At 72.2% G+C, this 56,551-nt stretch carries 50 protein-coding genes (2 of these 50 cut by a window edge); 27 read left to right on the plus strand and 23 right to left on the minus strand.

What is annotated here, in order from left to right:
• Both ACIQRL_RS14620 and ACIQRL_RS14625 read right to left on the minus strand, forming a co-directional pair.
• Window positions 1-277, minus strand: the 5' portion of a protein-coding gene (locus ACIQRL_RS14620; RefSeq protein ID WP_401331439.1) for a carboxylesterase family protein. 1,505 nt of this gene lie to the left of the window's left edge; 277 of the gene's 1,782 nt are visible here — the first part of the coding sequence; it begins with the start codon at window positions 275-277; the stop codon falls past the left edge of the window.
• A 174-nt stretch (window positions 278-451) separates the two neighbouring features.
• Complete coding sequence (locus tag ACIQRL_RS14625) at window positions 452-1,135, minus strand: ThuA domain-containing protein (RefSeq protein ID WP_401331441.1); 684 nt, start codon at window positions 1,133-1,135, stop codon at window positions 452-454.
• A gap of 275 nt (window positions 1,136-1,410) precedes the next feature.
• Between ACIQRL_RS14625 and ACIQRL_RS14630 the strand changes: the two genes are divergently transcribed.
• The gene (locus ACIQRL_RS14630) at window positions 1,411-1,824 is read left to right on the plus strand and encodes a VOC family protein (RefSeq protein ID WP_401331443.1); all 414 of its coding nucleotides are present in this window, start codon (window positions 1,411-1,413) and stop codon (window positions 1,822-1,824) included.
• A 49-nt stretch (window positions 1,825-1,873) separates the two neighbouring features.
• Here the strand turns inward: ACIQRL_RS14630 and ACIQRL_RS14635 are convergent, their stop codons facing one another.
• Together ACIQRL_RS14635 and ACIQRL_RS14640 are read right to left on the minus strand one after the other, a co-directional pair.
• Window positions 1,874-2,587 (minus strand): helix-turn-helix domain-containing protein, encoded by a 714-nt coding sequence (locus tag ACIQRL_RS14635; protein WP_401331445.1) that lies wholly within the window; start codon window positions 2,585-2,587, stop codon window positions 1,874-1,876.
• Between the two features lie 232 nt (window positions 2,588-2,819).
• On the minus strand, window positions 2,820-3,860 hold the full coding sequence (locus tag ACIQRL_RS14640) for a YihY/virulence factor BrkB family protein (RefSeq protein WP_401331447.1): 1,041 nt from the start codon (window positions 3,858-3,860) through the stop codon (window positions 2,820-2,822).
• 146 nt (window positions 3,861-4,006) lie between these two features.
• On the opposite strand from ACIQRL_RS14640, the gene ACIQRL_RS14645 reads away from it, so the two are divergent.
• The 16 genes from ACIQRL_RS14645 (at window position 4,007) to ACIQRL_RS14720 (ending at window position 19,687) form a co-directional block, all read left to right on the plus strand.
• Window positions 4,007-5,641 carry an acyl-CoA dehydrogenase family protein gene (locus ACIQRL_RS14645; RefSeq protein ID WP_401331449.1) on the plus strand — a complete coding sequence of 545 codons (1,635 nt, stop codon included), beginning with the start codon at window positions 4,007-4,009 and terminating at the stop codon, window positions 5,639-5,641.
• Between the two features lie 258 nt (window positions 5,642-5,899).
• Window positions 5,900-7,195: a GAF domain-containing protein gene (locus ACIQRL_RS14650; RefSeq protein ID WP_401331451.1), complete on the plus strand. Its 1,296-nt coding sequence runs from the start codon at window positions 5,900-5,902 to the stop codon at window positions 7,193-7,195.
• A gap of 161 nt (window positions 7,196-7,356) precedes the next feature.
• Complete coding sequence (locus tag ACIQRL_RS14655; protein ID WP_401331453.1) at window positions 7,357-8,706, plus strand: hypothetical protein; 1,350 nt, start codon at window positions 7,357-7,359, stop codon at window positions 8,704-8,706.
• Window positions 8,707-8,902: 196 nt separating this feature from the next.
• Entirely contained in the window at window positions 8,903-9,475 is a 573-nt protein-coding gene (locus ACIQRL_RS14660) for a GNAT family N-acetyltransferase (RefSeq protein ID WP_401331455.1), read from the plus strand.
• A gap of 164 nt (window positions 9,476-9,639) precedes the next feature.
• On the plus strand, window positions 9,640-9,723 hold the full coding sequence (locus ACIQRL_RS14665; protein WP_309486338.1) for a putative leader peptide: 84 nt from the start codon (window positions 9,640-9,642) through the stop codon (window positions 9,721-9,723).
• A 135-nt stretch (window positions 9,724-9,858) separates the two neighbouring features.
• A complete protein-coding gene (locus ACIQRL_RS14670; RefSeq protein ID WP_401331457.1) occupies window positions 9,859-11,553 on the plus strand; it encodes a nitrite/sulfite reductase in 1,695 nt (564 codons plus the stop codon).
• Window positions 11,550-11,729, plus strand: a complete 180-nt coding sequence (locus ACIQRL_RS14675) for a hypothetical protein (RefSeq protein WP_328552809.1) — start codon at window positions 11,550-11,552, stop codon at window positions 11,727-11,729. Before ACIQRL_RS14670 ends, ACIQRL_RS14675 begins: the two co-directional genes overlap by 4 nt.
• Window positions 11,726-12,436 carry a phosphoadenylyl-sulfate reductase gene (locus tag ACIQRL_RS14680; protein ID WP_401331459.1) on the plus strand — a complete coding sequence of 237 codons (711 nt, stop codon included), beginning with the start codon at window positions 11,726-11,728 and terminating at the stop codon, window positions 12,434-12,436. The genes ACIQRL_RS14675 and ACIQRL_RS14680 overlap by 4 nt, the downstream gene beginning before the upstream one ends.
• On the plus strand, window positions 12,433-13,023 hold the full coding sequence (gene cysC, locus ACIQRL_RS14685) for an adenylyl-sulfate kinase (RefSeq protein WP_401331461.1): 591 nt from the start codon (window positions 12,433-12,435) through the stop codon (window positions 13,021-13,023). Before ACIQRL_RS14680 ends, cysC begins: the two co-directional genes overlap by 4 nt.
• Complete coding sequence (gene cysD, locus ACIQRL_RS14690; protein ID WP_401331463.1) at window positions 13,020-13,958, plus strand: sulfate adenylyltransferase subunit CysD; 939 nt, start codon at window positions 13,020-13,022, stop codon at window positions 13,956-13,958. The genes cysC and cysD overlap by 4 nt, the downstream gene beginning before the upstream one ends.
• 2 nt (window positions 13,959-13,960) lie before the next feature.
• Window positions 13,961-15,316, plus strand: coding sequence for a sulfate adenylyltransferase subunit 1 (locus ACIQRL_RS14695; RefSeq protein WP_401331465.1), 1,356 nt, complete (start codon window positions 13,961-13,963; stop codon window positions 15,314-15,316).
• A gap of 226 nt (window positions 15,317-15,542) precedes the next feature.
• Window positions 15,543-16,661, plus strand: coding sequence for an aliphatic sulfonate ABC transporter substrate-binding protein (locus ACIQRL_RS14700; protein ID WP_401331467.1), 1,119 nt, complete (start codon window positions 15,543-15,545; stop codon window positions 16,659-16,661).
• Between the two features lie 36 nt (window positions 16,662-16,697).
• Complete coding sequence (locus ACIQRL_RS14705) at window positions 16,698-17,486, plus strand: ABC transporter ATP-binding protein (RefSeq protein WP_401331469.1); 789 nt, start codon at window positions 16,698-16,700, stop codon at window positions 17,484-17,486.
• Window positions 17,473-18,375, plus strand: coding sequence for an ABC transporter permease (locus ACIQRL_RS14710; protein WP_401331471.1), 903 nt, complete (start codon window positions 17,473-17,475; stop codon window positions 18,373-18,375). The genes ACIQRL_RS14705 and ACIQRL_RS14710 overlap by 14 nt, the downstream gene beginning before the upstream one ends.
• Before the next feature lie 7 nt (window positions 18,376-18,382).
• Window positions 18,383-19,129: a sirohydrochlorin chelatase gene (locus ACIQRL_RS14715; protein WP_401331473.1), complete on the plus strand. Its 747-nt coding sequence runs from the start codon at window positions 18,383-18,385 to the stop codon at window positions 19,127-19,129.
• A 165-nt stretch (window positions 19,130-19,294) separates the two neighbouring features.
• A complete protein-coding gene (locus ACIQRL_RS14720) occupies window positions 19,295-19,687 on the plus strand; it encodes a hypothetical protein (RefSeq protein WP_401331475.1) in 393 nt (130 codons plus the stop codon).
• 455 nt (window positions 19,688-20,142) lie between these two features.
• On the opposite strand, the gene ACIQRL_RS14725 is transcribed toward ACIQRL_RS14720, so the two are convergent.
• From ACIQRL_RS14725 to ACIQRL_RS14735, 3 genes are all read right to left on the minus strand, one after another.
• Window positions 20,143-21,180: a ketopantoate reductase family protein gene (locus ACIQRL_RS14725; protein WP_401331477.1), complete on the minus strand. Its 1,038-nt coding sequence runs from the start codon at window positions 21,178-21,180 to the stop codon at window positions 20,143-20,145.
• A 343-nt stretch (window positions 21,181-21,523) separates the two neighbouring features.
• Window positions 21,524-21,895 carry a DUF4440 domain-containing protein gene (locus tag ACIQRL_RS14730; RefSeq protein WP_401331479.1) on the minus strand — a complete coding sequence of 124 codons (372 nt, stop codon included), beginning with the start codon at window positions 21,893-21,895 and terminating at the stop codon, window positions 21,524-21,526.
• On the minus strand, window positions 21,888-22,436 hold the full coding sequence (locus ACIQRL_RS14735; protein ID WP_401331481.1) for a DUF1697 domain-containing protein: 549 nt from the start codon (window positions 22,434-22,436) through the stop codon (window positions 21,888-21,890). The genes ACIQRL_RS14730 and ACIQRL_RS14735 overlap by 8 nt, the downstream gene beginning before the upstream one ends.
• Window positions 22,437-22,743: 307 nt before the next feature.
• On the opposite strand from ACIQRL_RS14735, the gene ACIQRL_RS14740 reads away from it, so the two are divergent.
• The 3 genes from ACIQRL_RS14740 to ACIQRL_RS14750 all read left to right on the plus strand — a co-directional run bounded on the left by ACIQRL_RS14740 (window position 22,744) and on the right by ACIQRL_RS14750 (window position 27,316).
• Window positions 22,744-25,017, plus strand: a complete 2,274-nt coding sequence (locus ACIQRL_RS14740; protein WP_401331483.1) for an MMPL family transporter — start codon at window positions 22,744-22,746, stop codon at window positions 25,015-25,017.
• Between the two features lie 404 nt (window positions 25,018-25,421).
• Window positions 25,422-26,231, plus strand: a complete 810-nt coding sequence (locus ACIQRL_RS14745; protein ID WP_401331485.1) for an MBL fold metallo-hydrolase — start codon at window positions 25,422-25,424, stop codon at window positions 26,229-26,231.
• A gap of 221 nt (window positions 26,232-26,452) precedes the next feature.
• Window positions 26,453-27,316: a phosphotransferase enzyme family protein gene (locus ACIQRL_RS14750; protein ID WP_401331487.1), complete on the plus strand. Its 864-nt coding sequence runs from the start codon at window positions 26,453-26,455 to the stop codon at window positions 27,314-27,316.
• A 344-nt stretch (window positions 27,317-27,660) separates the two neighbouring features.
• Here ACIQRL_RS14750 and ACIQRL_RS14755 read toward each other — a convergent pair whose 3' ends face one another.
• From ACIQRL_RS14755 to ACIQRL_RS14770, 4 genes are all read right to left on the minus strand, one after another.
• Window positions 27,661-28,383, minus strand: coding sequence for a 3'-5' exonuclease (locus ACIQRL_RS14755; RefSeq protein ID WP_401331489.1), 723 nt, complete (start codon window positions 28,381-28,383; stop codon window positions 27,661-27,663).
• A gap of 106 nt (window positions 28,384-28,489) precedes the next feature.
• A complete protein-coding gene (locus ACIQRL_RS14760) occupies window positions 28,490-29,728 on the minus strand; it encodes an SAV2148 family HEPN domain-containing protein (protein ID WP_401331491.1) in 1,239 nt (412 codons plus the stop codon).
• Between the two features lie 119 nt (window positions 29,729-29,847).
• Window positions 29,848-31,164, minus strand: a complete 1,317-nt coding sequence (locus ACIQRL_RS14765) for a copper amine oxidase (protein WP_401331493.1) — start codon at window positions 31,162-31,164, stop codon at window positions 29,848-29,850.
• 58 nt (window positions 31,165-31,222) lie between these two features.
• A complete protein-coding gene (locus ACIQRL_RS14770; protein WP_401331495.1) occupies window positions 31,223-32,035 on the minus strand; it encodes a Tat pathway signal sequence domain protein in 813 nt (270 codons plus the stop codon).
• Between the two features lie 178 nt (window positions 32,036-32,213).
• Between ACIQRL_RS14770 and glgX the strand changes: the two genes are divergently transcribed.
• On the plus strand, window positions 32,214-34,322 hold the full coding sequence (glgX, locus tag ACIQRL_RS14775) for a glycogen debranching protein GlgX (protein WP_401331497.1): 2,109 nt from the start codon (window positions 32,214-32,216) through the stop codon (window positions 34,320-34,322).
• 151 nt (window positions 34,323-34,473) lie between these two features.
• Window positions 34,474-36,942 carry a malto-oligosyltrehalose synthase gene (gene treY / locus ACIQRL_RS14780; protein ID WP_401331499.1) on the plus strand — a complete coding sequence of 823 codons (2,469 nt, stop codon included), beginning with the start codon at window positions 34,474-34,476 and terminating at the stop codon, window positions 36,940-36,942.
• On the opposite strand, the gene ACIQRL_RS14785 is transcribed toward treY, so the two are convergent.
• Window positions 36,902-38,071 carry a cytochrome P450 gene (locus ACIQRL_RS14785; protein ID WP_401331501.1) on the minus strand — a complete coding sequence of 390 codons (1,170 nt, stop codon included), beginning with the start codon at window positions 38,069-38,071 and terminating at the stop codon, window positions 36,902-36,904. The genes treY and ACIQRL_RS14785 overlap by 41 nt on opposite strands.
• Window positions 38,072-38,921: 850 nt before the next feature.
• Between ACIQRL_RS14785 and ACIQRL_RS14790 the strand changes: the two genes are divergently transcribed.
• Window positions 38,922-40,172 (plus strand): M14 family zinc carboxypeptidase, encoded by a 1,251-nt coding sequence (locus ACIQRL_RS14790; RefSeq protein ID WP_401331503.1) that lies wholly within the window; start codon window positions 38,922-38,924, stop codon window positions 40,170-40,172.
• 1 nt (window position 40,173) lies between these two features.
• Here the strand turns inward: ACIQRL_RS14790 and ACIQRL_RS14795 are convergent, their stop codons facing one another.
• The 3 genes from ACIQRL_RS14795 to ACIQRL_RS14805 all read right to left on the minus strand — a co-directional run bounded on the left by ACIQRL_RS14795 (window position 40,174) and on the right by ACIQRL_RS14805 (window position 42,806).
• Entirely contained in the window at window positions 40,174-40,593 is a 420-nt protein-coding gene (locus ACIQRL_RS14795) for an SSI family serine proteinase inhibitor (RefSeq protein WP_401331505.1), read from the minus strand.
• Window positions 40,590-41,915, minus strand: a complete 1,326-nt coding sequence (locus ACIQRL_RS14800; protein WP_401331507.1) for a M14 family zinc carboxypeptidase — start codon at window positions 41,913-41,915, stop codon at window positions 40,590-40,592. The genes ACIQRL_RS14795 and ACIQRL_RS14800 overlap by 4 nt, the downstream gene beginning before the upstream one ends.
• 324 nt (window positions 41,916-42,239) lie before the next feature.
• Window positions 42,240-42,806, minus strand: coding sequence for an FHA domain-containing protein (locus ACIQRL_RS14805; RefSeq protein WP_401331509.1), 567 nt, complete (start codon window positions 42,804-42,806; stop codon window positions 42,240-42,242).
• 193 nt (window positions 42,807-42,999) lie between these two features.
• Between ACIQRL_RS14805 and treZ the strand changes: the two genes are divergently transcribed.
• Window positions 43,000-44,745, plus strand: coding sequence for a malto-oligosyltrehalose trehalohydrolase (gene treZ / locus ACIQRL_RS14810; protein ID WP_401331511.1), 1,746 nt, complete (start codon window positions 43,000-43,002; stop codon window positions 44,743-44,745).
• A gap of 153 nt (window positions 44,746-44,898) precedes the next feature.
• Here the strand turns inward: treZ and ACIQRL_RS14815 are convergent, their stop codons facing one another.
• From ACIQRL_RS14815 to ACIQRL_RS14835, 5 genes are all read right to left on the minus strand, one after another.
• A complete protein-coding gene (locus ACIQRL_RS14815; protein ID WP_401331513.1) occupies window positions 44,899-45,837 on the minus strand; it encodes an aminoglycoside phosphotransferase family protein in 939 nt (312 codons plus the stop codon).
• A 63-nt stretch (window positions 45,838-45,900) separates the two neighbouring features.
• Window positions 45,901-47,025, minus strand: coding sequence for an aminopeptidase P family protein (locus ACIQRL_RS14820; protein ID WP_401331515.1), 1,125 nt, complete (start codon window positions 47,023-47,025; stop codon window positions 45,901-45,903).
• Window positions 47,026-47,119: 94 nt separating this feature from the next.
• Window positions 47,120-47,740, minus strand: coding sequence for a LysE family translocator (locus tag ACIQRL_RS14825; protein WP_401331517.1), 621 nt, complete (start codon window positions 47,738-47,740; stop codon window positions 47,120-47,122).
• A gap of 117 nt (window positions 47,741-47,857) precedes the next feature.
• Entirely contained in the window at window positions 47,858-48,565 is a 708-nt protein-coding gene (locus ACIQRL_RS14830; RefSeq protein ID WP_401331519.1) for a PDZ domain-containing protein, read from the minus strand.
• Window positions 48,566-48,657: 92 nt separating this feature from the next.
• Window positions 48,658-49,524, minus strand: a complete 867-nt coding sequence (locus ACIQRL_RS14835; RefSeq protein ID WP_401331521.1) for a LysR family transcriptional regulator — start codon at window positions 49,522-49,524, stop codon at window positions 48,658-48,660.
• Between the two features lie 96 nt (window positions 49,525-49,620).
• On the opposite strand from ACIQRL_RS14835, the gene ACIQRL_RS14840 reads away from it, so the two are divergent.
• A complete protein-coding gene (locus ACIQRL_RS14840) occupies window positions 49,621-50,373 on the plus strand; it encodes a hypothetical protein (protein ID WP_401331523.1) in 753 nt (250 codons plus the stop codon).
• A gap of 224 nt (window positions 50,374-50,597) precedes the next feature.
• Here the strand turns inward: ACIQRL_RS14840 and cyc2 are convergent, their stop codons facing one another.
• Window positions 50,598-52,775: a germacradienol/geosmin synthase Cyc2 gene (gene cyc2 / locus ACIQRL_RS14845; RefSeq protein WP_401331525.1), complete on the minus strand. Its 2,178-nt coding sequence runs from the start codon at window positions 52,773-52,775 to the stop codon at window positions 50,598-50,600.
• A gap of 182 nt (window positions 52,776-52,957) precedes the next feature.
• Between cyc2 and ACIQRL_RS14850 the strand changes: the two genes are divergently transcribed.
• Window positions 52,958-53,506 carry a GNAT family N-acetyltransferase gene (locus ACIQRL_RS14850; RefSeq protein WP_401331527.1) on the plus strand — a complete coding sequence of 183 codons (549 nt, stop codon included), beginning with the start codon at window positions 52,958-52,960 and terminating at the stop codon, window positions 53,504-53,506.
• A 1-nt stretch (window position 53,507) separates the two neighbouring features.
• Here the strand turns inward: ACIQRL_RS14850 and ACIQRL_RS14855 are convergent, their stop codons facing one another.
• Window positions 53,508-54,704, minus strand: a complete 1,197-nt coding sequence (locus tag ACIQRL_RS14855) for a damage-control phosphatase ARMT1 family protein (RefSeq protein WP_401331529.1) — start codon at window positions 54,702-54,704, stop codon at window positions 53,508-53,510.
• Between the two features lie 408 nt (window positions 54,705-55,112).
• Here ACIQRL_RS14855 and ACIQRL_RS14860 point away from each other — a divergent pair, with 408 nt between their 5' ends.
• Window positions 55,113-56,075 (plus strand): lytic polysaccharide monooxygenase, encoded by a 963-nt coding sequence (locus ACIQRL_RS14860; RefSeq protein WP_401331531.1) that lies wholly within the window; start codon window positions 55,113-55,115, stop codon window positions 56,073-56,075.
• Window positions 56,076-56,093: 18 nt separating this feature from the next.
• Here the strand turns inward: ACIQRL_RS14860 and ACIQRL_RS14865 are convergent, their stop codons facing one another.
• Window positions 56,094-56,551: the 3' portion of a Tat pathway signal sequence domain protein gene (locus tag ACIQRL_RS14865; protein WP_401331533.1), read on the minus strand. Its footprint extends 208 nt past the window's final position; only the last 458 of its 666 coding nucleotides appear in the window; its start codon lies off the right edge, out of view — the gene reads right to left on this strand; its stop codon occupies window positions 56,094-56,096.

The raw sequence follows: 56,551 nt of genomic DNA on the forward strand, positions 1-56,551 counted from the left end.
CGCCTGGCACGACGGGGTCGGCGAGGAGCCGGGCGAACGCTTCGGAGTACGGCGGCTTCGGTGGCGTCGGCCCGAACGCGCCGGCGTCCCGGACGCCGTCCCAGGGCTCGGGCGGCACGGGCGGGCGGAAACGGCGGGCGCCGAAGGGCGGGGCCGCGTACGGGATGCCCCGGAAGACCGCGATCCCGCTCTCGTACCGGCCGCGCACCGCCCCGTACGGGGTCTCGACCACCGGGTCCTTCGTCTCCGCCGCCGGATCCACCGTGTCCACCGTCATCCTGGACCAGCTCCTCACCGTCGCGCGTCGTAAAGATCAGAGCACCACATCACTTCCCGGTATTCCTGCGGATGTCCCCCGTTCGGCCGATATCGCCGTGCGGCACGGCGGGGAGGGCAGGCACGGGTCGGCGCACGCCGGGCCCGAACCGGCCGTACCTCTGTGCGGCCCCTGTCAGCGGGCCGAGTCCGAACCGGCGGCCGAGAGCCTCCGCGCCGCCCAGCGGATGCCGCCGAGCAGATGTCCGCGGAAGTCGGGGTCCTCGTACGCCCGTGCCTCATGTCCGAGCGCGGTGTAGAAGACCCGGCCCGCGCCCTGTTCCCGGCACCACACCAGGGGGTGGTCGTCGCCCATTCCTCCGCCCTCGTAGGAGGATTCGTCGGCGGAGGCGAGCACGCGCACCGAACCTCGGGGGCTGGAGCGGAAGTCGTACCACTCGTCCGTGAACTCCCAGACGGGCGGCAGGTGCTGGGTCGCGGGATGTCCGTGGTCCTCGACGAGGACCCTGCCCGGCTGGAGGTCCGGGTGCCGGTCGAAGCGGGCGCCGAGCAGGTCGCCGTAGTGGGGCCAGTCGTACTCGGTGCAGGCGGCGGCGTGCACCCCGACGAAGCCGCCGCCGCCCTCGACGTAGGCCGCGAGCCGGTCGCGGCCCGGCGGCGTCAGCACCTCGCCGCTCGTGGACAGGAAGACGACGGCCGCGTACGGGTCGAGGGGCGCCTCGAAGACCGCTGGGTCCTCCGTGGCGTCGGCCGCGAAGCCGTGCGCGTCACCGAGGGCGCGGACGGCCGCGACGGCGGCCGGAATGGATTCGTGCCGGTAGCCGGTCGTACGGGTGTACACGAGAACGCGAAAGACCATGCCCGGAGCCTAGGGCGGCCCCTGCCCCGGCGGTACGGGGAACGGCCACCGGACGGGTGGGGCGTCCGGCCAGGCAGGGCGGAGCAGGGCAGGGCGGGCAAGGTGGGTACGGGGGACCGGCACAGGGTGACCGGCACAGGGTGACCGGCACAGGGTGACCGGCACAGGGTGACCGGCACAGGGTGACCGGCACGGGGTGACCGGCACGGGGTGACCGGCACGGGGTGTCCGATTCGTTCAAGACCGGCCGGGCGCCGCCCGCCTACGGTGACCGTATGACTCCACGATTCGATGTGATCGGCCTGGCGGTCTCCGACATGGCCGCCTCCCTCGCCTTCTACCGCCGTCTCGGGCTCGTCTTCCCCGACGGCGCCGAGAACGAGCCGCATGTCGAGGCCGAGCTGCCCGGCGGGCTGCGCCTCGCACTGGACACGGAGGACACCATCCGGTCGTTCCACGCCGGGTGGCGGCCCCCTGGCGGCGGCGGCAGGGTGTCGCTCGCCTTCCTCTGCGACAGCCCCGCCGAGGTGGACTCCGTGTACGAAGGGCTCGTCGGCGCCGGACACCACGGCGAGCTCAAGCCCTGGGACGCCTTCTGGGGCATGCGGTACGCCGTCGTGCACGACCCGGACGGCAACGGCGTCGACCTGTTCGCCCGGCTGCCCGGGGGACAGAACCCGGCACAGTAGTCCGGCTTCCCCACCTGAGTCCGGGCTGCCCTACCGGAGTCCGGCTTCCCTACCGGTGACCGACCAGCTCACCGAGGGTCGCTCCCGCCAGCTCCCGTACGTCCCGTGCCAGATGGGCCTGGTCCGCGAACCCGGCCCGGAGGGCGGTCTCCGCGAAGGGCACACCGTCGCGGGCGAGGACGAGGGCCCGTTGCAGTCGCAGGACGCGGGCCAGGGTCTTGGGTCCGTAGCCGAACGCGGCGAGCGAACGGCGGTGCAACTGGCGTGCGCCCAGGCCCAGTTCGTCGGCCGTCTCGGCGACCGGGCGGCCCGCGTCCAGGGCGGCCACCACCTCCCGGAGCAGCGGATCGGGGGGTTCGGCGTCGGCCGCCAAGAGCAGCGCAACCTCTTCGAGCGCGTACACGGGGTCGACGGCCGCGTCGATCCGCGCGGTGAGACGGCGCACCTCGGAGGCGGGCCACAGGTCGGACAACTCCACGCGCTGGTCCCGGAGCACGTTCGCCGGTACGCCCAGATAGGCGGGCGCGGTGCCGGGGAAGAAGCGGACGCCCGCCCAGCCGCCGGGCGCCCCGTCCGGAACGAAGGGGCGCGTGTCGGGACCGGCGACGAGCAACCGTCCCTCGGTCCACAGCAGATCCATGCAGCCGTCGGGAAGGACGGCTCCCCGAGCGCCCCCGGACTCGCCCCCGCCGGGCGCGGGACCGGGCAGGTCGCGGCTCCACACGACCGCACCCCGCAGCCGGGACGCCCGTTCCGCGTACATGCCCGCCAGGCTACGCCGGGCGCGCCCGCGTGAGCGTGGGGGAGCGTCCACGGCGTCGGCGTTGGCGCCTGTGCCTGCGCAGACGGAGGCCGGAAGGCCACAGAGCCCCTCTCCGACCGCCGTCCGGCCCGTCCGGCCCGTCGGCGGTCGGCGGTCGGCCGTCAGCCGTCAGCCGTCAGCCGTCAGCCGTCAGCCGTCAGCCGTCAGCCGTCAGCCGATCCTCGGCCCGGGCTCACTCCTGCGGAGGGTGCTCCTCGCCGTTCTTGTGGGCACGCGGGGTGTGGTGGGGGTTCTTGGCGTGCGTGCGCAGGCGGGACGTCACGTCCTCCGGGGGCAGGAAGCGCGACCAGCGTTCCGGGAACTCCGAGGGCATGTCGGGGTCGTCGGGATCGGCGTCGTAGGAACGGTGCGAGGCGACGCGGGCCACGTACTCGGCGGCCTGGGCCTCGCGCAGCCGCTCGTTGGCGGCACGCGCCGCTGCGGTGGCCGCGGCCGGCCAGACCCGGTCGATGGCGGCGTTGACGGCCGCGCCCACCAGGACGGCGAAGGCGGCGACACCGATCCACAGCAGGACGGCGACCGGCGCGGCGAGCGAGCCGTAGATGGAGGGGCCCTCGATGGCGTTGGTCAGATAGATGCGGAGCAGGAAGCTGCCGAGCACCCACATGGCGAGGGCGACCAGGGCGCCCGGCACGTCCTCGACCCAGGGAGAACGCACCGGGACGGACACGTGGTAGAGCGTCGTCAGGAAGGCCACCGACAGGACGATGACGACCGGCCAGTACAGGACCTGCACGACGGTCGTCGACCACGGCACGACGTGCACCACGGCGTCCGGGCCCGCCACCATCAGCGGGAGCAGGACCGAGCCGATCAGCAGCGCCACGATGAACAGCAGGAACGACATCACCCGGGTCTTCACGATGCCCCGGGTGCCGTCGAGGCCGTACATCACGGTGATGGTGTCGACGAAGACGTTGACCGCGCGCGAGCCCGACCACAGGGCGAACAGGAAGCCGAGCGAGATGATGTCGGGCCGGCCGCCCTTCATCACGTCGTGCAGGATCGGCTCGGCGATCTGGTGCACGCCCTTCTGCGTCAGCACCCTGCGGGACGCGTCCAGGATGTTGGACTCCACGCTGGCGATGGTGTCGGCGCCGGTCCAGGCGTCCACGTATCCGAGCAGCCCGACCATGCTCAGCAGCAGCGGCGGCACGGACAGGAGCGTGAAGAAGGCGGCCTCGGCCGCCAGCCCCAGGATCCGGTACTCCATGCACGAGTTGACCGTGTCCTTGATCAGCAGCCAGGCGGTCCTGCGCTTGGAAACGTTCCTGTAGAGCGCGCGAGCGCGGTGAAAGCGGCCGGAGCGAGGCCGTTCAGAGGTTTCTTTTGCCTGGTGCACATCCTTACGGTATCGGTATGGCAGCCACCACCCACACAGTGACCAACCAGGCTCCGCCCCTGGTGGGATATGACGTATTCGCCGCCGACCGGGCCCTCACCGAGGCGGTCGACCGGCATCTCGATCCAGAGCTTCTGCCGGAGGCGCGCGAGGAACTGTCGTCGCTCGGGCGGACGACCGGTTCCGCCCAGGTTCAGGAGTGGGGAGCGCTGGCCAACGAGAATCCGCCGAAGCTGCGCACCCACGACCGCTACGGCAACCGGATCGACGAGGTCGACTTCCACCCGGCCTGGCACCGCCTCCTCGGCAAGGGCGTGTCGGCGGGACTGACCTCGGCCTGGACCCGGCCCGGCGGACACCTCAGGCGCGCGGCCGGCTTCGTGATCTGGACGCAGGCCGAGGCGGGCAACGGCTGCCCGCTGTCGATGACCCACGCAGCGGTGCCCGCACTGCGTGCCGACCCGGCGCTCGCCGCCGAGTGGGTGCCCCGGCTGACGTCCACGGCCTACGACCAGGAACTGCGGCCCGCGTCGCAGAAGGCCGGCGTGCTCTTCGGTATGGGCATGACGGAGAAGCAGGGCGGCAGCGACGTACGCGCCAACACGACCGAGGCCCGGCCGCTCGCCGAGGACGGGACGTACGCGCTGACCGGGCACAAGTGGTTCTGCTCGGCGCCGATGTCGGACGGTTTCCTCGTACTGGCGCAGGCCCCGGGCGGTCTGACCTGCTTCCTGGTGCCGCGCGTCCTGGAGGACGGCACCCGTAACGTCTTCCGTATCCAGCGGCTCAAGGACAAGCTAGGCAACCGGTCCAACGCGTCGAGCGAGGTCGAGTTCGACGAGACCTGGGCGCGCCGGGTGGGCGACGAGGGGCGCGGGGTGCGCACCATCATCGAGATGGTCGCGGCGACCCGGCTGGACTGTGTGCTCGGTTCGGCCTCGCTGATGCGGCAGGCCGTCGCGCAGGCGATCCACCACAGCACCTACCGCGAGGCGTTCGGCGGCCGGCTCGTCGACAAGCCGCTGATGCGCAACGTCCTCGCCGATCTGGCGCTGGAGTCGGAGGCGGCGACCACCCTGGCGATGCGGCTGGCCGCGGCCTACGACGACGGGAGCGAGCAGGAGCGGGCGTTCCTGCGGCTCGCGGTTCCGGCCGCCAAGTACTGGGTGACCAAGCGGTGTACGCCGGTCGCGGTGGAGGCGCTGGAGTGCCTGGGCGGCAACGGCTACGTCGAGGAGTCGGGCATGCCGCGACTGCTGCGGGAGTCGCCGCTCAACTCCATCTGGGAGGGCGCCGGCAATGTGCAGGCGCTGGACGTCCTGCGCGCGCTCCAGCGGGAGCCGGGGGCCCTGGACGCGTATCTGCGGGAGGTGGGACGGGCCCGTGGCGCGGACCACCGGCTGGACGGGGCCATCAAGAACCTGCTGACCGAACTGGCCGACCTGGACGGCATCGAGGCCCGTGCGCGCCGTCTGGTCGAGCGGATCGCGCTGGTGCTCCAGGGGTCGCTGCTCGTCCGGTACGCGCCGCCGGAGGTCGCCGACGCGTTCTGCGCCTCACGTCTGGGCGGTGACTGGGGCACGGCGTTCGGGACGCTGCCGCACAGTCTGGATCTGGCCACGGTGGTGGAGCGGGCCCGGCCGGTGTCCTGATGAGCCGCTGACGCGGGGGTGGTGCTGCGCCGACACGGCACCACCCCCGCCGCTGGCCCCCTTCAGGAGCTCGGACACCGCACAGGCGGTATCGCTGTCAGTTTCAAGGAACCTTGTGACCGTTGGCGAGAGTTGCAGACCGTTGCATTCCTTTGTGCACCTTGTGCGAAGGCCGGGCAGACCCGGCCGAGAGCAGGCACGATGTGGGATGACGGCGGTGTCGCGGCCCGTACGAGGTCCTGGTTCCGGGAGTGCCCTGTGAAGATCACATCGTTCAACCCCGCCCGTTTCGCCCCGTCGGACGCGTCCGAGACGGCCGGGCACCTGAAGGAGACCTGGGCCGCGTCGGTCAGGGGTGAACGTGGCCCGGTCGCCCCGCGTCCGGTGATCGGTCGGTCCTGGCAGCGAGCGAAACGTTTCGGCATCGATCCCGAACAGGGAACGGACAGCATCCTGTTACAGACGGAGGAACTCGAACACCGGCGGACATCGACCGCGCTCGCCGAGGTGATGCCGACCCTGCGCGGCGGACTCGCGGCGGTCGCCGACGCCTCCTTGCAGATCATGGTGGTCACCGACGCCGAGGGCCGGGTGCTGTGGCGCGAGGGCAACCCGGGCGTGCTGCGCCGGGCCGACGCCATCTGCCTGGAGGAAGGCGCCGCCTGGAGCGAGGACACCACCGGCACCAACGCCATCGGAACCGCCCTGTCGGCGGGCGCCCCCGTCCAGGTGCACTCCGCCGAGCACTTCGTGCGCACCCTGCACGACTGGACGTGCGCCGCCGCGCCCGTGCACGACCCGCGCGACGGGCGGCTGCTCGGGATCATCGACGTGAGCGGCCCGGACAGCACGTTCCATCCCGCGACGCTCGCCCTGGTCGACTCGGTGTCCAGACTGGCCGAAAGCGAACTGCGCGCCACGCACCTGACGGCCATCGAACGGCTGCGCTCGGTCGCCGCCCCCCTGCTGTGCCGGCTGGACGGCCCGGCGCTCGTGGTGGACACCCACGGCTGGCTCGCAGCCGTCACCGGGATGCCGCCCGTGGACCGGGTCCCGCTGCCCGACTCCTTCGGCGCGGGCCGGAGCTGGCTGCCCTCCCTCGGGATGTGCGTCGCCGAGCCGATGCCCGGCGGCTGGCTGCTGCGGGTCACCGGGGCCGCCGACACGGGGAGCGCGGGCCGGGTGGTCCTCGACCTCGTCGAACCCCGGCGGCCGCGCGTCACCGTCTCGGGCACGGCGGGCAGTTGGGCCCAGGCCCTCAGCCCGCGCCACGCCGAACTGCTCTACGTCCTCGCCGTGCACCGGCAGGGACGCAGCGCGGCCCAGCTCGCGGTCGACCTCTTCGGCGATCCGACCCGCACGGTCACGGTCCGCGCCGAACTCTCCCGCGTACGCCGCCGGCTCATCGGGCTCCTCGACCACCGGCCGTACCGCTTCCGCGAGGAGGTGGAGGTCGAGGTGCTGCTGCCGGTGGACCCCCGGGACCTGCTGCCGCACTCGACGGCGCCCGCGGTGCTCGGAGCACGGCCACCGGCCGAACCGGCGCCGTCCTGAACGCGAGGATGGGGTGAAGCGAGCGTATTTCGTGAGCGTCTTCCGCGGTCTTTGTCCTGGCCCGGGGGTCTCTGCCGTAGCATCCACTTCACAGGCCACCCCACCCGTCTCTCCGTCAACGCCCTCGGCGGGGGAGGCAGTTGGCCTATCCGGGAGGACGCATGAAGCAGCGCGGCAGGCACCGTCGTCGGAGAAGGGGACAGGCGCTGCGCGCCACCCTGGCCGGAACCGCGCTCGCGCTCACCGCGGCCGCCACCCTGATCAGCACCTCGCAGGCCACCGGAGCCAACAGTCCCGGCGGGCTCACCGCGCTCCGCGCCGGCGCCGCCTCGCAGGAACTGCGCCTCCACGAGAACCTCACCTCCCGGGACACGCTCGACACGCTCAGCGGGAACATGGGCGGCAATGTCGGCGTCGACGGAGTCCTGCGCGACGCCGACCGCTCGATGCGGAACACCGCCGACTGCACGGCGGACGAGCGGGCCGCGCTGCCCGTCGAGCCCACGGCCACCCGCGCGTACTGCTGGGAAGACGCCGACGCGCGGACCGCGCAGTGGCGGCCGCGTTCCGTGACCACGTCCGGTGACGCCTCCGAGGACGGCCTGTGGGGCACGCACCGGGTGATCCTGGCCGGCTGGACGCACCGCGACGGGCAGGCGGCCGCGCCGGCCCGGGACGAGGGCCTGGCCAGGATCGCCTTCGTCGACGCCACCGACCCGGACGCCCTCAGCTACCGCTGGGTCCTGCTGGTCACCCCGCGCGCCGGCGGCAAGGACTACGCGGCCGTCCACACGGGCCTCGGCGGCATGGTCTGGTACCAGGACAAGCTGATCGTCACCGGGGAGCACGGCCAGGGCCTGCTCGTCTTCGACCTGCACCGGCTGCTGCGGGCCGGTGTGGACAGCGGCGCCGTGGGCCGGGTGGGCCACGGCTACTCGGCCGCCGGCTACCAGTACGTGCTGCCCGCCATCGGCTCGTACGACCCGGAGGGCGGCGCGTGCGCACCCGGACGCGACCACGCGGCCCCCTGCTTCGGCTCGCTCTCCCTGGACCGTACGACCACCCCGGACAGCCTGGTCGCGACCGAGGCCGCGGGCGGCCACCCCGAGCGGACCCGCGTCTGGCGGTACGCGTTCAGCACCGCCGCGTACCGCACGGGACTGCTGGCCGACGCCCAGGGACACGTGAGCGCGGTCGAGGCCTACACGACCAGGGGCTCCGGGATCTCCGGCGCCCTCTCCCACCGGTCCGGCGGCGCCCGCGAGGCCCAGTGGTACATCGGGCGGCCGTCCGACAGCCGCACCCTGCACGGCTCGCTGTGGCGGCAGAGCGGACACGGCGCCGAGGCGGCCACGTGCACCGCCGACCAGTCGCACGCCTGCTGGGGCCTCGGCTCCGGGTCGTTCTCCTACTGGCAGCGGACCGGTGAGCTGTGGACACTCAGCGACGCGACGAACCGGCGGACGCTCTACGCGGTGCCGCTGTCGTCGGTCGACGGCTCGCTCGGATAGGGAACCGCCCCCGGTCGACGGCTCGCTCGGATAGGGAACCGCCCCCGGTCGACGGCTCGCCACGAACAGCGGGTCGGCGTCGGCCGACGGCTCGCCACGGACAGGGAGCTGTCCCTGGTCAGCGGCCCGCCCGGACGGTGGCCCGGCCTGCGGACACTTTTGGAAGGGCGCCCGCCCCCGTGATTCCCTGGCGGTCATGAGCAACGTCAGTGTGACCACCTGGTCCCTGGAGCAGACGGCCCCGACCGACCTGCTCCCCGCGAGCGCGCCCGACGGCGATCTGCGGATCGTCCGCGCCGAGGTCCCCTCGCCCGAGTTCAGCCGCTTCCTGTACGCCTCGGTCGGCGGGGACATCCGCTGGACGGACCGGCTCGGCTGGACGTACGCGCAGTGGGAGGAAGCCCTCGCCCAGCCGGGCACGGAGACCTGGGTCGCCTACGACCGGGGGACGCCCGCCGGCTATGTCGAGCTCGGCGCGCAGGACGACGGGGCCGTGGAGATCGTCTACTTCGGGCTCATCCCTGCGTTCCGCGGACGCCGGATCGGCGGACACCTCCTCTCGTACGGTGCCGAGCGCGCCTGGGACCTGGCCGGACGCTGGCCCGGGCGGGCCGAGACGAAGCGCGTCTGGCTGCACACCTGCAGCAAGGACGGGGAGCACGCGATGGACAACTATCTGCGCCGCGGCTTCCAGCTTTTCGACACCAGGGTCGAGGAGGAGGCGGAGGTCGCCACCCCGGGTCCGTGGCCGGGGGCGCACGCCCTCTGACCTGCTCGGGGCCGCGCCGGCAACGGCCTCCCGGCCCTCCTCGCGGCACCGCGGGAGGGCCGATCGTGTGATCGACAACACCCTTGTCTCGCCATTCGGGACAAGGGTGTCCACATAATGGATGACGGTGGACTGCCCGGAGATCCCCGTGACACGCTTCCGTCATGTCTGGAACTGGAATTGCCTTGGTGAGTCGGCGGCACGTCGACCTCGGCCGCATGTCCAGCGCCATCTGTCCGGCGAGCTGACCCAGCCCAGCAGCGCCGACTCTCCCCCTTTTTTGCGACCCTTGCGCAGTGCTGCGCCCATTCTTCCGTATGCACCCGTGCGCAGGTCAGAGCCGCAGTCAGACCTGTCCCGCAGTCTCGAAGGACGTATCAACCATGGCCGCCACCCCGCAGAATCCCGCCGCCGCGCCCCGCCGCAAGGTGAGCCGTCACCGCGGTGAGGGTCAGTGGGCCGTGGGTCACTTCACCCCGCTCAACGGCAACGAGCAGTTCAAGAAGGACGACGACGGTCTCAATGTGCGGACACGCATTGAGACGATCTATTCGAAGCGGGGCTTCGACTCGATCGACCCCAACGACCTGCGCGGCCGGATGCGCTGGTGGGGGCTCTACACCCAGCGCAAGCCCGGGATCGACGGCGGCAAGACCGCGATCCTGGAGCCTGAGGAGCTGGACGACAAGTTCTTCATGCTGCGTGTCCGGATCGACGGCGGCCGGCTGACCACCGAGCAGTTGCGCGTGATCGGCGAGATCTCGCAGGAGTTCGCGCGCGGCACCGCCGACCTCACGGACCGTCAGAACGTCCAGTACCACTGGATCCGCATCGAGGACGTCCCGGAGATCTGGGACCGCCTGGAGGCCGTCGGCCTGTCCACGACCGAGGCCTGCGGTGACACGCCCCGTGTCATCCTCGGCTCGCCCGTCGCCGGCATCGCCGAGGACGAGATCATCGACGGCACCCCGGCCATCGAGGAGATCCACCGCCGGGTCGTCGGCAACAAGGACTTCTCGAACCTGCCCCGCAAGTTCAAGACCGCGATCTCCGGCTCGCCGCTGCTCGACGTGGCGCACGAGATCAACGACGTCGCCTTCGTCGGCGTGAACCACCCGGAGCACGGCCCCGGCTTCGACCTCTGGGTCGGCGGCGGCCTCTCCACCAACCCGAAGATCGGCCAGCGCCTCGGCGCCTGGGTCCCGCTCGACGAGGTCGCGGACGTCCACATCGGCGTCCTCTCGATCTTCCGCGACTACGGCTACCGGCGGCTGCGCACCCGCGCCCGTCTGAAGTTCCTGGTCGCCGACTGGGGCGTGGAGAAGTTCCGCCAGGTCCTGGAGGACGAGTACCTCCAGCGCAAGCTGGTCGACGGCCCCGCCCCCGACCAGCCGGTCGCCCGCTGGCGCGACCACGTCGGAGTGCACCGGCAGCAGGACGGCCGGTACTACGTCGGCTTCGCCCCGCGCGTCGGCCGCGTCGACGGCGCCACCCTGACGAAGATCGCCGAGCTGGCCGAGGCACACGGCTCGGGCCGGCTGCGCACCACCGTCGAGCAGAAGATGATCGTGCTCGACGTGGAGGAGGCGCAGATCGACTCGCTCGTCGAGGGCCTTGAGGCGCTCGACCTGACGGCCCGCCCCTCCACCTTCCGGCGCGGCACGATGGCCTGCACCGGCATCGAGTACTGCAAGCTCGCGATCGTCGAGACCAAGGCGCGCGGAGCTTCCCTGATCGACGAACTCGAGCGCCGCATCCCCGAGTTCGAAGAACCTCTCACCATCAACATCAACGGCTGCCCGAACGCCTGCGCCCGCATCCAGGTCGCGGACATCGGTCTCAAGGGGCAGTTGGTCCTCGACGAGAACGGCGAGCAGGTCGAGGGATACCAGGTGCACCTGGGCGGCGCGCTCGGCCTGGAAGCCGGATTCGGCCGCAAGGTCCGCGGCCTGAAGGTCACTTCGGACGAGCTTCCCGACTACATCGAGCGTGTCCTCAAGCGTTTCCAGGCGGAGCGCGAGGACGGCGAGCGCTTCGCCACGTGGGCCGCGCGTGCCTCCGAGGAGGCGCTGTCGTGAGCGAGCGTGCCGCGCCGTTCTACTGCCCGTACTGCGGAGACGAAGACCTGCGACCCAGCGAAGAGGGTCACGGCGCGTGGGAATGCGCGGCGTGCAACCGAGCCTTCCAGCTGAAGTTCCTCGGGCTGCTGTCCCGGGGCGTCCGGCAGGAAGACCGTGGAGGGGCAGAGATATGACGGCCATTCAGGAAGAGCGTACGGGCGAGGACTTGAAGAGCCTGGCCGAGCGGGCGGGGCGCGATCTGGAGGACGCCTCCGCGCTGGAGGTCCTGCGCTGGGCGGTGGACACGTTCGGCGAGAAGTTCTGCGTGACCTCCTCCATGGAGGACGCGGTCGTCGCCCACCTCGCCTCGCGCGCCAAGCCCGGCGTGGACGTGGTGTTCCTCGACACCGGCTACCACTTCCCGGAGACCATCGGCACCCGTGACGCGGTGGAGGCGGTGATGGACGTCAACGTCATCACCCTCACCCCGCTTCGGACCGTGGCCGAGCAGGACGCCGAGCACGGGCCGAAGCTGCACGACCGCGACCCGGACCTGTGCTGCGCCCTGCGCAAGGTCAAGCCGCTCGAAGAGGGCCTGACCGCGTACGACGCCTGGGCGACCGGGCTGCGCCGCGACGAGTCCCCGACCCGGGCGAACACCCCGGTCGTCGGCTGGGACGAGAAGCGGCGGAAGGTCAAGATCTCGCCGATCGCCCGCTGGACGCAGGACGACGTGGACGCGTACGTCGCCGAGCACGGGATCCTCACCAACCCGCTGCTGACGGACGGTTACGCCTCCGTCGGCTGCGCGCCCTGCACCCGCCGGGTGCTCGAGGGCGAGGACGCGCGCGCCGGCCGCTGGGCGGGCCGCTCGAAGACCGAGTGCGGGCTGCACGGATGACGACCACGACCACGACCGCCGCGGACCCCACGAATTCCCAGGAGCAGCAAGTGACGACCGGAGCCACCGTCTGGCTCACGGGTCTGCCGAGTGCCGGCAAGACCACCATCGCGTACGAACTGGCCGGCCGGCTGCGCGAGGAGGGCCACCGTGTCGAGGTCCTCGACGGCGACGAGATCCGCGAGTTCCTCTCGGCGGGGCTCGGCTTCAGCCGCGCGGACCGGCACACCAACGTGCAGCGCGTCGGCTTCCTCGCCGAACTGCTCGCCCGCAACGGCGTCAAGGCGCTCGTCCCGGTGATCGCGCCCTACGCGGACAGCCGCGAGGCCGTACGGGGGCGCCACCAGGCCGGGGGCACCCCGTACCTGGAGGTCCACGTGGCGACCCCGGTCGAGGTGTGCTCCGTACGCGATGTGAAGGGGCTGTACGCCAAGCAGGCCGCGGGCGAGATCTCGGGTCTGACCGGCGTCGACGACCCGTACGAGGCTCCCGAGTCGCCCGATCTGCGCATCGAGTCGCACACCCAGACCGTGCAGGAGTCCGCTGCCGCGCTGCATGCGCTGCTCACCGAGAGGGGTCTCGCATGACGACCGTCGCCAATGTCTCCGAGGAGACGGAGAGCAGCCCGTACGCGCTGTCGCACCTGGACGCCCTGGAGTCCGAGGCCGTCCACATCTTCCGTGAGGTGGCGGGTGAGTTCGAGCGGCCGGTGATCCTGTTCTCCGGCGGCAAGGACTCCATCGTCATGCTGCACCTCGCGCTGAAGGCTTTCGCGCCCGCCGCGGTCCCCTTCACGCTGCTGCATGTCGACACCGGGCACAACTTCCCCGAGGTCCTCGAGTACCGCGACCGGACGGTGGAGCGGCACGGCCTGCGGCTGCACGTGGCCTCCGTGCAGGACTACATCGACCGCGGTGTGCTGCGCGAGCGTCCCGACGGGACGCGCAACCCGCTGCAGACCCTGCCGCTGACCGAGAAGATCCAGTCCGAGCGCTTCGACGCCGTCTTCGGCGGCGGACGCCGTGACGAGGAGAAGGCCCGCGCCAAGGAGCGGGTGTTCTCGCTGCGCGACGAGTTCTCGCAGTGGGACCCGCGCCGCCAGCGGCCCGAGCTGTGGCAGCTCTACAACGGCCGCCACGCGCCGGGCGAGCACGTCCGCGTGTTCCCGCTGTCGAACTGGACCGAGCTGGATGTCTGGCAGTACATCGCCCGCGAGGGCATCGAGCTCCCCGAGATCTACTTCGCGCACGAGCGTGAGGTGTTCCAGCGGTCGAACATGTGGCTGACCGCCGGCGAGTGGGGCGGACCGAAGGACGGCGAGACGGTCGAGAAGCGGCTCGTCCGCTACCGGACCGTGGGTGACATGTCCTGCACCGGCGCCGTCGACTCGGACGCGACCACGCTGGACGCCGTCATCACCGAGATCGCAGCCTCCCGGCTCACCGAGCGCGGCGCGACCCGCGCCGACGACAAGATGTCCGAGGCCGCGATGGAAGACCGCAAGCGCGAGGGGTACTTCTAGACATGACCAGCATCACCGAACCCACCGAGCCCCTGTCGGTCGAACAGCTCTCGGCGACCACCCTGCTGCGTTTCGCGACCGCGGGTTCCGTCGACGACGGCAAGTCCACGCTCGTCGGACGACTGCTGCACGACTCCAAGTCGATCCTCACGGACCAGCTGGAGGCCGTCGAGCGCGCCTCGGCCAGCCGCGGGCAGGACACCCCGGACCTCGCGCTGCTCACCGACGGCCTGCGCGCCGAGCGCGAGCAGGGCATCACCATCGACGTCGCGTACCGCTACTTCGCCACCGCGCGCCGCCGGTTCATCCTCGCCGACACCCCGGGCCACGTTCAGTACACGCGCAACATGGTGACCGGCGCCTCCACCGCCGACCTCGCCGTCGTGCTCGTCGACGCCCGCAACGGTGTCATCGAGCAGACCCGCCGGCACGCCGCCGTCGCCGCGCTGCTGCGCGTCCCGCACGTCGTCCTCGCCGTCAACAAGATGGACCTCGTCGAGTACAAGGAGTCCGTCTTCGCGGCCATCGCCGAGGAGTTCACGGCGTACGCGTCCGAGCTGGGCGTCCCCGAGATCACCGCGATCCCGATCTCGGCGCTCGCCGGTGACAACGTGGTGGACCCCTCCGCGAACATGGACTGGTACGGCGGCCCGACGGTTCTGGAGCACCTGGAGACCGTGCCGGTCAGCCACGACCTGGCGCACTGCCACGCGCGGCTGCCCGTGCAGTACGTGATCCGCCCGCAGACCGCCGAGCACCCGGACTACCGGGGGTACGCCGGTCAGATCGCGGCCGGTACCTTCCGCGTCGGCGACAGCGTCACCGTGCTGCCCTCCGGCCGCACCACGAAGGTCGCCGGGATCGATCTGCTGGGCAAGCCGGTCGACATCGCGTGGACCCCGCAGTCGGTGACCCTCCTGCTGGAGGACGACATCGACGTCTCGCGCGGTGATCTGCTCGTGCCGAGCAAGGACGCGCCGCCGACCACGCAGGACGTCGAGGCGACCGTCTGCCACGTGGCCGACGAGCCGCTCACCGTCGGCCACCGGGTGCTGCTCAAGCACGGCACCCGCACGGTCAAGGCGATCGTCAAGGACATCCCGTCCCGGCTGACCCTGGACGACCTCTCGCTGCACCCGCACCCGGGCCGGCTGGTCGCCAACGACATCGGCCGGGTCAAGATCCGCACCGCCGAGCCGCTCCCGCTCGACGCGTACGCCGACTCCCGGCGCACCGGCGCGTTCATCCTGATCGACCCGGCCGACGGGACCACGCTGACCGCGGGCATGGTCGGCGAGTCCTTCGCCGCGCCGCAGCCGGTCAAGGACGAGTCCGACGACGACGGCTGGGACTTCTGACATGAATCCTGTCGACTTCTACTCCACGTTCGCGAAGGAGGGCGGCCGCGTCGGCAGCGGCGCCCTCGGCAGCGGGCAGGGCGGAGTGGCGCGATGTGCGCGATGACGTACGCGCACTGCCTGCGCGCCCCGTCCCCCCACAGCCTGAGCGTCCGAAGACCTGCCGACTTCCCGGCCACGACCTGAGAAAGGCGTGACCGCCGGGCCACCGAGAGGAAACCCTCCCGTGCCTGCCATCCGCTCCACGCGCACCAAGCTGCTCGGCCGCGGTATAGCCCTCGTCACCGCTCTCCCCCTGCTCGCGCTCGCCGCCTGCAGCTACGGCTCCGAGGCCAAGGACGACACCAAGGCGAAGGTCGCCGCCGGATCGAAGAAGATCGACGGACTCGACTCCGTGAAGATCGGCTACTTCGGCAACCTCACGCACGCCACCGCGCTGGTCGGCAACCAGAAGGGCTTCTTCCAGAAGGAGCTCGGCGCCACCGCCGCCAAGTACCAGATCTTCAACGCCGGGCCCTCCGAGATCGAGGCGCTCAACTCGGGCTCCATCGACATCGGCTGGATCGGCCCCTCGCCGTCGATCAACGGCTTCACGAAGTCCGGGGGCAAGAACCTGCGGATCATCGGCGGTTCGGCCTCGGGCGGCGTCAAGCTCGTGGTGAACCCCGAGAAGATCAAGTCCCTGAAGGACGTCAAGGGCAAGAAGATCGCGACGCCGCAGCTCGGCAACACGCAGGACGTCGCGTTCCTCAACTGGGCCGCGGAGCAGGGTTACAAGGTCGACCCGCAGAGCGGCAAGGGCGATGTCTCGGTCGTCCGCACCGACAACAAGATCACTCCGGACGCCTACAAGTCCGGCTCCATCGACGGCGCCTGGGTGCCGGAGCCGACCGCGTCCAAGCTGGTCGCCGAGGGCGCCAAGGTGCTGCTCGACGAGTCGGACCTGTGGCCCGACAAGAAGTTCGTGATCACGAACATCATCGTGTCGCAGAAGTTCCTCAAGGAGCACCCGAAGGTCGTCGAGGCGGTCCTGAAGGGCTCCGTCGAGACCAACAAGTGGATCAACGCCAACCCGGACGACGCCAAGGCCGCGGCGAACAAGCAGTTGGAGGCCGACTCGGGCAAGGCGCTGCCGGCCGCTGTCCTCGACCCGGCCTGGAAGTCCATCCAGATCACCAATGACCCGCTGGCCTCCACGCTGCACACCGAGGCGGACCACGCGGTGAAGGCCGGTCTCCTGGACCAGCCGAACCTGACCGGCATCTACGACCTCACGCTCCTGAACAAGGTCCTCAAGGCCGCGGGCGAGAGCCCGGTCGACGACGCCGGTCTCGGCGTCAAGTAAGCCCGGATCCCGATGAGTTCCCAGGAGGTGACGACCATGGCCACGACGCTCACCAAGGCCGCCGACGGCGCCGACACGACGGAGTACGCCGCCCGCATCGAGCACGTCTCGAAGTCCTTCGCCGGACCCGCGGGACCCCAGCTCGTCCTCGACGACATCACCCTCGATGTCGCGCCGGGCGAGTTCGTCACCCTCCTGGGGGCCTCGGGGTGCGGCAAGTCCACACTGCTGAACCTGGTGGCGGGGCTCGACAAGCCCTCCGCCGGCACCATCACGACCAACGGGCGCCCGGCTCTGATGTTCCAGGAGCACGCCCTGTTCCCGTGGCTGACCGCGGGCAAGAACATCGAACTCGCTCTGAAACTCAGGGGAGTTCAGAAGGCGGAGCGGCGCGAGCGCGCCGAGGAGCTGCTCGAACTCGTCCGGCTCCAGGGCGCGTACGGCAAGCGGGTGCACGAACTGTCCGGCGGTATGCGCCAGCGCGTGGCGATGGCCCGGGCACTCGCGCAGGACAGCCAGATCCTGCTGATGGACGAGCCGTTCGCGGCGCTGGACGCCATCACCCGGGACGTGCTGCACGACGAGCTGACCCGGATCTGGCGCGAGACGGGCCTGTCCGTCCTCTTCGTCACGCACAACGTCCGTGAGGCCGTGCGGCTCGCCCAGCGTGTGGTCCTGCTGTCCTCCCGCCCGGGGCGCATCGCCCGCGAGTGGACCGTGGACATTCCGCAGCCGCGCCGCATCGAGGACGCCCCCGTGGCGGAACTGTCCATCGAGATCACCGAAGAACTGCGTGGGGAGATCCGCCGCCATGGCCAGCACTGAGACGAAGTCCGACGCGGCCGTCAAGGAGCACGACGGACTGGGCGGACTGGAGGCGGGCCTCGACGCGCTGGAGTCCTCCGTCGCCGGCCGCAGCTCCTTCGGCACGACGTTCCGGCAGAAGATACTGCCGCCGCTCGTCGCGGCCGTGGTGGTACTGGCGGCCTGGCAGGCACTGATCACGTTCAAGATCGTCGACGACCCGACCAAGCTGCCCTCGCCGTCCGCCGTCTGGAGCGAGGTCGAGAACGCCTGGCTCCAGGGCACGCTCCTCGACTACATCTGGACCAGCGTCTCGCGCGGTCTGCTCGGCTTCCTGTTCGCCCTGGTGATCGGGACCCCGCTGGGCCTGGTGGTGGCCCGGGTGAAGTTCGTACGGGCCGCGATCGGCCCTATCCTGTCGGGCCTGCAGTCCCTGCCGTCGGTGGCCTGGGTGCCGCCGGCCGTGATCTGGCTGGGTCTGGACAACTCGATGATGTACGCGGTGATCCTGCTCGGCGCGGTCCCCTCGATCGCCAACGGGCTGGTGTCGGGCGTGGACCAGGTGCCGCCGCTGTTCCTGCGGGCGGGCCGCACCATGGGCGCGACGGGTCTGCGGGGGACCTGGCACATCGTGATGCCGGCCGCGCTGCCCGGCTACCTGGCCGGTCTGAAGCAGGGCTGGGCGTTCTCCTGGCGCTCCCTGATGGCCGCGGAGATCATCGCCTCCTCCCCCGACCTCGGCGTGGGCCTCGGCCAGCTGCTGGAGAACGGCCGCAACGCCAGCTCCATGCCGATGGTCTTCCTCGCCATCTTCCTCATCCTGTTCGTCGGTATCGCCATCGACCTGCTGATCTTCAGCCCGGTGGAGCGGTGGGTGCTGCGCAGCCGCGGACTCCTGGTGAAGGGCTGACCCCGTCATGAACAGGCCGGAGCGCCCCGTCCTCGTCGTCATCGCCCACGGCAGCCGCGATCCGCGGCACGCCGCGACGGTGCACGCCCTGGTACGCAGGGTGCGCGCCCAGCGCCCCGGCCTGCGCGTGGAGACCGGGTTCCTCGACTTCAACATCCCGTCCGTGCAAGGGGTGCTGAAGTCCCTGGCGGCCGACGGCGTACGCGAGGTGGTGGCGCTGCCGCTGCTGCTGACCCGCGCCTTCCACGCCAAGTCGGACATCCCGGCCGTGCTGCGTCAGGCGCCGTCGCGGCTGCGCGTCCGCCAGGCGGAGGTGCTCGGCCCGTCCCCGCTGCTGACGGCCGCGCTCGAACGCCGGCTGTACGAGGCGGGGCTGACGCCCGCCGACAAGTCCTCGACCGGGGTCGTGCTGGCCTCGGCGGGGTCCACCGACCCGGAGGCGATCGCGGTGATCGCAGACATCGCGCGGGAGTGGCGGCACACCGGTTGGTGCGCCGTGCGGCCTGCGTTCGCCTCCGCATCCCTTCCGCGCACCGAGGACGCGGTCCGCGAACTGCGCGCCCTCGGCTGCGAACGCGTCGCCGTCGCCCCGTACGTGCTGGCCCCCGGGTTCCTGCCGGACCGCATCGCCCGGGGTGCCGCCGGGGCGGACGTCCTCGCCGATGTCCTCGGGCCCGCGCCGGAGGTCGCGCGCCTCCTCCTGGAACGCTACGACGAGGCACGCATGCCGTCCCTGGCCGCGGTCGGCGCCTGACCTCGAAGGCGGGGCCTTCGCGGCGGCCTGCGGATGCCGCGCCGGAAACCCGGCTGCCGCCCGACGCCCGTGTGTGGTGCAATTCCCGGAGCCGGGCCGGACCGACGGGGGTTCCGGCGGGGCCCGTCACGGTCGGCACCGCAAACGGGCGAGGAGCGTGAGTTCGTGAAGATCCTGGTGATCGTCGCCGTCTGCGTCGTCGGGTATCTGGTCGTCGGACAGTGCGCCTTGGCGCTGTACGACTGGATCAAGGGCGGGAAGGCGGTAACCCCCTGGGGTATATGGCAGGTCGTGGAGGACCGGATGCCGACGGACGACACCGGGCCCCCTCTGGACGACTCCGGGCCCCCTCTGGCACTGATCCTGGCACTGATCCTATGGGTCCTCATGTCCGTCGCCTGGCCGTTCGTGCTCGGTATGACCGTGTCCGAGGACCTGCGGGAACGGCGGGAGCGCCTGGAGCAGCGGAAGCGGGAGGCGCGGGAGTTGTGGTGGAGCCAGGTTCGTCTGCCGTCCGCGGCTCCCTTCGAGGCGCGGCCGGACGCCCCTGACGACTGAGGCTTTCTCGGCGGGACGATCCGCGTGCGGCGGTTGTGAACCACCCCGCGCGCGGCGGCCGGACAGGCCGTACCCGACTGGGGGCGGACGTAGAGCGGACCAGGGGTCTCCTCCACCCCGGCCCAGGCTCCTTCCACCGTCGGCCCAGGCTTCCCGCACCGTGGACCGGCGCGGATCGCGGCCGCTGTGGGCGAGGGCCCGCCCGAACGCGCCATGACGATCACCGAGGCGATGTCCGCCTCCGGCGTCTTCGCCGTCCCGAGGTCGACCTCGCCCTCCCCCACGGCGGGGTCGTCCCGGGCGGCGGCCGCGCGGTCGAGCCGCTCGGCGCAGGCCCCGGCCCAGCCGGGTTCGGCCGTGAAGTCGCGGGCGGTCAGCTCCTCGGGGGATACACGTTCTTGTACGTCCCGTTCATGTCCCTGTCGTTCCTGTTCGCGTCGTTCATGGGTGCCACGCTAAAGACCCGGCGCCCGCACCTCTTGAACGAACGCGACAGCCTCGTCGGCGAGACGCACGAGCTCCGCCACCGGCATCGACCCGGCCGCCCGGCGCTCGCTCGCGAAGCTGTTGGCCAGCCGCTGGAGCAGGTCGTTGAGGGGGGTCGGTACGCCGTGCAGCCGGCCCAGGAGGGCGATCTCGCCGTTCAGATAGTCGGCCTCGATGGTGCCCGTGCCGCGGTGCAGGGACTGCCAGGAGGAGCCGCCGCCGCGCTCCGAGCCGTCGAAGGGTTTGAAGCTGATCTTGTCGGCGCGGGCCGTGCGCTGCTCCTCCTCACCGGCGTACGCGATACCGGCCGCGTCGAGCACCGCCGCGCCCTCCGCCCGTACCCGCGCGAAGAGCGCCAGTCCCTCCTCGCTGGTCAGGACCCCGCTGACCGCCTCGATCGCGTTGGCGAGATTGCCCAGGAGCTTGGCGTACTGCCAGCGCGCCACGTCCGGTACGACGGGCGCCTCGAAGCGCGCCGTCTCCAGGTCGGCGGCGATCCGGCGGACCGTGTCGTCGGTGCCGTGCGGAACCCGGCCGAGGTGCAGGATGCCGGTGAGCGGGGTGCCGCCCGCCGCGACGACACCGGGTTCGACGAAGGTGGCGGGCAGCCAGACACAGACGCCGTACACCCTGCGGAAGCGGCGCAGCGCGAGACGGCGGCTCTCCACACCGTTCTGCGCGCAGACCACCGGCAGGCGTTCGGCTGCCGTACCGCCGCCCGCGACCGGGCTGGGCCCCCAGTCCCGCAGGGCCGCTTCGCTGTCCTGGGTCTTCACGGTGAGAACGAGGACGTCGTCCCCGCGCAGCTCTCCGAGTGCCCCCGGTCCGTCGACCGCGAGGAGCCGGTGGGTGCGCGGGCCCTCGGGAGTCAGGAACCGCAGCCCGTCCGCGCGCAGCGCCGCGAGGTGCGCGCCGCGCGCGACGAGGACGACCTCGTGCCCGGCCTCGGCCAGCCGGCCCCCGATGGCACCGCCGACCGCACCCGCCCCGATGATGATGTAGCGCATGCGACGAGCCTCGCACAGAGAGGTGCGGCCACCCCGGCGAATTCCGCGACGCGGGGTCTTCCCGGCCACCGGTCGACCTTGCCCTGGGGGGGCAGACCCGAGGGTCCGGGGCATGGACGTGCATCTGACACGGGGCGTCTTCAGCGACCCCGGCCATCCCGGCTTCGGCGAACTGCCCGGTGATCCTACGAGGTGGACTTCGATCCGCCGGATGTCCCGGCGCCGACCGACGCCGTCGCGGCGCCCCGCACGGACGACGCGGTCCGACGCCCGTACCGGGACCCGCGCCTGACCGTCCCGGACGGCGTCACCTCGTACACGGCCTGTGAGGACGTACGGAGGGTCACGTTTCCTCGGAACTGAACGGTGTGCCCTGGTGGAAGTACAGCAGCCACTCGGTGCCGGTGCGGCGCCACAGTGAACTCCGGTGCGCCCGGCGGCCGTTGTCGTCGGTGTCGAAGGTCAGATGGACGAGGTCGGCGGCGAGCTGGACACCCTTCATGCGCGAGGTCGTGCTGCGGCCCCCGGCCTCCGTCTCCGAGGCCAGCGCCGCGAGGGTCGAGGCACGGTCCCAGACGCCCCCGGACGCGCCGAACTCGTAGAAGTCGGGGTGCAGCAGCGCGCCGACGAGGTCGGCCGAGAGGCGGACCGTCGGATCGAGCAGGCGCAGTTCGCCCTCGATGGCGGCCTCGACGGCGGCATTGCGCTCAAGCACCGGTCAGCTCCTCCAGTTTGACGACGGTGTTCCAGTTCCGTGTGGTGGCGAGGACCCCCTTGACCAGTCTGGGCTTCGCCAGGGTCTCCGCCAGCTTGGAACGGCCGAGCCCGTCGGGGGCGTACAGGTAGAGGACCCGGTCGCCCAGGCGGAACTCCTCGGGGAGGAAGGCCGCGGACTCGACGGAGGCGAAACGCTCGGCGTCGACGGGCTCCGAGAAGTACGTGACGTGCAACTGCTTGGCCTCCAGCTCGGCGGCCGGGAACGGGCACGCCTCCCGGACGGCCCGCAGATAGGCGTGATCCCGGACGAGCACGCCGACGCCGAAGCCGAAATGCTTCTCGATGGCCCCGGAGAGCTCCTCGGCGAGGGACTCCTCGTCGCCGCGGCCGCTGCTGAACACCGCGTTCCCGCTCTGGAGATACGTGCGGACGTCGCCGTACCCGAGTCCCTCCATCAGGGTGCGCAGCTCGGCCATCGGCACCTTCTTCGCGCCGCCCACATTGATGCCGCGCAACAGCGCCGCGTACGTCGTCGTCATCCGCCCACCATAAAACGGCCGCCCTGCCCCGCGGGCGTGGGCGCGACGGCGGCGTTCCCCGGGGGCCGTTCCTCCGGCGGACGGCCCGGACACGCCCCGCCGATCCCTGAGCGGAACCCCCGAGAAGTGCCGTTAGGTGTAAGGGGCTTCCGTCCTCCCCAGTGCGGAGACCCCGGGGTCCGCGGGGAGGAGCCGCAGGGCCGAGGGGTCACCGGACAGTACGAGGTGATGCTGTCGTCCGGGCCATACCTTCAATACAAAGGTGGCGGCAGGGGGCTGTCACCGTGCACAAAGGGGCTGGCCCGTCATGGGGAACGGAGACACACGGGTGCGGGGCATCGCCGCGCGAGCAGGCGGCTGGAGCGCCCGGCACCGATGGGCGGCCGTCGGAATCTGGGTGCTGTTCGTCGTCCTGGCGATGGGCCTCGGCTCCGCCGCGGGCCGCGTCGACGTCAAGGAGAGCGACCAGCTCCAGGGCGAGACGCACACCGCCGCGAAGATCATCGAGGATGCCGGCATCAAGGAGCCGGCCAGTGAGACGGTCCTGGTCCAGGCGAAGAACCCGGGCGCCAAGGCCACCGACGCCGAGTTCAGGAGCGCGGTCGCCGCGGTCGTCAAGGCGGTCGACGCCACCGGCAGGGTCACGGACGTGACCTCGCCGTACGACACCAGGACGATCTCGAAGGACGGCCGCAGCGCGCTCGTGCAGTTCGACATGCGCGGCGACTCCGAGACGGCGGGCGACCGGGTCGCACCCGTGCTGAACGCCGTCCAGGGGGTGCAGAAGGACCACGCCGGGCTGCGGATCGAGGAGATCGGCGGCGCCAGCATGAAGAAGCAGTACGACGACGCGTTCGGCGACGACTTCCAGAAGGCCGAACTCTCCGCCGTGCCCGTGGCGCTCGGCATCCTGCTGATCGCCTTCGGCGCGCTCGTCGCGGCGCTGCTTCCGGTGGCGCTCGCGGTCACCGCCATCATGGCCACGATGGGTCTGATGGGCGTCGTCAGCCACCTGATGCCGATGAGCGACACGGCCAACTCCGTGATGCTGCTGGTGGGTCTGGCCGTCGGCGTCGACTACTGCCTGTTCTATCTGCGGCGTGAGCGCGAGGAGCGCGAGGCGGGCCGGGACGCCGAAACGGCGCTGCGCATCGCCGCCGCGACCAGTGGCCGCGCCATCATCGTCTCCGGTGTCACCGTGTGCGTGGCCATGGCCGGCATGCTCTTCACCGGGCTCGCCGAGTTCGAGGCGATGGGCCTCGCCTCCCTGATGGTCGTCGCCGTCGCCATGGTCGGCTCGGTCACCGTGCTGCCCGCGCTGCTCTCCCTGCTCGGCGAGCGCGTCGAGAAGGGCCGCGTCCCGTTCCTGCACCGGGCCAGGCGGCGCGGCGCGAAGGGCGGCCACGGCAACCGCCGTCCGGCCGACGAGGGCAGCCGGTTCTGGGGGGCCGTCCTGCGCGTGGTGCTCGCCAAACCCGCGATCTCCCTGGTCGTCGCGACGGGCGCGCTGCTCGCCATCGCCGCGCCGGCCCTCGGCATGAAGACCCAACAGCTCACCCTGGACAAGGAGTTCGGAAACTCACTGTCCATCGTGGGCACGTACAACCGGGTCAACGACGCCTTCCCCGGCGGCTCCGAGCCGGCCGAGGTGGTCGTCAAGGCGCGGGACATCAACGCCTCCGAGGTGAAGGCCGCGCTCGCCGACTTCCGTGCGGCGGCGGTCAGTTCAGGCGCCTCGCGCGGTCCGGTCGACATCAAGGTGCACGCGGAGCACAACGTCGCCTTCGTCTTCGTCCCGCTGGTCGGCGGCTCCGACCAGGACAAGGCGGAGAAGAGCCTGCAACTGCTGCGCGACACCGTACGCCCGCAGACGCTCGGCAAGGTCGACGGCCTGCAGGCGCCGATCACCGGACAGGTCGCGGGATCGCACGACTTCAACGACCAGCTCATCGGCTCGGTGACCCCGGTCTTCGCCTTCGTGGTCGTCTTCGCCTTCCTCCTGATGCTGCTCTCGTTCCGCTCGCTGACGATCGCGATCACCTCGATCGCGCTCAACCTCCTCTCGGTGGCGGCCGCCTACGGCATCCTGGTCGCGGTCTTCCAGCACGGCTGGGGCGCGTCCCTGGTGGGCGCGGCGGGCGTCGGCGCGATCGTCGCCTGGCTGCCGCTGTTCCTCTTCGTGATCCTCTTCGGGCTCTCGATGGACTACCACGTGTTCGTGGTCTCCCGGATCCGTGAGGCACGGCTGCGGGGCCGCAGCACCAAGGACGCGATCCGGCACGGGGTGGTCACCACGGCCGGTGTCGTCACCAGCGCCGCCGTCATCATGGTCGCCGTCTTCGCGATCTTCGGGACGCTGTCCATGCAGTCCATGAAGCAGATGGGAGTGGGTCTGGCGGCCGCGGTGCTCATCGACGCGACGATCATCCGGGGTGTCCTGCTCCCCGCGGTGATGGCGCTGCTCGGCGAGCGCAACTGGTACCTCCCGAAGTGGCTGAACCGGATGCCCGACCTCACCCACGACGAGGCCCCCGAGGCCGTCGCGCCGCCGGTGCCGCAGGGCGAGCGGGCCGGGGTGTAGCCGGCCACGACGGGCACCACCCGGCCGCACCCGCCCCCTCCGGGCCACCGCGACGGCCGGCCGCGACCACCGGCCGGAACGACCTCGCACCTCGCACCTTCAGGGCCTGTCGGTCCCCTCCTCCGTGAGGGGCCGGCGGGCCCTTCCCGCGGAGCCACGCGTCGCCCGCTCGGGGCGTCACCCAGGGGCCGCGCGGGTCGTCACGCATCGGCCGCGCCGACCGGCACCCGCCATCGGCCGCGCGCGTGGTCGCGCGTGGGTTCTCGACCGGACGAGGCGAGGCGAGACGGGACGGGACGAAAGGAAACGTCTCGTCGAGCCGCCACGCGTCTGCGGTCGCGGCGCACCCGGTGATCGGGTAGTACGGAGAGCGGGGCCCCTCCGCCACGAAGGGACGGCTCACCGTGCAGACGCGTCTCGACGAGATCGCCGACGGCATCTACCGGATCTCGACGCACATCCCCGAGATCGCCCCGCCGACGGGCTTCACCTTCAACCAGTTCCTGGTGGCGGCGGAGGAACCCCTGCTCTTCCACACCGGCATGCGCGCCCTGTTCCCGCCGGTCTCCGAGGCCATCGCGCGCGTGATGCCGGTGGACAGGCTGCGCTGGATCACGTTCGGGCACGTCGAGGCCGACGAGTGCGGCGCGCTGAACGAGTTCCTGGCCGTGGCCCAGCAGGCCGAGGTCGCGCACAACACCCTGGGATGCCTGGTCACGCTCAACGACCTGGTGTCCCGGCCGCCGCGGCCGATGGGAGAGGGAGAGCGTCTCGACATCGGCGGCCACGAGGTACGGCGGGTCGTACGGAACATCGACACCCCCCACGTACCGCACAACTGGGAGGCGCGGCTGCTCTTCGAGGAGCACACCCGCACCCTCTTCTGCGGTGACCTGTTCACCCATCTCGGGAACGGGCCCGCCGTCACCGCCGACGGGATCGTCGAACCCTGCCTGGAAGCCGAGGAGTTGTTCCGCCAGATCTCCTGCCTGACCGCGACGACCACCACCCTGCGCTCGCTCGCCGACCTGCGGCCCGCCACGCTCGCCGTGATGCACGGCTCCTCCTTCAACGGCGACTGCCCCCGCGCGCTGAACGACCTGGCGGACGCCCTCGACTTCCGCTTCGGCCCCGAGACCGAGTTCGTGTCCCGGCCGAGCGTGCTGGCGGAACCGCATCCCTGGCTGGAGTCACCGCATCCCAGGTTGAAGTGACCCGCGGCCGTACGAGCCCGGTCGTGCCGGGGCCCGATCGTGCCTGGCCCGGCGGCCCCCGTCACCGCCTCGAAGGCGGGGTGGGCCGGCGAGCGACAGCGCACCCCGGTCCGACCGGTGGGAATGCGACACTGGCCGGCGGACGGCAGGCAACCGAAGCCGTCGTACGCGAGGGCCGCGCGGGCGGCGACCGGGCAGGCCCTGGGACACGGAGGCGAGCGATGGACGAGGCACGGGCGCGGGACGTACTGGCCGCGGCGAAGGTACTGCCGGGGCCGGTGCGGGACGCAACGCTCCTCGCCCTCGGCGAGAACGCGGTGTTCGCCGCCGACGGCCTGGTCGTCAAGGTGGGGCGCGACGCCGAGCTCCTCGACCGCGCGCGCCGGGAACTGGACATCGCCGCCTGGCTCGCCGAATCGGGCGTCCCCGCGGTGCGGGCCGCCGAGCCCGAACCGCTGCTGGTCGACGGACACCCCGTGACGGTGTGGCACCGGCTGCCCGAGCCCGTCCGCCCCGCCGAGCCGCGCGATCTGGCCGGACTCCTGCGCGTGGTGCACGCCCTGCCCTCCCCCTCCTTCACCCTGCCGCCCCGCGAACTCCTCGGCGGTGTGGAGCGCTGGCTGCGGCTCGCGGGCGACACGATCGACCCCGCGGACGCGGTCTATCTGCGGGAGCGCCGCGACGGCTTCGCGACGGCCGCCGCCGCGCTCACCCCCCATCTGCCGGCGGGCCCGATCCACGGCGACGCGCTGCCCCGCAACGTCCATGTCGGCCCGGACGGCCCGGTCCTGGTCGACCTGGAGACCTTCTCCGCCGATCTGCGCGAGCACGACCTCGTGGTCATGGCCCTCTCCCGGGACCGCTACGGGCTTCCCGCCGAGGCGTACGACTCCTTCACCGCGGCCTACGGCTGGGACGTCCGCGCGTGGGAGGGCTGCTCCGTCCTCCGGGGCGCCCGCGAGACCGCCAGTTGTGCCTGGGTCGCCCAGCACGCGCCGACGAACCCCAAGGCACTGGCCGAGTTCGAACGCCGGGTGGCGTCACTGCGCGACGGCGACGAGACGGTGCGCTGGTACCCCTTCTGACCTGACGCCGGACATGTGCCCCGGCCCCGGCGCCGCCCGACACCCCGGAACGATGACCGGACCCCGCCTGCACGTCCAGGTCCCCTCACGGTCGCCCGACCCCCGGCCGGCTCGTCCGGGGCCAGTCATCGCACCGATCGTCATCGAGTCCGGGCCCCGCCTGTGGCCGGACATCGGCACCGGGTCCGGCACCGTCATCGCAGCCCGGCCCCGCGTCCGGCGCCGTGACCGGGCCTGGTGGCCGTGGCCCGTGGCGGGGTGCACTCGCGTGGGCCCCTGTCACCCCGTCCGGACCTCGTCACCTGGCCCGTGGCCGGGTGTGCGGGGACGGTCCCGGGATCGCGTCAGACCCGCTCGTCCGCCAGGTCCCGCAGCGGCCAGGTCCCGTCCACCACCGCGTCCGCCTCGCCCTTGCGGCGCAGGAAGGACTGGAAGTCCGCCGCCCATTCCGCGTACCACTCGATCTGGCGGCGGTGCAGCTCGACGGGGCCGAGTGCGGCCACCTTGGGGTGGCGGCCGGCTATCGCGCAGGCGAGCCGGGCCGCGGCGAGGGCGTCGGCCGAGGCGTCGTGCGCGGAGTCCAGGACCACCCCGTACTCGGTGCAGACCGCTTCGAGGTTGCGCTTGCCCCGGCGGTAGCGGTCCACGGAGCGGTCGATGGTGTACGGGTCGATGACCGGGGCCGGGCCGATGCCGCCGAGCCGCTCGCGCAGCGACGGCAGTCCGTACCGCCGCAGCTCGGCGGAGAGCAGCGTCAGGTCGAAGGCCGCGTTGTACGCGACGACCGGGACGCCGGTCCGCCAGTAGGTGACGAGGACGCCCGCTATGGCGTCGGCGACCTCGTCGGCGGGGCGGCCCTCGCCGGCCGCCCGCTCATTGGTGATCCCGTGCACCGCCACCGCGTCGACCGGGATCTCCACGCCCGGATCGGCGAGCCATTCGCGGCGCCCCAGCGGCTCTCCGCCCTTGACCTCTATCACGGCCCCCGTGACGATGCGCGACTCGCGCGGATCGGTCCCGGTCGTCTCCAGGTCGAAGCCGATCAGCAGCTCCCGGTGCCAGCCCATGGGCGGCCCCCCTTCTTCGTGGTGCTTTCCCCCAGTGGTCTCCACGATCCCATGAGCCACTGACAATCCGAGGACCGCGTTCCACTCGGCCGCGGGGAACGGCCTTTCAGGACACCGGCCGCGAATCGGCCCAAGCCACCTCGAACTCCTCGCGATACGTGGGGAAAAGTCCCTCTTCGTTGATTTCGTCCGGTTTGAGCACTCGGCTTCCGCCGCGCAGCACCAGGACCGGCGCCTCCATGCCCCGGGTGCGGCGCAGATACGACTGCACGACCGCGACACCGTCCGAGCCGTCGCCGTCCACGAGGTACGCGGTGAAGCGGGGCGTCTCGTCGTAGACCTGGATCTCGAAGGCGTCCGGGTCGCGCAGCCGGGACCTCACCCGCCGCATGTGCAGGATGTTCATCTCGACCGCCCGGCTCAACTCGCCGCGCTTGATGCCGAGTTCGCGCTCACGCCGCTTGACCGCACTGGACGCGGGGTTCAGGAACAGCAGCCGCGTCCGGCAGCCGGACTCGGCGAGGCGCACCAGTCGGCGCCCGGAGAAGTTCTGCACCAGCAGGTTGAGGCCGATGCCGATCGCGTCGAGCCTGCGGGCTCCGCCGAAGAGGTCCTCGGCCGGGAACTGGCGCAGCAGTCGCACCCGGTCGGAGTGCACCCCGACGACGTCCGCGTACCGGTCGCCCACCAGGTCCTCGACGGCGTCGACGGGCAGCCGTCGCGCGGAGGGCACGTCGCTCCCGGCGCCGAGGATCTCCAGGAGTTTCGCCGCGGCCCGCTCGGCCTGGCCCAGGACGGCCTCGGACAGAGCGCGGTTGCGCGACACGACGTTCCGGGTCACTTCCAGCTCGTCCAGGGCGAGTTCGACGTCCCTGCGCTCGTCGAAGTAGGGCTCGAAGCACGGCCAGTGCTGCACCATCAGCTCGCGGAGCTGGGGCAACGTCAGGAAGCTGAGCACGTTGTCGTCGGCCGGGTCGAGCAAGTACCCCTTGCGGCGGCTGACTTCGCGCACAGCGACAGCGCGCTGCACCCACTCCTGGCCGGCCGGGCCCGCGGCGGCGACCACCCAGTCGTCGCCGTGGACGGGCTCGTAGATGGGACGGAGAACAGCGGCCACGACCGCGCGCAGCCGCTGTTCGACCAGGTTCAGCCAGATGTAGGCACGCCCGGCCCGCTGGGCGCGCGTACGCACCTCGCGCCAGGCGTCGGCGCCCCAGTCGAGTTCCGGTCCAATGGATCCCATTTCCATCGGCCGTGCCAGGGACACCACGCCGGGTGGGACATCTGTGGAGTTCCCCTCGTGACCCTCGTCACCAGGAGGCAGCTCCAGCCCTCCCGAGCCCACCCACGCACCGCCTTCCGCTCCCCCGAGCACTCCCCAGGGGCCAGGCCCCAATCAACGATCAAGGAAGGGTACTCCGGGAGCGGCGAGCGGTGCAGCCCGATGCGCAGGTCGTTTCCCAACTACCTTGGTTCGACATGCCCGTTCTGGTTCGCCAGCTCCGGCGGAGTGAGCGGATTCATAGCGGTGACGTCCCGCGGGGCGATGGAGAAACCCTGCCAGTGGACCGGCATCGGCTGCTGGTCCTCGTCGCGCGCGATGTGGTGGAAACCGACGTTCACCCAGACCACGGGGTGGGTGAGGGTCTGCCCGTCGACCCACTTGTCGACGGATGTGCCGTGTCCGGCACCGCAGTTGCGCAGGTTGTCGCTGGCGAACTGCTCGCACTTGTTGTACTCGGTGAAGTAGACGTCGTGCTTGGTGAAGGAACGGCCGAGGTACTTGGTGGTCGCGCCCGGCACGATCTCGTACGAACGTGCGTGGTTGTCCTTGTTCTTGCCGGAGTTGCTGACGACACGCCACCAGCGCATGTTCTTGGCGTCGCCGGCGAGTTCCTTGGCGACCTTGGTGACGGTGGTCTTGTTGCTCGGTGCCTCGTGGCCGTGCGCGGGCGGGCTGACCACGGAGTCGTACTGCTCGACCTTCGCCTTGGACGAGCCGTCCAGGCCGAAGTCGAGCCGCCAGAAGACGTTGTGGCTGTGGCTGGTGGCGTAGTCCTTGGCGCCCTTGCCCAGCGGCCAGCCGCGGCCGTCGCCCGCGTCGTAGTCGCCGGGCGAGAGGCTGCCGGTGGCGCCGATGTTCATGCTGAGGGTGCCGTCGTCCTGGAACCGCCACTCGGTGATGTACTCGTACCAGCCCACCTTGTTGACGGTGTAGACGAGCAGGTCCTTGCCCTGCTTCTGGAAGACCTTGTTCCCGGTGTCGGCCTCCATCCGGTAGGCGTGGCCGCGTGAACGGGTCGTGGTGCACAGGCCCTTGACGTTCGCGTGCTGCGGGTCCCAGGCGTCGGGGACCTTGACCGTCTTGATGGCGCCGCCGGGGCACTCGGCGGGGGCCATGTCGACCAGGCCCTGGCCGAAGCCGGCGCCGGTCAGGTCGCTGTACTCGACCGAGCCGTCGTCGTACGGCACGTCGATCTGGGCGAGCTTGGCACTGTTGAGGACCTTGATCGGGTGGGCCTCGCCGGGAGGCTGGTAGGAGATGTTCTCCAGGACGAGCCCGGCCTCGCTCTCGTAGTGCCAGCACATCCGCCAGGTGGTGCCGGTGGCGAGCTTCTGCTCGATGCGGTACGCCGCGCTGCAGTCGGCGGGCGGGGCGGGTGCGGCCTTCGGCTGGGCGACGGCCGGCCCCGCGGCCGTCGTCGCGCCGACGGCCAGCGCGAGCGCCGAGAGGCCCACCGCCGCCCGGCTGCGGACACGGCTGTTTCTGTTGACGCGCATGAAGAAGTGACTCCTTGCGTAAAGCTGAGAAGGAGGGAAGGAGAGAGAGATGCGGCACTCAGCCGAGCTTGCCGACCTTGCGGGCACTCAGGTCGATCACCAGGTCACGGCTGTCGATCCAGGGCCCGTTCTCGGCCTTCGGGAAGAGCCGTACGCACCGGTGCTCACCGCAGGCGGCGAGGACGGCGGGCTGGGCGCCGGGCGTCGCGCGGTAGACCATGCTGTTGAGCACCAGCTGGCCGGGCGAGGTGAGTTCCTTGCCGGTGGCGTCCTTGAAGTCGGCCTTCAGGCCGGCACCGAGCGGGTCGGCGATCAGCAGCCTGGCGGCCTCGGTCATCTCGTCGCGGCTGATCGGCGGCTGTACGCCGTGCTGGACGCCGGTCTGCTCGACCTTCCCGGTGTCGAGATCGACGGTCTTCGTGACGAGCGTGTCGTCCTTGTAGTCGTAGAACGTGACGTCGGCCCGGCGCCGTGCGTTCGGGTTGTCCAGATCGGCCGTCTCGGGTTCGGCGAGGTCGACGCCGATGCGCTGCGGTCCGCGCGTGCCCTCTACGTTCTCGCTGGAATCGAAGAGCTGCCGGTTCACCGCGATCTGTTCGACGCGTTTCATCTCGTCGTCGGTCAGCGGGTCACGGCCCGTGCCCTTCTCCCCCTCGGCCGGCGCCCGCTCGACGACGCCGGGCCGTACCGCGCCGCCCTGCCCGTCCTGCGCCGCCTGCTGCCCGGTTCCGCCGGCCCCGAGCCCCCCGCTCGATTCGTCGGCCCCCGCCGACCCCGGAAGGGTGATACCGATCATCACGGCCGTCCCGGCCACCGCGATGGCCGCACCTGCCACCACCTTGCCCAGATGGCGGTGCACTAACTTGCGCACATTTCCCCCTACTCCTCCTATGTCCCCAGGAGTCGCTTGAATCCCACTGGTTCGGCATACGAGGTATGCCTGGTCGCGGGGTAAGAGGGGTGTAATTCATAGGAGGTTCCATCACTTTCTCGAAGACTCGGCTCGGACTCGCCCCCAGGGGCACGGCACTACTGGAAGAGTCATATCCATGCAGGTCTGGCCTGGCGAGGCGTATCCACTCGGTGCCACGTACGACGGTGCCGGTACCAATTTCGCGGTCTTCTCGGAGGCCGCCGACCGTATTGAGCTGTGTCTGCTGCACGACGACGGTTCGGAGACGGCCGTGGAACTGCGCGAGACCGACGCGTTCGTCCGGCACGCCTACCTGCCCGGCGTCATGCCCGGACAGCGGTACGGCTTCCGGGTGCACGGGCGGTACGCGCCCGAGCGCGGGCAGCGCGCCAACTCCGCGAAGCTGCTCCTCGACCCGTACGCGCGGGCGATCGCGGGCTCCGTCAGCTGGGGCGAGGAGGTCTACGGCTATCCGTTCGGGTCACCCGACAAGCGCAACGACCTCGACTCGGCGCCGCACACCATGTCGTCGGTCGTGGTCAATCCCTACTTCGACTGGGGCGACGACCGGCGCCCCCGTACGGAGTACCACCACACAGTGATCTACGAGGCCCATGTGAAGGGCCTCACGATGCTGCATCCGGCACTCCCGGACGAGCTGCGCGGCACCTACGCGGCGCTCGCCCACCCGGCGATCATCGAACACCTGACGGAACTGGGCGTCACCGCACTGGAGCTGATGCCCGTACACCAGTTCGTGAACGACCACCGGCTGGTCGACATGGGCCTCAACAACTACTGGGGCTACAACACGATCGGCTTCTTCGCCCCGCACAACGCGTACGCCTCCTGGGGCGACCGTGGCCAGCAGGTCCTGGAGTTCAAGTCGGCCGTCCGGGCGCTGCACGAGGCGGGCATCGAGGTCATCCTCGACGTGGTCTACAACCACACGGCCGAGGGCAACCACCTGGGCCCGACGCTCTCCTTCAGGGGCCTCGACAACGCCTCGTACTACCGCCTGGCGGACGACCCCCGCTACTACATGGACACCACGGGGACCGGAAATTCCCTCCTGATGCGCTCCCCGCACGTGCTCCAGCTGATCATGGACTCACTGCGCTACTGGGTCACCGAGATGCACGTGGACGGGTTCCGCTTCGACCTCGCGGCCACGCTGGCGCGGCAGTTCCACGAGGTGGACCGGCTGTCGTCGTTCTTCGACCTCGTCCAGCAGGACCCGGTGGTGTCCCAGGTGAAGCTGATCGCCGAGCCCTGGGACGTCGGCGAGGGCGGCTACCAGGTGGGCAACTTCCCGCCCCTGTGGACCGAGTGGAACGGCAAGTACCGCGACACGGTCCGGGACATGTGGCGGGGCGAGCCGCGCACGCTGGCCGAGTTCGCGTCCCGGCTGACCGGCTCCTCCGACCTGTACCAGGACGACGGACGCCGTCCGCTCGCCTCCATCAACTTCGTGACCTGCCACGACGGCTTCACGCTGCACGACCTCGTGTCGTACAACAACAAGCACAACCAGGCCAACGGCGAGGACAACCGCGACGGCGAGAGTCACAACCGCTCCTGGAACTGCGGTGCCGAGGGCGAGACGGACGACGAGTCCGTGCTGGCGCTGCGGGGCCGGCAGCAGCGCAACTTCATCGCCACGCTGATGCTCTCCCAGGGCGTGCCCATGCTCAGCCACGGCGACGAGTTCGCGCGTTCCCAGGGCGGCAACAACAACGCGTACTGCCAGGACAGCGAGCTGGCCTGGGTGCCGTGGCCGGAGGACGGCTCCGGACTCCTCGACTTCACGCGCGCGATGGTGTGGCTGCGCAGGGACCACCCCGTCTTCCGGCGGCGGCGCTTCTTCCACGGGCGGCCCGTCCAGGGCACCCACGACGAGCTCTCCGACATCGCCTGGTTCACCCCGGAGGGCCAGGAGATGACCCAGCGCGACTGGGGGTCCGCGCAGGCCCGGGCGCTGTCCGTCTTCCTCAACGGCAACGCGATCTCCGAGCCGGGGGCGCGCGGGGAGCGCATCGCCGACGACTCCTTCCTGTTGCTGTTCAACGCCTCCCCGAAGTCCCTGGACTTCGTCGTGCCGGTCGACCACGGCCGCCAGTGGCAGGTCGTCGTCGACACGTCCCTTCCGGAGGGAATCGCCCCGGGTACGGGCGCGAAGGTCGAGGCCGGTGACCGGCTGACCCTGGTCGACCGGAGCATGACGGTGCTTCAGCGGCCCGCCTAGGAAGGCGCCTTTCCCGGGTCACGCGCGCGTGGGCTTCCGTCAGGGGCCCACGCGCGCGGGGCGGGGTGTCGTGCTCCGGAGCGGGGCTCCGTGCGGGCCCTTCTGCGGGCGCCGGTGACAGAAACCCGGCCGGGCGGGTACGTAGATGCGCATGACACCTGAGCGTCCCGAACCGGCGATCGCGCACTCGGTCGTCCCCGGCCCGGTGGTTCCCGTCGTGCCGACCTCCACCTACCGGCTCCAGCTCCAGCCGCGGTTCCCCTTCCGGAGCGCCGAGGCGGCCGTGCCGTATCTGGCCTCGCTCGGCGTCTCCCACCTGCATCTGTCCCCCGTCCTGGAGGCCGTCCCCGGATCGACGCACGGCTACGACGTGGTGGACCACGCGCGCGTACGGGCCGAACTGGGCGGCGAGGAGGGGCTGCGGTCCCTGGCGCGCACCGCGCGGGAGCACGGCCTCGGCCTCGTGGTGGACATCGTGCCGAACCACATGGCGATGGCCCCGCGCCACAACCACGCCCTGTGGGAGGTGCTGAGGGAGGGCCCCGGGTCGCCGTACGCGCGCTGGTTCGACATCGACTGGGACGCCCTGGACGGCCGGATCCTGCTGCCGGTGCTCGGGGACCGCCTCGGCGCCGAGATCGGCCATCTGAAGGTCGACGGCGACATACTGCGCTACTACGACCACGTGTTCCCGCTGCGCGAGGGCACCGGGAAGCTGCCGATGCCCAGGCTCCTCGACGCCCAGTGGTACCGCCCGGCGTGGTGGCGGCTGGCCCGCACCGAGCTCAACTACCGGCGCTTCTTCAGCATCTCGGAACTCATCGGGGTGCGTGTCGAGGACCCGGAGGTGTTCGCGGCGACCCACGCGAAGATCCTGGAGCTCCTCCACGACGGGGTGATCGAGGGGCTGCGGATCGACCACCCGGACGGGCTGGCGGACCCGGACGCGTATCTGCGCCGGCTGCACGAGGCCACCGGAGGCCGCTGGACGGTGGTCGAGAAGATCCTCGCGGACGGCGAGCCGCTCCCGCGCGCGTGGCCCGTGGCGGGCACCACCGGCTACGACGCGCTGCGGCACGTCGACGGCCTCTTCACGGACGCGGCGGGCGCGAGCCGGCTCCTCGGCCGCTACCGGCGCTTCGCGGGCCCGCAGGCCGACCGGGGCGGCCACTGGGAGAGCACGGTGCGCCGGGCGGCCTACAAGGTGGTCACGTACGAACTGGCCACGGAGGTCGACCGTCTCACGCGCGAGGTGAGCGCGCTGTGCGCCGCCTCCCCCGATCCCGCCCTGCGCGACCACGCCCCCTGGGCCCTGGGCGCCGCGCTGCGGGAGCTCCTGGTCCGGCTGGAGGTGTACCGGCCCTATCCGTCCACGGACGCGTCCCAGGTGGTCACCGAGCGGGCCGCCGCCGAGGCCAGGACGGCGTTCCGGGTGCCCGAGGAGGCGCATGCCGTGGACGTCGTACGGGATCTGGTGCTCGGGCGGAACGGTGACGGGCCCGGGGCGGACGGGTTCCGGGCACGGTTCGCGCAGACCTCGTCGGCGCTGCGGGCCAAGTCCGTGGAGGACACGGCGTTCTACCGCTATGTGCCGCTGCTGTCGGCGAACGAGGTGGGCGGCGACCCCGGCAGTCCCGCCGTCTCCCCGGAGGACTTCCACGCGTACTGCGCGCGCGTGCAGCGCGACTGGCCCGCGACGGGGACCGTCCTGTCGACCCACGACACGAAACGCAGTGCGGACGTGCGCGCCGCCGTCTCGGTCCTCACCCAGTGCCCGGAAGCGTGGTCCGAGGTCCTGGCGGAGGTGACCGGTGAGGGGCCGGGGACGCCCGACCTCCAGGTGGCGTGGGCCGCCTGGCAGACGGTGTTCGGCCTCGGCCCGGCCGGCGGCGAGGACGGGGGCGAGCCGGAGGACGGGGGCGAGGCCTACGCGGAGCGGGTCCGGGGCGCCGTGCTGAAGCACATCAGGGAGGCCGGGACGCGCACCGCCTGGACCGAGCGGGATCCCGCCTACGAGGAAGCGGTGGCGGCGTTCGTCACCGACGGGCCGTGCGGGCCTCCTGGACGGCGCGTGGCTGCCCTCCGGGCCTCCCTGGCACCGCATGTGCGGGCGAACGTTTTGGGGGCCGCCCTGGTCCATCTGACGATGCCCGGGGTGCCCGACGTGTACCAGGGCACCGAGGACGAGTACCGGGCCCTGGTGGACCCGGACAACCGGGGGACGTTCGCGCCGCGCGACCTGTCCGCGGAGAAGGTGGCGCTCACGGCCGCCGCGCTGCGGCTGCGCGCCCGGCGGCCCGGGGTCTTCGGCGACGCGGCGACGTACGCTCCGCTGCCGGCCGAGGGTCCGGGAGCCGATCACTGTGTGGCGTTCGTGCGGTCGGGAGAGGTGATCACGGCCGTCACCCGGCTGTCGCTGGGGCTGGCCGAGGCCGGCGGCTGGCGCGACACCGGTCTCCCCCTCCCCGACGGGCGATGGGCCGATGTGCTCTGCCCGGACTCGCCGGAGCGGGAGTTCACCGGGCACGCGCGCGTGGCGGACCTCTTCGGGGGGTCACCCGTCGTGCTGCTGGAGCGCGTCAGCGCGGACACACCGGCAGGGTCCGGGGCGACCGGCTGATCAGACCCTCGGGGCGCGGCCGGGGCCCCGGGGCCCTGCGGAGGTCCGGCAGGACGGTCAGCAGGGCACGCAGACCGCCCTCGGCCGTCAGCCGGGCCAGCGGGGCGCCCGGACAGGAGTGCCGTCCCGAGCCGTAGGCGAGCTCGCCCGGGTCGGACCGGAAGGCGTCGTAGCGGTCCGGGTCCGTGAACCGCGCGGGGTCGCGGCCCGCGGCGCCGAGGAGGCAGGCCACGGTGGCGCCCTCGGGGATCGGGCCGATCGGTTCGAGCGCCCGGCGCGGCACGATCTGCAGCGGCGGATCGCGGCGCAGCGACTCGGCCCAGGCGCCGCCCGTCAGTTCGGGGCGGGCGCGGATCAGGTCCAACTGGCGGGGATGGTCGAGAAGGCTGGCGAGGAACGACGCGAGCGCTCGTGCGGTCGTCTCGCCGGCCGCGCCCAGCACCGTCGCGGCCAGGTCCGTCACGGCCTCGTCCGGGAGGGGGCGTCCGCCGGGCCGGGCCGCGCACAGCTCGGACAGCAGATCGTCACCGGGGTGCGCGCGGCGGCGGACGATGTGGGGGTGCAGGTAGGCGTCGAGTCCGGGGCGGTGACACCCGAGATGGTCGAGTCCGGTACGGCACCAGGCGTGCACGCGCGCGGTGTCCTCGTACGGCAGTCCGAGCGCGGCGACGGCCGCGGCGGCGGGCAGCCACTGGCAGAACTCGGCGACGAGATCGGCCTCCTGACGGGAGGCCAGGCGGCGGGCGAGGACGTACGCGGTGCGCTCGACTCCCGCCGCCAGGGCGGCCGACGCGCGGTCCCCGATTGCCCCGGACACGAGGGCCCGGTACGCGCCGTGCGTGCCGTCCTCCCGGCGGGCCGGTGCGAGTCCGGGTCCGGGCTCGGGTGCCACGAGCCGCGGGTCCGCGAGCGCGGCCCGCACATCGGCGTACCTGCTGATCAGCCAGGCACCGAACGGCTCGTCGTACACGAGGGGGAAGTTTCCGCGCAGGGTGCGGTACAGCGGGTGGGGATCACGCTCGACGCCGGGATCGAGCAGGCTCGGGACGGCGGTCACCCGCCCGGACGGCGCACACGGCGGCGCGTACGGCGCGTACGCCGAGGGACGCGGCGACGCGAACGCGGTCACCCGCGCCGGACACCCCGGCACGGGGGTCGGCACCGGACTCGCGAGCAACGGGAACGGGGCGCCCGCGACGGGCGGGGACGGCTCGCCCGCGACGGACACGGACGACCCCGAGCCCGCGACGGGCGGCGGGCTCAGGAGAGGCGGAGGCGGCTCCCGCCCGGCCAACGGCTTCGGCCGCGAGCCCGCGACGGGCGGTGAGGCGTGCGAGCCCGCGACGGGCGGCGGGCCCACGGGGGACGGGGACGGCTCGCCCATGGCGGGCGGGGACGGGCGGGGGGCCGTGACGGGCGGGGGCGGCTCCCCCACGGCCGACGCGCACGGGTGCGAGCCCACCGCCGACGCGGGCGGCTCGCCCGTGACGGTCGGTGGGGGCGGCTCGCCCTTCGCGGGCGGGGGAGGGTGCGGGCCCGTGACCGGAGGGCCCGCCGGTATCGCCGTCGGGCCGCCTTCGCCGGGAAGGCCATGAGGACACAGCACCGCGGGCCACCACCTCGGGTCTGCGCGCCGGACCCGCGCGCGGTTGTATCCGAGTCGACCACCGCCCGCCCGGGACCGCAGCCCCGTACACCCGTACGGGTGAATCGTGTACGTCGCCCCGCCGCGCCCACCCCTGGCGCGCGCGTAGGCCGGTCACCGGCTCCCGAGGGCCCGTTCCGGGACCCCCGCCCCGGTTCTCCGCAGGCCTGCGGGACGTGGTCCGATCCGGAAGGTGAGGCTCGCGCACCCGCCGCCGCCCGTTGCCGGTGGAAAATGCCACACCGCGCCCCTCGGAGCCACCGCGTCGCATCCTTGACAGTTCCCCGAGACCGTGGAGTACTGCCAAAAGCGACGCAGGGCGGACAGGTCGGGGGTGAGTCACCTGCCGGAGTTGCGCTACCCCAGTGTGACCGAAATCGTTTCGTCCGCCTGGGCGTTGACGGCTCAGCGGCCCGACCTGTGTGTCCTCAGACAGGTGGGCACCTCCCGTGCGGGCAGGCCCCTCCATCTGCTGTCCGTCGGCCACGCCCGGCGCGCGGTCCTCGTCGTGGCCGGGGCCCACGCCAATGAACCGACGGGTGGCTCGACGCTCCTGTCGTTGGCCGAACGCGTACTGCGCCAGCGGGAGTTGAGAAGAGACACCTCCTGGCACTTTCTGCTCTGCGCGGACCCCGACGGGGCGAGCCTCCATGTGACGCCCGCGCCGCGGACCCTGCTGGAGTATCACCTCGGCTTCTTCCGGCCGGCCGGACCCGAGCAGCCGGAATGGTCGCCCTCCGTGCTGCCGCCCGACCGACTGCCGCCGGAGACCCGCGCGCTGACCCGGGTGATCGACGAAGTGCGGCCGTACCTCCAGGTGACGCTGCACGGGACCGATCTGGGCGGCAGCTGGGTGCAGTTGACCAAGGACATCCCGGGCCTCGCGGAGCCGTTCGCCAAGTCCGCGGCGGAGCTGCGCATCCCGGTCGAGACGGCCGCGTCGGACGCCGCGGGCTGGCCCGCCTCCGGGCCGGGGGTGCATGTGATGCCGGCGCCCGGCTCGGACACGGCGTACCCGAGCATGCCGGACGACGCCCGGCACAGCACCTGGTACCACGCCCACCGGTACGGCGGTCTGACGGCCGTGGTGGAAGTACCGATGTGGGCCAGCGACTTGGTGGACGATCCGGCGCCGCACCCCGCCCCCGCGGCGGCGATGCGACGCCTGGCCCACCGGCTGCGGACCGACGCGTACCAGGTGGAGGCGGTACTCGGGCGGGCCCTGCCGCGGCTGCCGGGACCCGACGGGCCTCTTCTGCGGGCCGCGAAGTGGGCGCTGGAGCTGGTACCGGGCCTCGCCTCGGACTGGTCGCAGCCGCCCCCGGGAGACGCGACGATGGCGTACGTGGGCAGCGTCGACGCCTTCGGACGGCGGATCCCGCTGCGGGCCGCCTCGATGCTGCTGCGCGTCCTCCAGGAGGTCGACGACCGCGAGGCACCCCGGCTCGAAAGGCTGGTCTCCGACTGGAGCGACGCCTTCGCCGAGCGCTTCCGCGCCCGCTGGGTGCCGCTGGAGAACCAGGTCGAGCACCAGGCCCGTACGGTGGTGGCGGCCGCCCGGCACGCGCGCGACAGCGCGGCCTGACTCAGCCCGACAGGTCGAACACCGCGCCCGTCTCGGCTCCCATGACGCAGGAGTTCGAGAACGCGTGGGTGTAGTCGACCCGGCGGCCGTCCCATTCGCCGTACGCCGACGCGGTCACCGGCGCGTAGACCATCGGGCACATGGCGCCGGCCCGTCGCGGAATACGGCCGATGTCGCCCCCGGCGGCGGCGAGTTGGCGGCAGGCCCCGGCCGCGTGGGCGTGGCCCCGGGGCGGGTCGCAGAGCAGCAGGACGCCGCGGGTGTCACCGGAGCGGGCATCTCCCCGGGTGACGGCGACGCGGAGCCAGTCGCCGGACACGGCGTGCCGGGGTGCCGCCCGGGCCGCCGGTGCCACGCCCGCCATGAGGAGTGCGAGCGGGACGAGCAGGCCGACGCGGATCGCTTGGATCGTTTTCGTCATTCCCTGTGCATCGGCACCGTGGCCTGCGCGGTCCAGCCGGAGTCACCCGAACGGGAGCGCGCTTTCGCACCGCGCCCGGCGAGTTCGAACGCGGCGAGCACCACGCGCGCCTGGTATTCGACCTGGCGTGCGACCGGGATCCAGCGCGCCCCGCAGTCGTCGCGGTAGTCGGCGCACCACGCGTCGATCAGCCGGTCGAGCTCGGGCAGCGCGTCGCACGGGTCCTGCCCGGAGGCGGTGACCAGTTGGTGCAGCAGCCCGGCCGTGCGCAGCGCGACCCGGCGCCCGGCCAGGCGCAGGGCGGTGAGACGGGCGGTGTCCAGCGACGGCAGGGTGCGCGCGCCGGCGTTCCGCACGTCGGGGTCCCAGGAGTCGGCGAGTCCGGGGCCGACCAGTAAATAGTCGTCGACGGGGGCGAGCAGACACGTCGCGTCGGGCGAGCCGCCGAGGCCGGGCCGCACCCGGGCCAGGATGTCCCGCAGCACGTCCGTGTCGTGCCGCAGCGTGCGGCTGACGGAGCGCAGCACCGCGTCGGGATCGGCGGGGCGCGCCGGGTCCTCGACGGCGCCGACACCCCACATGGGCGCCTCGACGATCGCGGTGACCGTGCCGTGCGGCTGCGGATGGAACCAGGTGGAGTCGACCGCGGCCTCCGTGATGGCGGCGGCCAGGTCTCCGGTGCGCGGCGGCGGGACGCGGTAGACGGCGGGGCCCAGCGTCGGCCAGTACAGGGTGTCGTACGGGCCGAGTTCGCGCGGGATGCCGAGGCGGGCCGCGCTGTGCGCGACGCGCTGGGCGAGGCCGGGCAGGTCGCGGGTCAGCTCGACGAAGGCGCCCCCGACGTCGACGCCGTGCAGGGAGCACTGCAGGAACGGCCTCAGCTCGTCCTGCAGGCCGAGCAGGACGCGGGTCTCCGGCAGGACGGCGCCGTCCGCGCCCTCGGGCAGCCATTCGGGCTGTTCCAGGAAGCCGGGCCGGAAGAAGTGCCGGAAGTAGTGGCCGAGCGTGTAAGGGCCGCGGAGCCAGGCCTCGTTGCGGCGGGACCCGTCGGGGTCGAGGCAGAGCAGCAGGTTCCAGGTGGCGTCCGCGCCCTCGGTCAAGCGGGGGTCGGCGAGCGCCCGTTCGGCCAGCCGCAGGACGGTGGCACCGCCCACCGGTTCGTTGGCGTGGGGGCCGCCGACGACGAGAACCTGACGGCGGCCGTGTCCGACGGACAGGAGCAGCAGGGGTGTACCCGCCCGGGAGGTGCCCACGCGGCGCAGCCGGGCGGCGTCGGGGCGCCGGGCGACGAGCGCCGCGGCGCGGACACCGAGTTCGTCCACGGTCGGGTAGCGGCGGAGTGGCGGCAGAGCACACCTCCACTCGTACGGTGCCGTCGGTTCACCTGATGTGCACGATGTACGCACAGTCAGTCACGACTCCGGGGGTACGTCAACACCGCGGAAGGCGACGGTTGTTGCGGGGTTCGACGGGTGAACCCCGGTCCGGGGGCCGGTCGCCCGGGACGCCGGGACTCCTCGGGCACGCCGGACCGCTCGGACACGCCGACGCTCCCGAGCAGGCCGCGCGGCACCGTGGCACCGGTCCGAGGCGGTACGCCGCACGGTCCGAGGGGGTACGTGGCTCAGTTCGAGGCGGTACGCGGCTCAGTTCGAGGCGAGGCGGAACATCATCCGGCCGAAGCCGATCTGGTCGCCGTCCCGCACGACGGACGCGCCGATGACGCGCCGTCCGTTGACGGTCGTGCCGTTGGTCGACCCGAGGTCGCGCAGCACCCACGCCCCGCCCTGCCGGCTCAGTTCGGCGTGCACGCGGGACACCGTCTCGTGGTTGAGGCGCAGTCCGCTGGCCGGGTCGCGGCCGATGCGCAGCGGGTGGGGGCTGACGGAGTCGGGGAGTTGCAGCTTGGGCAGCCGCTCGGCCTGCCAGGCCCTGCGCAGCCGTACCGTGAAGCCGGAGACGGCTTCCACGGTGCCGAACACCGCCTTCGACCAGCGGCGCCCGGCGGGCGCGTCACCGGCGGGCAGGTCGGCGGTGAGCACGGCGAGTTCCTCGGACCGGCGGGCCGCCAGGGCCAGCTCCATGCGGTGGATGAACGTGTCGTGCGAAAGGCGGCCGAGGGCGACGCCGTCACGGAGGGACTTGAGCGCCCGGTCGCGCTCCGCGTCGGACAGCCGCGCGGGGTACGGGTGGAACTCGAAGGACGACGTCACGTTCGTGATTGTCGGGCAGTAACGACTGAGTGTCCAGAAGACCCGGAAACGGCTGGTGGGACCGCCTGCGGCCGTTCGCGCGACCGAACGGCGACGAACACGCGGCAAAAGGGTGGATCCTGAAGCGAATTGATCTCAAGTGAAGCACCATGGACAGGTTGGATCACAGCGAGCTGACGAGGGGGAACGGACTGTGCGATTCGAGGTGTGGGCACCGCGGGCCGACCGGATGACACTCCACCACGCTGGTGTCACGTGCGCGTTGGACCGCGATCCCGAGCGGGCCGGCTGGTGGACGGGCGAGGCGGACGCGCCGGACGGCACACGCTACGGGTTCGCGGTGGACGAGGGTCCGGTCCTGCCCGATCCCCGGTCGCGCCGGCAGCCGGACGGCCCCGACGGGCTGAGCGCCGTGGTCGACCAGGGGCGGTACGCATGGCGCGCCGACTGGCCCGGACGCGCCCTGCCGGGCGCGGTCCTCTACGAGCTGCACGTGGGTACGTACACGCCCGAGGGCACGCTGGACGCGGCGGCGGACCGGCTCGGACATCTCGCGGAACTGGGCGTCACGCACGTCGAGTTGATGCCGTTGTGCCCGTTCCCCGGCCGGCACGGCTGGGGGTACGAGGGGGTCTCCCTGTGGGCCGTGCACGAGCCGTACGGCGGCCCCGAGGCGCTGAAGCGCTTCGTCGACCGGGCGCACGAACTCGGCCTGGGAGTCGTCCTCGACGTCGTGCACAACCACCTCGGCCCGTCCGGCAACCATCTGCCCGCGTTCGGGCCCTACTTCACGGACACGCATCAGACGCCCTGGGGCTCGGCGGTGAACCTCGACGCGCCCGGCTCGGACGAGGTGCGCGCGTACCTCGTCGGCAGCGCGCTGGCCTGGCTGCGCGACTACCGCCTCGACGGACTGCGGCTGGACGCGGTGCACGCACTGCGGGACACCCGTGCGCTGCACTTCCTGGAGGAACTGTCGACGGCGGTGGACGCGCTGGCCGCGGAACTGGGCCGGCCACTCTTCCTGATCGCCGAGTCGGATCTGAACGACCCGCGGCTCATCACCTCCCGCGAGGAGGGCGGCCTCGGGCTGCACGCCCAGTGGAACGACGACTTCCACCACGCGCTGCACACCACGCTGACCGATGAGGCGCAGGGCTACTACGCGGACTTCGCGCAGGCCCCGCTCGCGGCCCTGAGCAAGACGCTGACGTCGGGCTTCTTCCACAACGGCACGTACTCCAGCTTCCGCGGGCGGCATCACGGGCGGCCGCTCGACCGTGCGCGTGTCTCGGCGCAGCGGCTGCTCGGCTACGCGCAGACCCACGACCAGATCGGCAACCGCGCCCAGGGGGACCGGCTCTCGGCCTCCCTCTCCCCCGGTCTGCTGGCCTGTGCCGCCGCGCTGACGCTCACCGCGCCGTTCACGCCGATGCTCTTCATGGGCGAGGAGTGGGGCGCCGGAACACCCTGGCAGTTCTTCACCGACCACACCGACCCCGAGCTCGCGGAGGCCGTACGGCGGGGCAGGCGGCGGGAGTTCGCGGCGCACGGCTGGGCCGAGGAGGACGTGCCGGACCCGCAGGACCCGGCGACCCGGGACCGCTCCTGCCTCGACTGGTCGGAGCCCGAGGCCGCCCCGCACGCGCGCGTGCTGGCCTGGTACCGCGAGCTCATCGCCCTGCGCCACCGCCAGGCCGACCTCTCGGACCCCGATCTCGCGGCGGTCAGGGTCGCCCACGATCCGGGGGCCCGCTGGCTCGCCCTCCGGCGCGGTGACGTCCGGGTCGCGGTGAACCTCGCCAAGGACCCCGCGGCGATCCCCCTCGGCATCCGTCGCGCGCGCGTCCTGGCGGCCTGGGATCCGGTCGAGGCACCGGGCCCGGACGGGCTGCTCAACGTGCCGGGCGAGTCGTGCGTGGTGCTGACCCAGGCGTGAGGCACCGGCCGGGACGCGGAGGGCGCTCGCCGGTGGGAGCGGTGGGCGCTCGGCCTCGATCGGGGGGACGACCGGCCGCACACGGAAGGCACCGGCCGGTCCGCGGCCGGTCGGCCGCCGCACGCGGAGGACGGGCCGCCACGGGCCGCGCTCCTACGGTGCCTCGTCCGGTCCGTCCCGCAGGTCCGTGACCCGCTCCAGCAGGATGGACTCCCAGGCGTGCGCCAACTGCACTTCCAGGAGCGAGAGTTCACCTTCGTCGCGGCCACGCCGGTGCTCGGCGAGCCGGATGACGGTGTCGCAGCGGGAGAGCCACAGACCGCGCAGGCAGGGGCGGGCGCCGTATCCGGCGAGGGTGGCGGCGCGTACGGCCGCGGGGGCGCCGACGGCGACGGCGAGCCCGGCGATGTCCTCGGCCGGATCGCCGATCACCGCGCCGGTCCAGTCGAGGACGCCCCGCACCCGCCCGTCGGGGCTGACCACGAGGTGTTCGCCCGAGAGGTTGTGGTGCACGAGCACCGCGGGTCCGGTCGTCGCGCCGAGCTGGACGGCGGCGGGCGCGGCGAGCTGGTCGAACCGCGCGGGGTCGAACTCCTCGGCGGGGAGCCGCTCGGCGGCCCGTACGGCGGCGGCCCGCAGGGCCTCCAGGGAGCGCGGCGGGGTGCGCGGCACCCCGAGCGTCTCGGCCTGGCGTACGGGGACCTCGCGCAGCCCGGTCAGCAGCCCCGCCAGGTCGGCCTCACCGAGCGCCGAGACGGCTTGTTCCTCGCCGGAGACGCCGGGCACCTTGGTGTCCAGCGTGTAGTTCAGTCCGCTCGCCCACTCGCCCCGCGCGACACTCATCGGGACGGCGACCCCGACGTGCGGTCGGATCAGATCGCGCAACCGCAGCTCACGGCGTTGCCGCAGGGAGGCCTCGCTGTCCCGGGCGAGCCGCAGCACATGGCGCCGGCCCACCCACCAGGCGGAGCGCCCGCCCTCCTCGGCGACGGGCCGCACATCGGGCCCCGGGCCCGGTGCGGCCTCGTCGGCGAGCAGGGAGAGCACCAGCCGGCGGACGGTCTCCGGGGTCGGTGTCGGTGGCTGGTTCATGGTCGCGCCCTTGTCGTCCGGGTGCCGGGGCGAAGCGGTTGCCGCGCGGTCGGTGGGCGCGCGTCAGTCGACGATCACCATCTCGCGGGTCGTGGTGTTGAGCCGGCGCCCGCCGTCCTCGGTCACCGTGACGATGTCCTCGATGCGGACGCCGAAGCGGCCGGGCAGATAGATGCCGGGCTCCACGGAGAAGCACATGCCGGGGACCAGGGGCTGTTCCTCGCCCTCGACCATGTACGGCGGTTCGTGGGTGGTCACGCCGATGCCGTGCCCGGTGCGGTGGATGAAGTACTCGCCGTACCCGGCGTCCTTGATGACGGCGCGCGCCGCGCGGTCGACGTCCTGGCAGGCGACCCCGGGGCGCACGGCACGGAACCCGGCCTCCTGGGCCTCGCGCACGATGTCGTGCACCTTGCGCTCCTCCTCGTCCGGCTCACCGACGTGGACCGTGCGGGAGGTGTCGGAGCCGTAGCCGTCCTTGAGGCCGCCGAAGTCCAGGACCACCATGTCGCCCTGCTCGATGACGCGTTCGTCGGCCTCGTGGTGCGGATTGGCTCCGTTGGGGCCGGAGGCGACGATGGTGAAGTCGACCTGGGAGTGCCCGAACCGGCGCAGCAGATCGGCGAGTTCACGGGAGACCTCCGACTCCCTGCGGTCCGCGAAGCGGACCTTCCGGATCTCCTCGAACGCCTCGTCCGCGGCGGCTCCGGCGGCGGCGAGCCGTTCCAGTTCGGCCGCGTCCTTGACGGCCCTGAGCATCGGCAGGGCGTCGGTGAGTGCGGTGTAGCGGCTGTCGGGAAGCCGCTTCTGGAGGCCGAGCAGGTGCAGGGCCCAGCCGTTGTCGCTGATGCCGAAGCGGCCGGTGCGGTCCAGCAGGGGCGCGGCCGCCGCGTAGGGATCGGTGCCGTCGGTCCAGTCGTGGAGGGTCAGCGCGGGCGCGCCGGCCGACTTGGCCGCGTCGGGCGCCTCCAGGGTGGGCACGACGAGGGCCGGGTCCTGTCCTGCCCGCAGCACCAGCAGGGTGAGCCGCTCGGTCTCCACCGGGCGGTACCCGGTCAGCCACACCAGGTCGGGCCCCGGCGCGACCAGGACGCCGTCGAGCCCGGCGTCGGCCGCGGCCTCGGCGGCGCGCCGCATACGGGCCTCGTAGTCGTCGGCGGTGAAGGGCGCGGGTGTGGCGGCGGGCATCCATGCCTCCGTGTTTCCGGAGTTCCCCGAGGGGCTACGGCAGCATCCTGCCCGTCCGGTGGGGCGCGCGCGAGCCGGTCGTGGCCGCCGCGGGTCAGCTCTCCAGGGCGAGACGGGCTCCGAGGAGCAGCAGGACACCTCCGGAGACCTGTTCCAGACGCCGGCGGACGCCCGTACGGGACAGGACGGCCCTCATCCGGCCGACGAACCACACGTAGAGGCCGTAGTAGCCCACTTCGTAGACCGCCCAGAGCGCCGCGAGGCCGAGCATCGCGGGCAGGTGCGAGGCGCCCTCGGGCACGAACTGCGGCAGGAAGGACATCGCGAAGACGGCCGCCTTCGGGTTGGCGAGGTTGAGCAGCAGCCCGCCCCGGTAGGACGCCCAGTCGCTCTTCTCCGCGCCCTCCCAGCCGCCTTCACCGGCCCCCTTGGAGCGGCGCGCCCGCCACAGGGTCTGGACGCCGAAGCCGACGAGCACGACGGCACCGACGATCCGCATCACGCCGTACGCCATCTCGGAGGCGGCGAGCAGCGCGGTGAGACCGAAGGCGGCGACGGCGCCCCACAGGAAGACGCCCGTCTCGTTGCCGAGCACGGTCAGGAAACCGGACCGTCGGCTGCCCAGGGAGCGTTTGATGATCAGCACGGTGCTCGGTCCGGGTGAGGCCGCGATCAGGGTGCAGGCGCCGAGGAAGGCGACGAGGGTGCTCAGCATGCGGCCATCGTGACGGGCCGCGGCTCGGTTGACCAGCCCCTTTCCCTTTCACTGCGCCGGGCGGACCCGGGCCCCGCGCCCACAGGCTCAGGTCTCCTCCCGTCTCCTCAGATCGCCTCAGGTCACGATGCCCGGGACCGCGGACAGATATCGGCGGCTGCCGTTCGCGTGGCGCACGCGGAGGGTGACCTCCTTGCCCGGCCGCGCGGCCGTCACGGCGCGCGCGAGGTCGGCGGCCGAGGTGACGCCGGTCCCGTCGACGGCGAGCAGGACGTCTCCGCGCACCAGGCCCGCGGTGTAGCCCGGGCCGGGAATGTGCACGGCGACGATCAGCGCGCCCCCGCCGCCGCGGGCGTCGACGGCCTCGACCCCGAGGGTCGCGCGTGCGGATTGACGTTCGGACTCGCCCGACGGGATCGGGCTGCCGCTGCCGGACTCCGTCGTGACACCGCCGGGCCGTGTGACCCCGGAACCCCCGGGCCGGGGCGCTGCGGAGCCGACGGACGGCTGCCGTACCTGCCCGGCCGCACCGGCCTGCTTCTGGAGGTCCGCCAGTCTGCTCAGGCCGATCACGGTCGCGCCCACCGTGCCGAGCCCCACCCCGGACAGGACGAGGACCGACCCGACGAACAGTCCGAACAGCAGGTTGACCAGCCGCCTGCCGCGGCGCCGCGAGGCGTGCGGACGCCGGGTGCCGTCGGACGGACGGGTCCCGTCGGACGGACGGTCGCCATCGGACGTTCGCGCGCCGCCGCCCGGACGGTCGCCGCCGCTGCCCGGGTTCTGACCGGGCATCGGCTTGGGACGCAACGCGGTCTGTTCCATGAGTCGCCTCCGGCAGATGTTCTACGGACCGCCTTCGGCTCTTGCCCTACCCGCCGCTCGGGCGCGCGACGATTCCCGAACGAGTGAGACTGTCAGCCTCGTTCGAGAAGCCGGTCCGCCATGGCCGCCGCCGCTCCGCGCGGCGATCCGCCGTGCACCAGCTCCGTACGGTGCACGAGCCGGGGTGCGACGAGCGGTACGGCGACCCCTCCGGGCACGCCGGTGGCGGCGGTGCGCGGCAGGAGGGTGAGGCCGTGGCCCGCGGCGGCCAGGGCGGTCAGGGTATGGAGGTCGGTGCCCTCGTATCGCAGGGCCGGACGGAATCCGCCACCGCCGCTCGCGGCGCGGAGCCGGTCCAGCGGCAGGCCCGCGCCGGGGGCGTCCAGCCAGCGGGCGTCGACCAGGTCGCCGAGGCGCAGCCCCGTACGCCGGGCGAGGGGATGGGAGCCGGGCAGCAGCACGCAGACGTCCTCCTCACCGAGGCCGTGGGTGGTCAGCGGTGCCACGTCGGACAGCCGGAGGGGGTCGCTCGGCGCGGCGAGTCCGTCGACGAGGCCCAGGTCGGCGGTGCCGGTGGCGACCGCCGCGGGGATCTCGTCGCGGGCCAGCACGCGCAGGGTCACGCCCGCCGCGGGAAGCGCCGCGAGCGTACGCGCGCGGAGAGCGGTGGGCGTGACGGCGAGCGTCAGGCCGAGCTCGGGCGCGGCCGCCATCCGCGCGACATCGGCGCGGGCCGCGTCCAGGCGCAGGAGCAGCGGTCCCGCGTGTTCGAGCAGCCGCTCGCCCGCCGCGGTGGGCGCGACGGGGCGCCGGGTCAGCAGGGGCGCGCCGAGATCCTGTTCCAGGGCGGCGATCTGCTGGGACACCGCGGACTGGGTGTAGCCGAGCTCGCGGGCGGCCTCCGAGAAGGAGGCGAGCCGCGCCACGGTGACGTACGTACGCAGAAGATGCGGGTCCATGTCGCTCCAGCATCCCCCATCACATCAGCAGCTCTTATCGAGGATGCAGAAATCATCGTTGGACCTGAACCTGGGGTCGCCAGCACGATGAACGGCATGACCACGCACACCGCTCCCATCGCTCCCATCGCCCGTCTCGCCCTGGTCGGCGACCGCTCCCCCAACGTCGTGTCGCACACGCGGGTCCCGCTTCTCCTCGACGCCCTCGCCCGGCGCGACCGGATCGCCCTGGACGCCTACTGGATTCCGTCCGAGGACGCGGAGGATCCGGAGGCGGTACGCGGCTTCGACGCGGTGTGGGTGCTGCCGGGCAGCCCCTACCGCAGCGAGGCGGGTGTGCTGACGGCGGTCCGCGCGGCACGCGAGAACGGCGTCCCCTTCCTCGGCACCTGCGGCGGATTCCAGCACGCCCTGCTGGAGTACGCCCGTGACGTCTGCGGCCTCACCGGTGCCGCGCACGCCGAGAACGACCCCGACGCCGATGCCGACGACCTCCTGATCGAGCCGCTCGCCTGCTCGCTCGTCGGCCACGAGGCCACCGTCACCGTCGAGCCGGGCTCGCTCGCCCAGTCGGTGATCGGCTCCGAGCGGACCGTCGAGCGCTATTTCTGCTCGTACGGGCCGTCACGCCATCTCGACACCCTGCGCGCCCACGGGCTCCGCTTCAGCGGGCACGACGAGGACGGGCAGGTCAGGATCGCCGAACTCCCCGGCCATCCGTTCTTCCTGGCCACCCTGTTCCAGCCGGAGCTGTCCGGGGACGGCTCACACCCGCACCCGGTCCTGCGGGCGCTGGCGCGGGCCGCGGTCACCCACGCCGGTCTCGCGACGGCGGCCGGACCGGCCTGAGCCGCCCGGAGATCCGCTCGCCGGAGGCGGCCATGCGCCGCAGGGGCCGGCGGTGACTCCGGCTCACGCTTCCGCTCCCGCCGAAGGCGTGCGCGGTGCCCGGGCCGCGGAAGCGGGGCCGTCCGGGCCGCGCGAGGACGGAACCGCGGTTCCCGCAGAGGGATACGGTCTGCGGGAACCGCGGGACGGCCGGTCCGCCGGTGTCCGGAACCCGCCGCGATCCGTCAGAGCGACACGGGCTCCGCCCGCCAGGCGAACGGCAGCGCCGACGCCTGGTCCGGTACGAAGCCGTGGGCGCGCCGGGCCAGGTCCGCCGCCCCGTAACGACGGCAGTCCTGGTGCCACTTCAGAATTCCGGCCAGCCAGTTCTGCAGCTCCACGACATAGCCCCGCATGATCCCGCGCGCCTCCTCCGAGAGCTTGAAGTCCTCGTACAGGACGGGCAGTTCATGGTTGGCGACATGCTGGAACTGCTCCATGCGCTGGGTCATCAGATCGTGGATGATGCCGAGCGCGGTCGGATAGTCGCAGCCGAAGAAGTTCTGCACGACGAGGATGCCGTTGTGGACCTCTCCCTCGTACTCGATCTCCTTCTGGTACGAGAAGACGTCGTTCAGCAGCATCGCGTAGTCCATGGCCGCGTTCTCCAGCGACCGGACCGGGCCGCTGCGGTAGACCTCCGGCGGGACCTCGGGGCCATGGCCGAGGCGGCACAGGTTCATGGTGAGCTCGGAGCCGAAGGTGGCCCGGCGCATCTCCAGGTAGTCGACCGGGTCCGGGATGCGGTTCTGGATCTGGTTGGACAGCTCCCACAGCCAGCTCTCCGTCATCACGTCCACGGCCGCGCGCAGGGTGCTCCGGGCGTCCGGGGTCATCTCCGCGGTGGTGCGCCGCCACAGCTCGATCAGGCCGCGTTCCATGCCGTTGACCGGGACGGGGACCTCCTCGCCGTCGAGGGGCATGCAGGCGGAGAGGCGCGCGGTGGTCAGCTTGGCGGCCGCGAGGTCGCGACGGTTGCCGAAGAGCAGCGGGTAGTAGTCGTCGCCGTAGGTGCCCCAGGCCAGCCACTGCGAGCTGAGGTCGAGTGCCTCCGGTGTCGCGTCGGGATGGATGCCGGCGGCGCACAGCGGCAGGTCGTAGGCGATGAGTTTGTCCTCGTCCCAGACGCCCTCCTGGAGCATGCCCGTGGCGTGCATCCAGGTGATGAGCCGGTCCCGGGCACCCGCCAGGTGCGGGCTGAGGGTGACCTCGAACGGCATGTGGAAGTCGGGGAGTCGGGAGGGTCCGACCTTCTGGAACGGTACGTGCGTGTAGGCGCGCAGCCGCTCCGCGCCGGCCGCGGAGAGCAGCGCCCCGACGTCCGCGGCGGACGTCCCGAACCCGGCCACGCCGAAGGGCCGCGTCTCCTCGACGGCGCCCTCGTTCATATAGCGGCTGGATCGCATGTGCCATTCGTGGCCGCCTGACTGCCAGTCCTGGAGGCCCTGGGTGTACGCGGCGACGGCGCCGACCTCCGCGGGGGTGAGCCCCTTCTCCACAGCCAGTGCGGGCACCTCGGTGAGCGCCGTGTGCTCGAACTGGTGGAGCCGTGAGGTGAGGATGTCGTTGACGGTCTCGGCGGCCTCCTGTGTCGTGCAGCCGAAGAACGTCTCCAGGACGAGGATGCCGTTGCTGAGTTCGCCCTCCTCCTCGACCTCGCGCTGGTAGGAGAAGAGGTCGTTGCGCAGGTGGACGCCGTCGGAGAACGTCTCCATCAGGACGCGCAGCGGCCTCGACCCGGCGACGGACGCGGGTACTTCGGCGGTCGCGTACTCGACGAGCCCCGCCGACCAGGGGGCGCCGCCCACCTTGCGGCGCATCTCGATGTACTCGACGGGGTTGGAGATCCGCCCTTCGTTGATGTTGGACAGCTCCCACATCGACTCGTTGAGCAGATGCTCGGTGGAGACGGCGAACCGCCCGCGCCAGTCGGTGGACATGGAGGGCACGGTGCGCGCCCACAGGTCGGCGAGTCCCGCCTCGACGGGATTCTCCGGCTCGGGTACGGGCGTCGACAGGTCGAGCGGCATGAAGAGGGGCAGCCGGTCCAGATAGGCCTTGCCGCCGGCGCGGTCCTGGGTGCGCTTGAAGGTCTCCAGGAAGTGGTCGTCGAAGAAGAACACCCACACGTACCAGTCGGTGATGAGCGAGAGGGCCGGTCCGTCGCAGTCGGGGTGGGTGTACGCGCACAACAGGCCGTAGTCGTGGGCGTCGAGGTCGGACCGCTCCCAGATGCCCGATCCTTCGAGCATGCCCATTCCGCGGGCCCACTCGACCGAGTGGGCCCGCGCCTCGTCCAGGTGCGGGTTCAGCCGGGCGGTGTACGGCATGTAGAAGTGCGGGAGTTCGAACGGCTGCGTCATGGCCGGGCCCTACCCATGGCCCCGGGCGAACATCCGCAGGCCAGGACATGATCACACCATCGCGTGAACCGGAGCGAAAGCCGCGCACGACGGCACCTTCATGAGATCGGGCCCAGCCCACGTCCGGCCACCAGCCCTTCTCTTTCGGATCACTCTCACGGGCGTGCGATAGGTTGCCCGCCATGACTGAGCTAGGACCCGTCGCCTGGCCACCTGCCCCGATACGGACCGGACGGCTTGTGCTCCGCGAGTCCGAGGCCCGCGACCGTGTGGCGTTCATCGAGCTGTTCGCCTCGCCGGAGGTGGGCACCTACATCGGTGGCCCGCGACCGCGTGATGAGCTCGAGCGCACGGCACCTGAGGTGCCTGGGCGGCGCCCTGGCTTGTTCGTGATCGATCTCGACGGAGCGATGATCGGCATGATCACGCTCGATCGGCGCGACGCAGAGCGTCCAGGTCACGTCCGTCCGGATGCGGGAGAGGCCGAACTCGGCTACATGTTCCTGCCGGAAGCGTGGGGATGCGGGTACGCCGCCGAGGCGTGCGCAGCGGCACTCGACTGGTTCGCCGACGCCCTCCCCGGCGAGCGGGTGGTGCTCTGCACTCAGACCGCCAACGACCGCTCGATGCGCCTCGCGGCCAAGCTGGGGTTCACCGAGGCGGAGCGGTTCGAGGAGTACGGCGCCGAGCAGTGGTTCGGCGTGTGGTCCTCGGCCACGCCGTCCGGTTGAGCTAGCGCCTCGCCTGGATCAGTGCGTGGGTGCCACCGGTGCGCCAGCGGTGGCCCTCGGCGGCGTCGAGGGCCGCCTCGACGGTGGAGGTGAGTCCGACGACGACATCCGACTTGAGGGTGCGCAGCGCCGCCACCGAACCGGGGAAGTAGGCGGTGGCGACCGCGAAGGGGGTGGTGGCGGGGTGGAGCCGGTCGCCGATGAGGCGGCGGTAGTTCAGGTCGCCCTTCAGAAGGGTCACGTCGGCCGCGGCGTACTCCCGGCGGAGGTCGTCGGGCAGGTCGGCGTACGGCAGCGGGGCGCAGGCGAAGGGGTGGGTCCGTACGGTGAGGCGGCCGTCGGACAGAGCCGCCCAGAGGCGGTTCCCGGCCTCGCCGGCCGCTCCCTTCGCGGCGGTCAGACGGCGCAGGGCGTCGAGCACGTCCGCCGCCGTGGCGTCGGAGACGTAGTACGGGTACGGCTTCACGTGCAGCACGGTCCGCCCGACCCGGCCGTGCCGGAGCAGGTGGTCGGTGAGGAGCAGGTCGGGGATGAGTTCCCGGCCCGCGTTGTCCGCGACGAGACAGAGGGTGCCGCCGGCGAAGAGCGATCGCAGGACGTCTCCGTCGTTCGCCACGAGCTGGGACTGGGCCGCCGTCCCGCCCTCGGCGCGGGCCAGCCTGAACCCGAGGTCCGCGCGGTTGCCCCACAGCGAGCCGTGCAGGAGCGCCTCCTCCTGTTCCTCGACCGGCTGCCGCGCGAGGTCGTCCAGCGCGGCGAGTTCCTCGTCCGCCTCCGGTGTGTCCAGTTCGGCGAGCTTGAAGGGACGGAAGGGGTCGATGCCTTGCCACGGGCCGGGCCCGAAGTAACCCACCGCTTCGAGGAGTCGGCGGTAGAAATAGCTCTCGGACCAGAGGAAGGGCAGGTCGAACCAGGACCGGCCGTAGTACTCCCGGCCGCCCCAGGCATCCCACTGCCCGCGGTCCGCGGCCGGCGCGGCGAGCGGTTCGACGACCCCCTCGGCGCAGTTCAGGAGCAGGGCGTCGAGCGCGTGGCGCTGTTCGGGACCGTACGGGAAGGCGTCCCGCACCTTCCCGATGAGCGCGGGATGCCGTTCGGCCAGCACGGTCCAGGGGAACGAACCCCGCACCGAGCTCACGACCACCGGAGCGTCGTCGGGATCGGCGGCGGAACGGGCGGCTGCGGCAGGATCGGGCATGCGGCTCACCGTACCGGCTGAACAGAAGGGGCCGTCCGACGCGCTGCGCGCCGGGCGGCCCCTCCCCCCGTAGAGCCCAGCGGTCCGCCTAGGTCGGTCGGCTTCGAGCTGTCGACCGCCGCGGTGTCCCGCGCGGCCCGGTCCTGGACACGGGGCGCGCAGCCGTCGGCGGTCGCGCTGAACCATAGGCAGGCCGCGCGCACGAGGGATAGCGGGAAAACCCTCGATCCGGCCGCCGTTCGGCCCTCGCCCGGCCGCGTTTCGGCGCGGTGGTCCGGTTTCGCGCGGATTGCGGATCTGAACACACGGCCCTCCGGCCCCGTATCTCACAGTGCCCCGTGCGAGGAGTGCGTCCCGGCCGCGCACGGCGGCACGCCGTTTCCCCCACGCGTCGAGGAGACCTTCCGGATGACCGCCTACCGCACCGCCACCGCGGCCGCTGTCGCCCTGGCGGCTCCGCTGCTGCTCACGACGTGGGCGGCGGGGACCGCATCGGCGCACGGCGCGCCGACGTCTCCGGTCAGCCGGGTGGTCGCGTGCTCGCCCGAGGGCGGCAGCCTGATCCGGACGGCTGCCTGCCGGGCGGCGATCGCCGCGAACGGCGCGCCGTTCACCGCGTGGGACAACCTGCGGGTGGCCGACGTCAACGGCCGCGACCGCTCGGTGATCCCGGACGGGAAACTGTGCAGCGGGGGCCTGCCCGCCTACAAGGGCCTCGACCTGGCCCGCGCCGACTTCCCGTCGACGCGACTGACGCCCGGCGCGGCCCTCACCCTCAAGTACAGTTCGACGATCCCGCACACGGGGACCTTCAAGCTCTATCTGACCAAGCAGGGCTACAGCGCGTCGCGCGCCCTGAAGTGGTCCGACCTGCCGGAGAAGCCGTTCGCCACGGCCACCGACCCGGCGATGGTCGACGGCGCCTACCGCATCAAGGCCACGCTGCCGTCCGACCGCACAGGCCGCCAGATGCTGTTCACGATCTGGCAGAACTCCAGCACGACGGACACCTACTACTCGTGCTCGGACGTGGTGTTCTCCGCTGCGGGCGGGGCGTCGAAGTCGACCGGGAGCACCGGGACTTCGGGGAGCGCCGGGAGCACCTCCGGCGCCAAGAAGACTGCGGGCAGCCCCTCCCCGTCGACCAAGCTGGAGACCTTGCCGCCCAGCCCCGGGCCGGCCTCCCCGGCGGCCGACTCGCCTTCCCCGGCGGGCAGTTCATCCACCGGGGAGACGGACACCGGTCATCTCACGCCCGCCGCCGACAGCACCTCGGGCGGCGGCCCCGCCCTCCCCCTGGTCGCCGGGGGAGCGGCGGTGGCGCTTCTGCTCACCGCCGGCGTCGCCTTCGTGCTGCGACGCCGGGGCTGAATCCGGGCCCGGTGGGCGTCAGTTGACGTAGACCACCGGGCTGTCCGTCTGGCTGGTGTCGTTCACGGGGGCGTACTTCGCGGTGAAGTAGCCGCTGCTGAAGCACAGGGACGAGCCGGAGAACTTGGTGAACTGCTGGTTGGTGAAGGTGATGCCGGTGTCGGCGTTGCTCGCCGTGCCGGTCAGGCTCGCCGCCCGGTAGACACACGTCAGTGTGCCCAGCAGGGAACGCAGCTTGACCGTGGTCTGGATGCTGGATCCGGCGGCCGGGGTGACCGTGACGCTTCCGTCGGAGCTCACCGCGGTGCTGTAGGGCAGGTTGTCGACCGTGATGCTGGTGACACCGAGGACGCCGACGACGTTACTGCTGCACGAGCTGCTGTCGAAGGTCTGCCCGGTGACCGACTCGGTGGCCGTGCCGGGGGCCGCCGGGTTGTCGACGGCGGCCGCGGTGAAGGTCGACGCGGAACACGAGA

It is taken from the genome of Streptomyces sp. NPDC091209, from assembly GCF_044757755.1.
In the GTDB taxonomy this organism is placed as follows: domain Bacteria; phylum Actinomycetota; class Actinomycetes; order Streptomycetales; family Streptomycetaceae; genus Streptomyces.

Excerpts from the sequence above, each read along its gene's own strand:
- cyc2 (WP_401331525.1), bottom strand. The coding sequence starts at position 52,775 with ATGACGCAGCCGTTCGAACTCCCGCACTTCTACATGCCGTACACCGCC.
- ACIQRL_RS14645 (WP_401331449.1), top strand. The coding sequence starts at position 4,007 with ATGGCAGCCACCACCCACACAGTGACCAACCAGGCTCCGCCCCTGGTG.
- ACIQRL_RS14735 (WP_401331481.1), bottom strand. The coding sequence starts at position 22,436 with ATGACGACGACGTACGCGGCGCTGTTGCGCGGCATCAATGTGGGCGGC.
- ACIQRL_RS14635 (WP_401331445.1), bottom strand. The coding sequence starts at position 2,587 with ATGTACGCGGAACGGGCGTCCCGGCTGCGGGGTGCGGTCGTGTGGAGC.
- ACIQRL_RS14625 (WP_401331441.1), bottom strand. The coding sequence starts at position 1,135 with ATGGTCTTTCGCGTTCTCGTGTACACCCGTACGACCGGCTACCGGCAC.
- ACIQRL_RS14665 (WP_309486338.1), top strand. The coding sequence starts at position 9,640 with ATGTCTGGAACTGGAATTGCCTTGGTGAGTCGGCGGCACGTCGACCTC.
- ACIQRL_RS14860 (WP_401331531.1), top strand. The coding sequence starts at position 55,113 with ATGACCGCCTACCGCACCGCCACCGCGGCCGCTGTCGCCCTGGCGGCT.
- ACIQRL_RS14640 (WP_401331447.1), bottom strand. The coding sequence starts at position 3,860 with ATGGAGTACCGGATCCTGGGGCTGGCGGCCGAGGCCGCCTTCTTCACG.
- ACIQRL_RS14710 (WP_401331471.1), top strand. The coding sequence starts at position 17,473 with ATGGCCAGCACTGAGACGAAGTCCGACGCGGCCGTCAAGGAGCACGAC.
- ACIQRL_RS14795 (WP_401331505.1), bottom strand. The coding sequence starts at position 40,593 with ATGACGAAAACGATCCAAGCGATCCGCGTCGGCCTGCTCGTCCCGCTC.
- ACIQRL_RS14830 (WP_401331519.1), bottom strand. The coding sequence starts at position 48,565 with ATGGAACAGACCGCGTTGCGTCCCAAGCCGATGCCCGGTCAGAACCCG.
- ACIQRL_RS14740 (WP_401331483.1), top strand. The coding sequence starts at position 22,744 with ATGGGGAACGGAGACACACGGGTGCGGGGCATCGCCGCGCGAGCAGGC.
- ACIQRL_RS14660 (WP_401331455.1), top strand. The coding sequence starts at position 8,903 with ATGAGCAACGTCAGTGTGACCACCTGGTCCCTGGAGCAGACGGCCCCG.
- ACIQRL_RS14825 (WP_401331517.1), bottom strand. The coding sequence starts at position 47,740 with ATGCTGAGCACCCTCGTCGCCTTCCTCGGCGCCTGCACCCTGATCGCG.
- glgX (WP_401331497.1), top strand. The coding sequence starts at position 32,214 with ATGCAGGTCTGGCCTGGCGAGGCGTATCCACTCGGTGCCACGTACGAC.
- ACIQRL_RS14765 (WP_401331493.1), bottom strand. The coding sequence starts at position 31,164 with ATGCGCGTCAACAGAAACAGCCGTGTCCGCAGCCGGGCGGCGGTGGGC.
- ACIQRL_RS14750 (WP_401331487.1), top strand. The coding sequence starts at position 26,453 with ATGGACGAGGCACGGGCGCGGGACGTACTGGCCGCGGCGAAGGTACTG.
- ACIQRL_RS14680 (WP_401331459.1), top strand. The coding sequence starts at position 11,726 with ATGACGGCCATTCAGGAAGAGCGTACGGGCGAGGACTTGAAGAGCCTG.
- ACIQRL_RS14630 (WP_401331443.1), top strand. The coding sequence starts at position 1,411 with ATGACTCCACGATTCGATGTGATCGGCCTGGCGGTCTCCGACATGGCC.
- cysD (WP_401331463.1), top strand. The coding sequence starts at position 13,020 with ATGACGACCGTCGCCAATGTCTCCGAGGAGACGGAGAGCAGCCCGTAC.
- ACIQRL_RS14705 (WP_401331469.1), top strand. The coding sequence starts at position 16,698 with ATGGCCACGACGCTCACCAAGGCCGCCGACGGCGCCGACACGACGGAG.
- ACIQRL_RS14815 (WP_401331513.1), bottom strand. The coding sequence starts at position 45,837 with ATGAACCAGCCACCGACACCGACCCCGGAGACCGTCCGCCGGCTGGTG.
- ACIQRL_RS14840 (WP_401331523.1), top strand. The coding sequence starts at position 49,621 with ATGACCACGCACACCGCTCCCATCGCTCCCATCGCCCGTCTCGCCCTG.
- ACIQRL_RS14725 (WP_401331477.1), bottom strand. The coding sequence starts at position 21,180 with ATGCGCTACATCATCATCGGGGCGGGTGCGGTCGGCGGTGCCATCGGG.
- ACIQRL_RS14855 (WP_401331529.1), bottom strand. The coding sequence starts at position 54,704 with ATGCCCGATCCTGCCGCAGCCGCCCGTTCCGCCGCCGATCCCGACGAC.
- ACIQRL_RS14850 (WP_401331527.1), top strand. The coding sequence starts at position 52,958 with ATGACTGAGCTAGGACCCGTCGCCTGGCCACCTGCCCCGATACGGACC.
- cysC (WP_401331461.1), top strand. The coding sequence starts at position 12,433 with ATGACGACCACGACCACGACCGCCGCGGACCCCACGAATTCCCAGGAG.
- ACIQRL_RS14670 (WP_401331457.1), top strand. The coding sequence starts at position 9,859 with ATGGCCGCCACCCCGCAGAATCCCGCCGCCGCGCCCCGCCGCAAGGTG.
- treY (WP_401331499.1), top strand. The coding sequence starts at position 34,474 with ATGACACCTGAGCGTCCCGAACCGGCGATCGCGCACTCGGTCGTCCCC.
- ACIQRL_RS14715 (WP_401331473.1), top strand. The coding sequence starts at position 18,383 with ATGAACAGGCCGGAGCGCCCCGTCCTCGTCGTCATCGCCCACGGCAGC.
- ACIQRL_RS14820 (WP_401331515.1), bottom strand. The coding sequence starts at position 47,025 with ATGCCCGCCGCCACACCCGCGCCCTTCACCGCCGACGACTACGAGGCC.
- ACIQRL_RS14655 (WP_401331453.1), top strand. The coding sequence starts at position 7,357 with ATGAAGCAGCGCGGCAGGCACCGTCGTCGGAGAAGGGGACAGGCGCTG.
- ACIQRL_RS14835 (WP_401331521.1), bottom strand. The coding sequence starts at position 49,524 with ATGGACCCGCATCTTCTGCGTACGTACGTCACCGTGGCGCGGCTCGCC.
- ACIQRL_RS14695 (WP_401331465.1), top strand. The coding sequence starts at position 13,961 with ATGACCAGCATCACCGAACCCACCGAGCCCCTGTCGGTCGAACAGCTC.
- ACIQRL_RS14755 (WP_401331489.1), bottom strand. The coding sequence starts at position 28,383 with ATGGGCTGGCACCGGGAGCTGCTGATCGGCTTCGACCTGGAGACGACC.